This window comes from Actinomyces sp. oral taxon 849 str. F0330 (genome assembly GCF_000239715.1).
Lineage (GTDB): Bacteria > Actinomycetota > Actinomycetes > Actinomycetales > Actinomycetaceae > Actinomyces > Actinomyces johnsonii.
Genome location: NZ_JH470353.1, coordinates 112,920 through 155,743, shown reverse-complemented (window position 1 = coordinate 155,743; position 42,824 = coordinate 112,920). Strand labels below are relative to the sequence as shown.

General features: G+C 69.0%; 38 protein-coding genes, 1 pseudogene and 1 riboswitch. Of the genes and pseudogenes, 25 read left to right on the top strand and 14 right to left on the bottom strand.

Annotation, left to right across the window (positions count from 1 at the left end):
- Both HMPREF0975_RS17325 and HMPREF0975_RS09295 read right to left on the bottom strand, forming a co-directional pair.
- Positions 1 to 379 (bottom strand): annotated as a pseudogene (locus HMPREF0975_RS17325) (ATP-binding cassette domain-containing protein); the annotation flags it as partial.
- Between the two features lie 69 nt (positions 380 to 448).
- Positions 449 to 1,510, bottom strand: a complete 1,062-nt coding sequence (locus tag HMPREF0975_RS09295) for a metal ABC transporter substrate-binding protein (RefSeq protein WP_156808238.1) — start codon at positions 1,508 to 1,510, stop codon at positions 449 to 451.
- 218 nt (positions 1,511 to 1,728) lie between these two features.
- Here HMPREF0975_RS09295 and HMPREF0975_RS09290 point away from each other — a divergent pair, with 218 nt between their 5' ends.
- Both HMPREF0975_RS09290 and HMPREF0975_RS09285 read left to right on the top strand, forming a co-directional pair.
- A complete protein-coding gene (locus tag HMPREF0975_RS09290) occupies positions 1,729 to 3,120 on the top strand; it encodes a glycine--tRNA ligase (RefSeq protein ID WP_009233897.1) in 1,392 nt (463 codons plus the stop codon).
- Positions 3,121 to 3,312: 192 nt separating this feature from the next.
- Entirely contained in the window at positions 3,313 to 4,638 is a 1,326-nt protein-coding gene (locus HMPREF0975_RS09285) for a YibE/F family protein (RefSeq protein WP_049939693.1), read from the top strand.
- 52 nt (positions 4,639 to 4,690) lie between these two features.
- On the opposite strand, the gene dusB is transcribed toward HMPREF0975_RS09285, so the two are convergent.
- A complete protein-coding gene (gene dusB / locus HMPREF0975_RS09280; protein WP_049939692.1) occupies positions 4,691 to 5,995 on the bottom strand; it encodes a tRNA dihydrouridine synthase DusB in 1,305 nt (434 codons plus the stop codon).
- A 175-nt stretch (positions 5,996 to 6,170) separates the two neighbouring features.
- Between dusB and HMPREF0975_RS09275 the strand changes: the two genes are divergently transcribed.
- The 3 genes from HMPREF0975_RS09275 to HMPREF0975_RS09265 all read left to right on the top strand — a co-directional run bounded on the left by HMPREF0975_RS09275 (position 6,171) and on the right by HMPREF0975_RS09265 (position 8,346).
- The gene (locus tag HMPREF0975_RS09275; RefSeq protein ID WP_009233894.1) at positions 6,171 to 6,899 is read left to right on the top strand and encodes an SDR family oxidoreductase; all 729 of its coding nucleotides are present in this window, start codon (positions 6,171 to 6,173) and stop codon (positions 6,897 to 6,899) included.
- Positions 6,900 to 6,928: 29 nt separating this feature from the next.
- Complete coding sequence (locus HMPREF0975_RS09270; RefSeq protein WP_009233893.1) at positions 6,929 to 7,756, top strand: SDR family oxidoreductase; 828 nt, start codon at positions 6,929 to 6,931, stop codon at positions 7,754 to 7,756.
- An 89-nt stretch (positions 7,757 to 7,845) separates the two neighbouring features.
- The gene (locus HMPREF0975_RS09265) at positions 7,846 to 8,346 is read left to right on the top strand and encodes a SixA phosphatase family protein (RefSeq protein ID WP_009233892.1); all 501 of its coding nucleotides are present in this window, start codon (positions 7,846 to 7,848) and stop codon (positions 8,344 to 8,346) included.
- Between the two features lie 69 nt (positions 8,347 to 8,415).
- On the opposite strand, the gene serB is transcribed toward HMPREF0975_RS09265, so the two are convergent.
- Together serB and glgC are read right to left on the bottom strand one after the other, a co-directional pair.
- Positions 8,416 to 9,117 (bottom strand): phosphoserine phosphatase SerB, encoded by a 702-nt coding sequence (gene serB / locus HMPREF0975_RS09260; protein WP_009233891.1) that lies wholly within the window; start codon positions 9,115 to 9,117, stop codon positions 8,416 to 8,418.
- Between the two features lie 99 nt (positions 9,118 to 9,216).
- A complete protein-coding gene (gene glgC / locus HMPREF0975_RS09255) occupies positions 9,217 to 10,461 on the bottom strand; it encodes a glucose-1-phosphate adenylyltransferase (protein ID WP_009233890.1) in 1,245 nt (414 codons plus the stop codon).
- 395 nt (positions 10,462 to 10,856) lie between these two features.
- Between glgC and glgA the strand changes: the two genes are divergently transcribed.
- Positions 10,857 to 12,086, top strand: coding sequence for a glycogen synthase (glgA, locus tag HMPREF0975_RS09250; RefSeq protein WP_009233889.1), 1,230 nt, complete (start codon positions 10,857 to 10,859; stop codon positions 12,084 to 12,086).
- Positions 12,087 to 12,132: 46 nt separating this feature from the next.
- On the opposite strand, the gene HMPREF0975_RS09245 is transcribed toward glgA, so the two are convergent.
- The gene (locus HMPREF0975_RS09245; protein WP_009233888.1) at positions 12,133 to 12,867 is read right to left on the bottom strand and encodes a hypothetical protein; all 735 of its coding nucleotides are present in this window, start codon (positions 12,865 to 12,867) and stop codon (positions 12,133 to 12,135) included.
- Between the two features lie 115 nt (positions 12,868 to 12,982).
- Between HMPREF0975_RS09245 and HMPREF0975_RS09240 the strand changes: the two genes are divergently transcribed.
- The 4 genes from HMPREF0975_RS09240 (at position 12,983) to HMPREF0975_RS09225 (ending at position 16,866) form a co-directional block, all read left to right on the top strand.
- Positions 12,983 to 13,804 (top strand): ABC transporter ATP-binding protein, encoded by an 822-nt coding sequence (locus tag HMPREF0975_RS09240; protein ID WP_009233887.1) that lies wholly within the window; start codon positions 12,983 to 12,985, stop codon positions 13,802 to 13,804.
- Positions 13,805 to 13,896: 92 nt separating this feature from the next.
- Positions 13,897 to 14,361 carry an NfeD family protein gene (locus HMPREF0975_RS09235; RefSeq protein WP_009233886.1) on the top strand — a complete coding sequence of 155 codons (465 nt, stop codon included), beginning with the start codon at positions 13,897 to 13,899 and terminating at the stop codon, positions 14,359 to 14,361.
- A gap of 171 nt (positions 14,362 to 14,532) precedes the next feature.
- Positions 14,533 to 15,849: an SPFH domain-containing protein gene (locus HMPREF0975_RS09230; protein WP_009233885.1), complete on the top strand. Its 1,317-nt coding sequence runs from the start codon at positions 14,533 to 14,535 to the stop codon at positions 15,847 to 15,849.
- A 144-nt stretch (positions 15,850 to 15,993) separates the two neighbouring features.
- Positions 15,994 to 16,866 carry a TrmH family RNA methyltransferase gene (locus HMPREF0975_RS09225; protein WP_009233884.1) on the top strand — a complete coding sequence of 291 codons (873 nt, stop codon included), beginning with the start codon at positions 15,994 to 15,996 and terminating at the stop codon, positions 16,864 to 16,866.
- A gap of 114 nt (positions 16,867 to 16,980) precedes the next feature.
- On the opposite strand, the gene HMPREF0975_RS09220 is transcribed toward HMPREF0975_RS09225, so the two are convergent.
- Positions 16,981 to 19,092 (bottom strand): glucose PTS transporter subunit IIA, encoded by a 2,112-nt coding sequence (locus HMPREF0975_RS09220; protein ID WP_009233883.1) that lies wholly within the window; start codon positions 19,090 to 19,092, stop codon positions 16,981 to 16,983.
- A 442-nt stretch (positions 19,093 to 19,534) separates the two neighbouring features.
- Between HMPREF0975_RS09220 and HMPREF0975_RS09215 the strand changes: the two genes are divergently transcribed.
- The 4 genes from HMPREF0975_RS09215 to HMPREF0975_RS09200 all read left to right on the top strand — a co-directional run bounded on the left by HMPREF0975_RS09215 (position 19,535) and on the right by HMPREF0975_RS09200 (position 23,614).
- Positions 19,535 to 20,191 (top strand): hypothetical protein, encoded by a 657-nt coding sequence (locus HMPREF0975_RS09215; RefSeq protein WP_009233882.1) that lies wholly within the window; start codon positions 19,535 to 19,537, stop codon positions 20,189 to 20,191.
- A 48-nt stretch (positions 20,192 to 20,239) separates the two neighbouring features.
- Positions 20,240 to 21,898, top strand: coding sequence for an ABC-F family ATP-binding cassette domain-containing protein (locus tag HMPREF0975_RS09210; RefSeq protein WP_198009165.1), 1,659 nt, complete (start codon positions 20,240 to 20,242; stop codon positions 21,896 to 21,898).
- A gap of 241 nt (positions 21,899 to 22,139) precedes the next feature.
- On the top strand, positions 22,140 to 22,532 hold the full coding sequence (locus HMPREF0975_RS09205) for a HesB/IscA family protein (RefSeq protein WP_009233880.1): 393 nt from the start codon (positions 22,140 to 22,142) through the stop codon (positions 22,530 to 22,532).
- Positions 22,533 to 22,582: 50 nt separating this feature from the next.
- Positions 22,583 to 23,614, top strand: a complete 1,032-nt coding sequence (locus HMPREF0975_RS09200) for an FKBP-type peptidyl-prolyl cis-trans isomerase (protein WP_009233879.1) — start codon at positions 22,583 to 22,585, stop codon at positions 23,612 to 23,614.
- Positions 23,615 to 23,717: 103 nt separating this feature from the next.
- On the opposite strand, the gene HMPREF0975_RS09195 is transcribed toward HMPREF0975_RS09200, so the two are convergent.
- Positions 23,718 to 24,341, bottom strand: coding sequence for a superoxide dismutase (locus HMPREF0975_RS09195; RefSeq protein WP_034471712.1), 624 nt, complete (start codon positions 24,339 to 24,341; stop codon positions 23,718 to 23,720).
- 180 nt (positions 24,342 to 24,521) lie between these two features.
- On the opposite strand from HMPREF0975_RS09195, the gene HMPREF0975_RS09190 reads away from it, so the two are divergent.
- Positions 24,522 to 24,965, top strand: coding sequence for a hypothetical protein (locus tag HMPREF0975_RS09190; protein ID WP_009233877.1), 444 nt, complete (start codon positions 24,522 to 24,524; stop codon positions 24,963 to 24,965).
- A gap of 46 nt (positions 24,966 to 25,011) precedes the next feature.
- Here the strand turns inward: HMPREF0975_RS09190 and HMPREF0975_RS16690 are convergent, their stop codons facing one another.
- The gene (locus tag HMPREF0975_RS16690; protein ID WP_009233876.1) at positions 25,012 to 25,644 is read right to left on the bottom strand and encodes a hypothetical protein; all 633 of its coding nucleotides are present in this window, start codon (positions 25,642 to 25,644) and stop codon (positions 25,012 to 25,014) included.
- A 35-nt stretch (positions 25,645 to 25,679) separates the two neighbouring features.
- Complete coding sequence (locus HMPREF0975_RS16685) at positions 25,680 to 26,720, bottom strand: DEDD exonuclease domain-containing protein (RefSeq protein WP_009233875.1); 1,041 nt, start codon at positions 26,718 to 26,720, stop codon at positions 25,680 to 25,682.
- Positions 26,721 to 26,909: 189 nt separating this feature from the next.
- Here HMPREF0975_RS16685 and HMPREF0975_RS09180 point away from each other — a divergent pair, with 189 nt between their 5' ends.
- Complete coding sequence (locus HMPREF0975_RS09180) at positions 26,910 to 27,791, top strand: lysophospholipid acyltransferase family protein (RefSeq protein WP_009233874.1); 882 nt, start codon at positions 26,910 to 26,912, stop codon at positions 27,789 to 27,791.
- Positions 27,792 to 27,820: 29 nt separating this feature from the next.
- On the opposite strand, the gene HMPREF0975_RS09175 is transcribed toward HMPREF0975_RS09180, so the two are convergent.
- On the bottom strand, positions 27,821 to 28,660 hold the full coding sequence (locus HMPREF0975_RS09175) for a PaaX family transcriptional regulator (RefSeq protein ID WP_009233873.1): 840 nt from the start codon (positions 28,658 to 28,660) through the stop codon (positions 27,821 to 27,823).
- A gap of 122 nt (positions 28,661 to 28,782) precedes the next feature.
- Here HMPREF0975_RS09175 and HMPREF0975_RS09170 point away from each other — a divergent pair, with 122 nt between their 5' ends.
- From HMPREF0975_RS09170 to HMPREF0975_RS09160, 3 genes are all read left to right on the top strand, one after another.
- A complete protein-coding gene (locus tag HMPREF0975_RS09170; RefSeq protein WP_021608691.1) occupies positions 28,783 to 29,493 on the top strand; it encodes a CPBP family intramembrane glutamic endopeptidase in 711 nt (236 codons plus the stop codon).
- A gap of 149 nt (positions 29,494 to 29,642) precedes the next feature.
- Positions 29,643 to 30,872 (top strand): pyrophosphate--fructose-6-phosphate 1-phosphotransferase, encoded by a 1,230-nt coding sequence (locus tag HMPREF0975_RS09165; RefSeq protein WP_009233871.1) that lies wholly within the window; start codon positions 29,643 to 29,645, stop codon positions 30,870 to 30,872.
- A 123-nt stretch (positions 30,873 to 30,995) separates the two neighbouring features.
- Positions 30,996 to 32,345: a class II 3-deoxy-7-phosphoheptulonate synthase gene (locus tag HMPREF0975_RS09160; protein WP_232212500.1), complete on the top strand. Its 1,350-nt coding sequence runs from the start codon at positions 30,996 to 30,998 to the stop codon at positions 32,343 to 32,345.
- A gap of 77 nt (positions 32,346 to 32,422) precedes the next feature.
- Here the strand turns inward: HMPREF0975_RS09160 and pknB are convergent, their stop codons facing one another.
- Positions 32,423 to 34,456: a Stk1 family PASTA domain-containing Ser/Thr kinase gene (gene pknB, locus HMPREF0975_RS09155; protein WP_009233869.1), complete on the bottom strand. Its 2,034-nt coding sequence runs from the start codon at positions 34,454 to 34,456 to the stop codon at positions 32,423 to 32,425.
- 101 nt (positions 34,457 to 34,557) lie between these two features.
- On the bottom strand, positions 34,558 to 35,718 hold the full coding sequence (locus HMPREF0975_RS09150) for a polyprenyl synthetase family protein (protein ID WP_009233868.1): 1,161 nt from the start codon (positions 35,716 to 35,718) through the stop codon (positions 34,558 to 34,560).
- Between the two features lie 215 nt (positions 35,719 to 35,933).
- Here HMPREF0975_RS09150 and HMPREF0975_RS17120 point away from each other — a divergent pair, with 215 nt between their 5' ends.
- The 5 genes from HMPREF0975_RS17120 to HMPREF0975_RS09125 all read left to right on the top strand — a co-directional run bounded on the left by HMPREF0975_RS17120 (position 35,934) and on the right by HMPREF0975_RS09125 (position 41,323).
- Positions 35,934 to 37,586, top strand: a complete 1,653-nt coding sequence (locus HMPREF0975_RS17120; RefSeq protein ID WP_009233867.1) for an RNA polymerase sigma factor — start codon at positions 35,934 to 35,936, stop codon at positions 37,584 to 37,586.
- Positions 37,587 to 37,692: 106 nt separating this feature from the next.
- Positions 37,693 to 37,781, top strand: a riboswitch (TPP riboswitch).
- A 1-nt stretch (position 37,782) separates the two neighbouring features.
- Positions 37,783 to 38,613 carry a hydroxyethylthiazole kinase gene (gene thiM, locus HMPREF0975_RS09140; protein WP_049939720.1) on the top strand — a complete coding sequence of 277 codons (831 nt, stop codon included), beginning with the start codon at positions 37,783 to 37,785 and terminating at the stop codon, positions 38,611 to 38,613.
- Entirely contained in the window at positions 38,610 to 39,272 is a 663-nt protein-coding gene (gene thiE / locus HMPREF0975_RS09135) for a thiamine phosphate synthase (protein ID WP_009233865.1), read from the top strand. The genes thiM and thiE overlap by 4 nt, the downstream gene beginning before the upstream one ends.
- Positions 39,269 to 40,114 carry a bifunctional hydroxymethylpyrimidine kinase/phosphomethylpyrimidine kinase gene (gene thiD, locus HMPREF0975_RS09130; protein ID WP_009233864.1) on the top strand — a complete coding sequence of 282 codons (846 nt, stop codon included), beginning with the start codon at positions 39,269 to 39,271 and terminating at the stop codon, positions 40,112 to 40,114. The genes thiE and thiD overlap by 4 nt, the downstream gene beginning before the upstream one ends.
- A gap of 111 nt (positions 40,115 to 40,225) precedes the next feature.
- Positions 40,226 to 41,323 carry a trypsin-like serine peptidase gene (locus tag HMPREF0975_RS09125; RefSeq protein ID WP_009233863.1) on the top strand — a complete coding sequence of 366 codons (1,098 nt, stop codon included), beginning with the start codon at positions 40,226 to 40,228 and terminating at the stop codon, positions 41,321 to 41,323.
- 12 nt (positions 41,324 to 41,335) lie between these two features.
- Here the strand turns inward: HMPREF0975_RS09125 and HMPREF0975_RS09120 are convergent, their stop codons facing one another.
- Positions 41,336 to 41,677, bottom strand: coding sequence for a hypothetical protein (locus HMPREF0975_RS09120; protein ID WP_009233862.1), 342 nt, complete (start codon positions 41,675 to 41,677; stop codon positions 41,336 to 41,338).
- Positions 41,678 to 41,920: 243 nt separating this feature from the next.
- On the opposite strand from HMPREF0975_RS09120, the gene HMPREF0975_RS09115 reads away from it, so the two are divergent.
- The gene (locus HMPREF0975_RS09115; protein ID WP_009233861.1) at positions 41,921 to 42,823 is read left to right on the top strand and encodes an arginase family protein; all 903 of its coding nucleotides are present in this window, start codon (positions 41,921 to 41,923) and stop codon (positions 42,821 to 42,823) included.
- Position 42,824 lies beyond the last annotated feature (1 nt).

Genomic DNA, 42,824 nt, shown 5'->3' with positions numbered 1-42,824 from the left:
CCGGAGCGCACCACCTCCAGAGCGGTGGCCGGGACGCCCGAGCCCGCACCGATCCGCTGGGGGACGTAGCCGATGCGCTCCCAGGAGACCCTGCGGCGCCGGCTGATGGGGGTGCCCAGCACCTCGATATGGCCGCTGGCCGTGGGCACCAGCCCCAGAATGGCTTTGACGAGTGTGGATTTGCCCGAGCCGTTGGCACCCAGCAGTGCCACGGACTCGCCGCCGCCCACCGCAAGGCTCACGTCGGTCCAGGGATGAGGGAGGCGCCCAGGACGACACTGAGGTCCCGCACCACGATGGTGAGCGCGGACGACGCCGCCCGGGGCGAGCCGGACGGCGTCGTCGGAGACGATGCTGCTGAAGGGGATGAGGAGGTCATACCTAAGTGATCATGCCGATCTGGTTGGATGTCATCTGCTCGGGTCGCCGGGCTCGGCCGGCCCCGACTCTACTGGCAGGCCAGGGCGGCCTTGAGCCGCCCCAGGTTGGTGGTCATGGCGTCGGTGTAGTCACCCTGCTCGGGCTTGGACTCCAGGGGGCTGAGGACATCGGTCTGCGCCCCGGTCTCCGCGGCGATCGTCTGGGCCGTGGTGGGGGAGACGAGCTCCTCGGTGAAGATCGTCGTTGTCCCCGTGCTCTCGACCACCGTCTTGATGTTGGCCAGCTCGGCGGGGCTGGGCTCGGTCTCAGGGTCGATGCCGGAGATGGAGGCCTGGGTCAGCTTGTAGCGGTCGGCCATGTAGCCGAAGGCGGCGTGGGAGGTGACGAAAGTGGTGCGCTGGCAGCTGGACAGGTCCTGGGTGTACTGCGTGTCCAGGTTGGTCAGCGCCGTCTTGAGCTTGTCCAGTCCGGCCTTGTAGTCGTTGGCGTTGGCCGGGTCGATCTTGGCGAAGGAGGCCTCCATGGTCTCGGCCACCGCGATCATGCGCTGCGGGTCGAGCCAGAAGTGCGGGTCGAGGTCGCTGCCGTGCTCCTCGCCCTCGGTGTGGCCGTGCTCGTCATGCCCGTGCTCGTCATGGCTGGTCCCGCTGGACTCGGCAGTAGCACCGTCTGCGGCCTCATCACCGTGCTCGTGCTCCTCCTCGACCCCCTCGTGGTGGACGAGGTTGGCGGGTTTGCTCAGGTCCAGCACCGTGGGCCCGGAGCCGACCTCCTTGACGGCCTTGTCCAAGGAGGGCTGGAAGCCGGGGACGTAGGCGATGAGGTCGGCCTTGCCCAGCTCGGCGGTCTCCTTGCCGGAGAGCTCGAAGTCGTGCGGCTCGACGTTGGGAGGGGTCACGGTGGAGACCTTGACGAGTGGGCCGCCGATGGCCTCGGCCAGGTAAGCGATCGGGTAGAAGGACGTCGAGACCGTCAGGGTCTTGCCCGGTGCGATCGTATGGGCGGAGGATGCCGACGAACTCTCGCTCTTCAGGGCGCTGCACGCGCTCATGCCGGCAGCGAGGATCAGGGCCGCTCCGAACGCCGCGATGCGACGGAGGTGATGAGAACGAGTCTGTGAAACACTCATGCGAATCATTCTCATACTCTTGATCTCGTGCGTCAAACCACGGCGAGTATGCGTGTGCGCTGCTGAGAGCCGATTTGCCAGGGGAATCGGCGCATCTGCGCCGCGAGGTCGCGGTGCGACGGGCCCCTCACCGACTCATGACGGCCCTCGGCCTAGACTGTCCCCACTCGTCCCCACCAACCAGGCGGGACCACGACTACTCCTGAAGGAGCACTCCGTTGGCATCCACCCCTTCACGCCTTGACGCCGTCATCAACCTCGCCAAGCGTCGCGGATTCGTCTTCCCCTGCGGCGAGATCTACGGCGGAACTCGCTCGGCCTGGGACTACGGGCCGCTGGGCGTCGAGCTCAAGGAGAACATCAAGCGCCAGTGGTGGCAGTCCATGGTTCGCTCCCGCGACGACGTCGTCGGGTTGGACTCCTCGGTCATCCTGCCGCGTGAGACCTGGGTCGCCTCCGGCCACGTCGGCGCCTTCACCGACCCGCTCGTGGAGTCCCTGCACACCCACAAGCGTTACCGTGCCGATCAGCTCATTGAGGACTACGCCGCCCGCAAGGGCCTCGAACCTGAGGCCGTCACCCTCGACATGGTGCCCGACCCCGTCACCGGCCAGCCGGGCTCCTGGACCGAGCCGCGCGAGTTCTCTGGCCTGCTCAAGACCTACCTGGGGCCGGTCGATGACGAGTCCGGCCTGCACTACCTGCGCCCCGAAACCGCTCAGGGAATCTTCATCAACTTCGCAGCCGTCATGAGCGCGGCCCGCAAGAAGCCGCCCTTCGGCATCGGCCAGGTCGGCAAGTCTTTCCGCAACGAGATCACGCCCGGCAACTTCATCTTCCGCACTCGCGAGTTCGAGCAGATGGAGCTGGAGTTCTTCTGCGAGCCGGGTACGGACGAGGAGTGGCACCAGTACTGGATCGACTACCGCAAGGCCTGGTACGTGGGCCTGGGTATCGACCCCGCTAACCTGCGCGAGTACGAGCATCCCGCCGAGAAGCTCTCCCACTACTCCAAGCGCACTGTGGATCTGGAGTACCGCTTCGGCTTCGCCGGTTCGGAGTGGGGTGAGCTCGAGGGCATCGCCAACCGCACTGACTTCGACCTGTCCACCCACGCCGAACACTCCGGCAAGGACCTGTCCTACTTCGACCAGACCAGGAACGAGCGCTGGACCCCCTACGTCATCGAGCCCTCGGCCGGCCTGACCCGCTCGCTCATGGCCTTCCTGGTGGAGGCCTACACCGAGGATGAGGCCCCCAACACCAAGGGCGGGGTGGACAAGCGCATCGTGCTCAGGCTCGACCCGCGCATCGCCCCGGTCAAGGCGGCCGTCCTGCCGCTGAGCCGCAAGGAGGAGCTCACCGGCCCGGCCAAGGAGTTGGCCTCCCGCCTGCGCCGCTCCTGGAACGTGGACTACGACGACGCCGGCGCGGTGGGCCGCCGCTACCGCCGCCAGGACGAGGTGGGCACGCCCCTGTGCCTCACCTACGACTTCGACTCGCCCGAGGACGGCGCGGTCACCGTGCGCGAGCGCGACACCATGACCCAGGAGCGCATCCCGCTCGAGGGCGTGGAGCGCTACCTGGCCGAGCGGCTCGTGGGCTGCTGAGGCCCGTCCTACTCTGCGCTCCGCCGTCGGATCCGGCTCCGACGGCGGAGCGTCCTCATGCACCATGAGGCAGCGATACCTTCTCAGCTCCGGCACTCAGCGGCCAGACCCCTGGACGGGGTGCGGGGCATTCCCCACGCCGCCCCGTGCCCCTGGCTCACCTCAGGGGCACGGGGCGGGCATGATGGGACGGTGAGCACCAACTCGACCTCCCCGAGCCATGAGACCATCCCTTCAGAGGACCCTCCCTGGCAGCCGGGCGAGGAAACCGGTCACGACCATAGCCGTGGCCACGGCCATAGCGGGCACAGTCACTCCCACTCCGGGCCCCTGGACCTGGAGGCGGGCGAGGTCCGCCGGGTGAGAATCGTGCTCGGCGTGATCGTCGGCGCCCTGGTACTGGCCACCGTCGTCGGGCTGTTCATGCTGTGGCCGGGCAAGAGCTCGCTGATCGGCTCGCGCTCCTTCACCGCCGAGGGCGGCTCGGTGGGCCGGGCCACTATCACCTCCTTGGACCTGTCGAGCTGCCAGAGCGCCGTCAGCGCCCTGACGGAGGTCAACGGTGTCACACAGGACGCCTTCGCCAAGGGACACGTGTGCGCCCGCATCACGGAGGGTGAGGGCAAGGACTTGATCATGCCGGTCCAGCTGGTGGGTGAGCCCCGCAAGCTCGCCCACGTTGGCGATCGCCTCGTCGTCCTCTACTCACCCCAGGCGATCCTGTCCGGCTCCCCTTACTCCTTCATTGACTACCATCGCCGGCTCCCGGTCGGCGCCCTGACGATCGTCTACCTCGTGCTCGTCGTGGCGGTGGCCGGGCGCAAGGGCGTCTTGAGCGTCCTGGGCCTGCTGGTGGCTACCGGCGTGCTCGCCTTCTTCATGATCCCGGCCCTCCTGTCCGGCTCCCACCCGCTGGCGGTGACGCTGGTCGGCTCGATGGCGATGATGCTGGCGGCCGTCTACGTGGCCCACGGCGTGTCCATCCGCACCACGACGGCCCTGCTGGGAACGGTGGCCGGTATCGTGCTCACCGTCCTGCTCGCCCTGTGGGGGACCGACGCCGCCCACCTGACCGGCGATGTCGACGAGACCGCCCGCCTGTTGGCCTCCCGCACGCACATTGACCTGCAGACGCTGCTGACCTGCGGCATGGTCATCGCCGGCCTCGGCGTCCTCAACGACGTCACCATTACCCAGGCCTCCTCGGTGTGGGAGCTGCACGCCGCCAACCCGCTGCTGTCGCGCACGCGCCTGTTCACCGGCGGGATGAGGATCGGTCGGGACCACATCGCCTCGACCGTGTACACCCTGGCCTTCGCCTACGCCGGCACGGCGCTGCCGCTCATCCTGGCCGCGGCCCTCATGGACCGCGCGGTGCTGGACACCATGCTCTCGGGTGAGATCGCCGAGGAGATCGTGCGCACCCTCATCTCCTCCATCGGCCTGGTCCTGGCGATCCCGGCGACAACGGCAATCGCGGCGGCCCTATGCCGCGTCACCCCGGTCTTGGACGATTAACTGACGGACGACTGACTGACGAGGCTGACCGGAGGACGGCAGTCAGATTCGCTCAGCCGCCGGAGACGTCGGACTCGGCCTGGCTGAGCATCTCGCGGTGGGCCTCATCCAGGACGGGGGAGTCCAGCCACCCGTCGGGCAGGCGCGGGGTCTTGGGACTGCCGGCCCGGCCCCGGGGACCCTCGACGATGTCGCCGGGGTAGTCGACGATCTCCGGCAGGCGCGAGCGCATCCGCTCCAGGCCGGCGTCGAGCTCGGCCAGCGTCCTGATCCCCATGAGATCGGCGCGCGCGGCGCCGCCGACCGGGTAGCCCTTGAGGTACCAGCCCACGTGCTTGCGCAGGTCGCGCACTCCCCGGTCCTCGCCCATCTCGGCGGCCAGCATGCGCCCGTGGCGGCGGATCACCTCGATGACGGCATCCAGGTCCGGGCGGGTACGCGCGTCCGAGCCGTGCAGGGCCGCCACGATGTCGGCGAACAACCAGGGCCGCCCCTGGCAGCCGCGCCCCACGACGACGCCGTCGCAGCCGGTGGCCTCCATCATGCGCACCGCGTCGTCGCCAAGCCAGATGTCCCCGTTGCCGAGCACCGGTAGGTCGGTGGCCTCTTTGAGTCGGGCGATCTCCTCCCACCGGGCCTGGCCCGAGTAGTGCTGGCGCGCGCTGCGGGCGTGCAGGGCCACGGCCGCGATCCCGGCGTTCTCGGCGGCCCGAGCGGCATCGAGGAAGGTCTCGTGCTCCTCGTCGATGCCCAGACGCATCTTCATGGTCACCGGGACCTCCCGTGCCCGGCCGGTGGCGCGGACGGCCGCCTCGCTGGCACGCACGGCCTCGGTGAGGATCGCCGCCAGCAGGTCGCGCTTCCAGGGCAGCGCCGCCCCGCCGCCCTTGCGCGTCACCTTGGGCACCGGACAGCCGAAGTTCAAATCGATGTGGTCGGCCAGATCCTCCTCCACCAGGATCCGCACAGCGGCGCCCACCGTGGCCGGATCGACCCCGTAGAGCTGGATGGAGCGCACCCGCTCGGCCGGGTCGGTGCGCACCATCGCCAGGGTGCGCTCGTTGCGCTCCACCAGGGCCCGGGTGGTGACCATCTCGGTGACGTACAGGCCCGCCGGGGCCAGCAGGCCAGCGCCCGGCGCCGCCACCGGGCCTGGGGAGGCGGGTGAAAGCGCCTCGGGCAGGGCCGCCTCAGCCATCTCGCGGCACAGTCGGCGGAATGAGGCGTTGGTGACGCCCGCCATGGGGGCGAGCTCGACCGGGGTGGACACCTCCAATGGGCCGATGCGCAGCGGTGCGGGTGCGCGACCGGATGCGTCGGCGCCGTGGGAGGAGGAGATGGTCTCGGTCGTGGTCACCCTGACATGCTGACACACGACGGGTGTCAAGATGTTGACCCGCCGTGCCGTTCGGTCCCGCACAGGCACAGGTATGGACCACCTGTGGGAGAGATAACACAGGTTAATCGAGGGTGCTGCGTGACGAACTACTGATGATGAATGCTCGCGCGCGTTACCTTGTGTGTTTGTGCTGATGAACGAAGAGACCGAGCCGTCAATACCACGTTCCGTCGTCGTGACCGGTGCCTCCCGGGGGATTGGGGAGGCAGTCGCGAAGGCATTCCTCGCACAGGGCGACCGGGTGGCAGGTATCTCCCGTTCCGGTGAGGCCCCCGAGGGAGTCCTGGGGCTGGCCGCCGATGTCACCGACCCCGAGGCGCTGGCCCAAGCGCTCAGCGCCGCCACCGAGGCGCACGGCACCATCGAGGTCCTCGTGGCCTCGGCCGGCATCAACCGGGAGTCCCTGGCCGCCCGCACCTCCTCCCAGATGTGGGACGAGGTCATCTCAGCCGACCTGACCGGCACCTTCAACACGGTGCGTGCCGTCACCCCCGCCATGATGCGGGCCCGCCGGGGACGCATCATCCTGGTCTCCTCGGTGATTGCCGCCCGTGGAGGCGTGGGCCTGTCCGCCTACGGCGCTGCCAAGGGCGGGGTGGAGGGCCTCACCCGATCCCTGGCCCGTGAGCTCGCGCCGCGCGGCATCACCGTCAACGCGGTGGCGCCCGGATTCGTGCGTACCACCATGACCTCCTCCCTGCCCGACCACATCCGCACCGCCTACCTCGAGCAGATCCCCCTGGGGCGCTTCGCCGAGGTCGCCGACGTCGCGGGCCCCGTCCTGTTCCTGGCCTCCTCGGCGTCCTCCTACGTCACCGGCGCAATCCTCGGCGTCGACGGCGGCATGGGCATAGGGCGATAGACAGTCGGCAGGCGTGGGACGATGAGAGCATGAACCCTCCCATGGGACTGCTCAGTGACCGTACGGTGCTCGTCACCGGCGTCCTACGGCCCAGCTCGATCGCCACCCGAGTCGCAGAGGTGGCCGCGCAGCAGGGCGCACGTGTCCTGCTGACGGGGCACCCCCGCACCCTGGCGGCCACCGCCTCGGTGGCTCGCGGTCTCGGTCTGCCCGACCCGGTGACGCCCCTGGATGTGGCCGACGCCGACTCACTGGCCGCTCTGGCCCCCGCCTTACGGGAACTGGGCTTCACCCGCCTGGACGGTCTGGTCCACTCCATCGCTCGCGCGGACCCCGACCTGCTGGGAACCGTCCTCCCATCCGAGCCCCCCGGCACCGATCCGCAGAGCGCTGATCAACCAGAGCAGGCGGGCAGAATGCGCAACCTGGAGCGCGCCTTCACCGTCTCAGCGGCCTCCCTGCCCGCCTTCGTCCACGCCGCCTCCCCACTGCTGGATCGCGGCGGCAGCATCGTGACCCTGACCTTCGACAGCGCCCGCGCCTGGCCCGGCTACGGCTGGATGGGCCCCCTCAAGGCAGCGCTGGAGGCCGCAGTGCGCGCCCTCGCCGTCGAGCTCGGAGAACGTGGCGTGCGGGTCAATGCCATCTCGTCGGGCCCCTTGAGGACCACCGCCGCGGGCGCCATCCCGGACTTCGGGGAGCTCTCCCAGCGCTGGGACGCCGCCGCCCCTCTGGGATGGGACGCCGGCGATGCCACCGCCATGGCCCGCAGCGCCGTCGCCCTACTGTCCCCCTGGATGCCCGCCACCACCGGGCAGACCATCCACGTCGACGGCGGGGCGTGCGTCGTCGGCTGACCGTACTCGAGCGCGCCGCGACAGCCATGCGCGACAGCCATGTCTGGACCGCCGCCGTGCCGTAGGGTAGGACCGTGACAACGGATCCTATGCGCCGGCTCGTGCTCGTCCGACACTCCAAGGCCTCCCACGACGCCGTCACCGACCTGGAACGTCCTCTGACGCCCAAGGGCGCCGCCCTGGCCGACCTGCTGGCCAAGGAACTGCGCAAGCGCCTGGAGGCCACCGACCTGCTCCTGGTCTCCCCTGCCGCCCGCGCCCGCGAGACCGCCCGCCCCCTGCGCGACCGCCTCGAGCCCACCGACACCCTGGTGCGCGAGGAAATCTACAACCTGGGCCCCAATGGCATCCTGAGGGTCCTGTCCGAGGACGGCGGAGACGCGGGCACGGTGGTCGTCGTCGGCCACGAGCCCACGATCTCCGTGCTGGCCCACATCCTCCACGACACCGACGACGACATGGCCTCCCAAATCTCTTTCGGCGTACCCACGGCCACTGCCGTCATCATCGATGTTCCCGGCAGCTGGACCGACCTGGGGCCCAGTAGCGCCCGTATCCGCGAGATCTTCACCGCTCGCCGGCGCGGCTGAGCCAGGCGGCCCGCGGTGGGCCATCGGCCGGTAGCGCCGTCCCTCGGCCGGGTTCGGATCAGGCTCCGATCAGCTCCGGATCAGTTGCAGGACGGCCCGCAGGTCGCGCACGTGCACGGCGGCGTCGGCCTGCTCGACGACGACCGGCTTGGCGCAGAACGCCACTCCCAGCCCAGCGGCCGCCAGCATCCCCAGGTCATTGGCCCCGTCCCCGACGGCGATGGTGCGCTCCATGGGTACCCCGTCCTGCTCGGCCCAGGTGCGCAAGCAGCGGACCTTCTCCTGACGGTCCACGATCCTCCCCAGCACCCGGCCGGTGAGCACGCCGCCGGCCACCTCCAGGCGGTTGGCCGCCACATGGTCGATCCCCAGCCGCTCGGCCAGGGGCGCCACGACCTCCTCGAAGCCGCCGGAGACAACTCCCACCCGGCAGCCGCGCGCGTGCAGCGCCTCGATGAGTTCGGCCGCACCCTCGGTGGGGCGCACCTCGGCGAGGACGTCGGCGAAGACGCCGTCGGAGACCCCGGCCAGCGTCGCCACCCGCTCGCGCAACGAGGCGGCGAAGTCCAGCTCCCCGCGCATCGCCCGGGCCGTGACCTCGGCGACCTGCTCACGCGTCCCGGCCCGTTCGGCGATGAGCTCGATGACCTCCTGCTCGATGAGGGTGGAGTCCACGTCCATGACCAGCAGGCCGGGGCCCTCGGTGATCAGCGGTCCGTCGGTCAGCGCGCCGCTGACCGGACCGGCAGGGGCGGGGGAAGTACTGCTCATGGCGTCATGCTAGCCGCGCACGCGACTGCGCCGTCTCCCCGGGATGAACCGGGAGACGGCGCAGCTGCTTTGAGGAGACGGGCCTGGAGGCCGCTCGGATCAGCGGGTGACGACCTGCCCCTTGGCCACCACCGTGATGCCGGACTCGGTCACGGTGAAGCCGCGCTCACGGTCGTGCTCGGGATCGATACCCACCATGGCGCCCTCCTCGACCCGGACGTACTTGTCCAGAATCGCGCGGTTGACCACGGTGTTACGGCCGACCTCGGCGCCGTCCATGAGGACCGATTCGCGCACCGAGGACCAGGAGTTGACTCGTACGCCGGGGGACAGGACCGAGGAGATCACCTCACCGCCGGAGACGATGACGCCCGGCGAGACGATCGAGTCGACCGCGTGCCCCAGACGCTCGTGGTGCCCGTAGACGAACTTGGCCGGAGGCATCGCCGCCTGGTACCCGGCGAACAGCGGCCAGCGGTCGTTGTATAGGTTGAACACGGGCGTCACCGAGATGAGATCCTGATGCGCTTCGAAGAAGGCGTCCACGGTCCCCACGTCGCGCCAGTAGTCGCGGTCGCGCTCGGAGGAGCCGGGAACGTCGTTGTCCTTGAAGTCGTAGACGCCCGCCGCACCCTGGTTCACGAACCAGGGCACGATGCTGCCGCCCATGTCGTGCTTGGAGGACTCATCGGCGGCGTCCACCGTGACGGCCTCAAGGAGCGCGTCGGCGTTCATGATGTAGTTGCCCATCGAGGCCAGGACCTCATCGGGGGAGTCCGGTAGGCCGGGGGTCTCCTTGGGCTTCTCGACGAAGGCCTTGATCTTGCCCCGGTCGGACGGGTCGGTCTCGATGACGCCGAACTGGTCCGCCAGGGACCGGGGCTGACGGATGCCCGCCACGGTGCAGGGCAGCCCGGAGGCGATGTGGTGATCCAGCATCTGGGAGAAGTCCATGCGGTAGATGTTGTCCGCACCGGTGATGACCACGTAGTCGGGCCGCTCGTCGTCGAGCAGGTTGAGGGACTGGTAGATCGCATCGGCACTCCCCAGGAACCAGTGCTTGCCCACGCGCTGCTGGGCCGGCACCGGGGCGATGTAGTTGCCCAGCATGTCGGACATGCGCCACGTCTTGGAGATGTGGCGGTCCAGCGAGTGGGACTTGTACTGGGTGAGCACCACGACCTTGAGGAAGCCGGAGTTGATCATGTTGGACAGCGAGAAGTCGATGAGCCGGTAGATGCCGCCAAAAGGAACGGCGGGCTTCGCGCGGTCGACGGTCAGGGGCATGAGACGCTTGCCCTCACCGCCGGCGAGGACGATTGCGAGTACGCGAGGTTGAGCCATGTGGCCTACCTTACGTTGCTTAGGGCACTTGCGGGGACAAACAGATCACAATTCGGACCAATCCCGAGCCGGCCGCCGCCGCTGCCCGAGGGGGCGGGCGGGGCGCATCTTCGCCGGTCTTGGCGGGTACAGCTGAGCCTGGCGACCCTGACAGAGCCTCGGAGGAGGACGAGGGGCTGATCCTTGACCCGGACCTTCGATCTAGATCCGCCCCCGTCTCAGTCCTCCGAAGGTTCCATACGCGAGAGTTCGGTGGAAACCACCGGCGTCGAACGGTCCCACCCGGTCCGGTGTACGTATACCGTCGGATGTGGCGCCCGCTCCACCGCAGGCGCCCGTCCTGCGCCGAGGAAGGCGCGGTCAGTCCATCCAGCAGACAGAGGAGAGGCACACCCATGAGGGTCGACCTGCTGACCAAGGAGTACCCACCTTTCATCTACGGCGGCGCCGGAGTCCACGTCAACGAGCTCGCCAAGGTTCTGCGCCCCCTTGCCGACGTCCGCGTCCACGCCTTCGGCGGCCCTCGCGAGCCCGGCACCGAGGGCGCCGAGGACGGCGTCACCGGCTACCCCGAGATCGCCGAGCTCGACGGCGCCAATGCAGCCCTGCGCACCTTCGGCGTCGACCTGGAGATGGCCCAGGGCACCGAGGGAACCGACCTCGTCCACTCCCACACCTGGTACGCCAACCTCGCCGGTCACTTGTCCGGCCTGCTCCACGGCGTCCCCCACGTCATCAGCGCCCACTCCCTGGAGCCCCTGCGCCCCTGGAAGGCCGAGCAGCTCGGCGGCGGCTACGCCCTGTCCTCCTGGGCGGAGAAGACCGCCTACGAGGCCGCCTCCGGCATCATCGCCGTGTCCAACGGCATGCGCGAGGACATCCTGCGCTCCTACCCGGCCGTCGACCCCGAGCGCGTCAAGGTCGTCCACAACGGCATCGACCTCGAGGCCTGGAAGCACCCGCAGGGCGAGGAGGCCGACGCCGCGGCCGCCGCCACCCTCAAGCGGCTCGGCATCGACCCCGACCGACCCACCGTCGTCTTCGTCGGACGCATCACCCGTCAGAAGGGCCTTCCCCACCTGCTGCGCGCCTGCGAGCAGCTGCCCGCCAACGTCCAGGTCATCCTGTGCGCCGGCGCCCCCGACACCCCCGAGATCAAGGCCGAGGTCGAGGGCCTCGTGGCCGGCCTGCGCGAGAAGCGCACCGGCGTGGTCTGGATCGAGGAGATGCTGCCGCGCCCCGAGCTCATCGCCGTGCTGGCCGCCTCCGACGTCTTCGTGTGCCCCTCGGTCTACGAGCCCCTGGGCATCGTCAACCTCGAGGCCATGGCCGTGGGCCTGCCGGTCGTCGGCTCAGCCACCGGCGGCATCCCTGACGTCATCGTCGACGGCGAGACCGGCCTCCTGGTCCCCATCGAGCAGGTCCAGGACGGCACCGGCACCCCCATCGACCCGGCCCGCTTCGAGGCCGACCTGGCCGAGCGCCTGACCACCCTGGTCACCGACACCGAGGCCGCCAAGACCATGGGCAAGGCCGCCCGACGCCGCGTCGAGGAGCACTTCGCCTGGGAAGCCATCGCTCAGCGCACCATGGAAGTCTACAACTGGGTCCTGGCCCAGGGCTGAACGGGACGGTTCCCGCCCGGCCACACCACCGAGTAATACGGCCCCTCTATCGGGCCCACCACTCGGTGGCCGCCGCGGCGCCGTGGCGAGCCACCGCCAGCAGCGGGCGCAGGACACCGGAACGCCGCTGCGCCTGGAGGGCCGTCATGGCCGCGCCGTCGTCACCCAGCGCAAGTTCGCAGATCTCCGCCAGCCGCAAAGAGCGCTCCAGCAGCTCCCTATTACGCCCAGACAGCCAGGGAGGAATGAGACTCGGCTCCACCACGGCCGTGAGCAGATCGTTGAGCGCATCAGCCATCTCCGGGCGCTCGCGGGCCAGGTCGAGCTCGATGAGCGAGTCGATCGCCTCCTCCGTGGCGGCGTGCACCCGCCTGCGGGCATGGGCGGCATCCAACGGCGGCATTGGGCTGGCCATCGGCTCGGCCCGCCAGGCCACGGAGGCGCCGGAGCCCTCGGGCACCAGCAGCACCCGCCCGGTCGCGCCCTCGACGACGACGCCCTCCTCGATGTCCGGGACGATGCCCCAGGCGCCGGCGCTGGAGATGGGGGAGGGGAGGACCGCCGTCACCCGGGTGAGCGGGCGGGCACCGGCGAGCCACTGCTCCAGGCCGACGCGCTCGGGATCATCTGCGGAACAGATCGACGCATCGATACCGTCGGAGGCGGCGCCGATGACGTCATGGACGCCGTCGGGTCCCTGAACGAGCAACAGCCCGTGAGAAGAGGGGACCGGTGCCCACAGGGCCAGCACGATGCTCACGGGCAGGTTGAGGGGCTCCACGGGACTCCACCATAGTGAATGGCGGCGTTCCGGCCCGGATCCGAATGGGGACCGGTCCCGCCCGGCCGCCCCTCATCTGCCCGGTGTGACGCCGGTAGCACGATAGGATCGACTCATGACCAGTGTCCTGCACCTCGACGACGTCTCGCTGCACCGCGGCAGCAACCAGATCCTCCGTCACGTCGACTGGACCGTGGAGGAGGGCCAGCACTGGGTGCTGCTGGGGCCCAACGGTGCGGGCAAAACCACGATTGCCAGGATCGCCTCGGCCAGGCTCTTCCCCTCCTCCGGGACGGTGGACATCCTCTCCGAGCGGCTCGGGCGCGTGGACGTCTCCGAGCTCCATCCTCGCATTGGTCTGTCATCCTCGGCGCTGGCCGCCGGTATCGAGGGCGGTGAAAGGGTCCTGGGCGTGGTCCTGTCGGCCTCCTACGGTCGCATCGGGCGCTGGCGCGAGGAATACGACGACTTCGACCTGGAGCGCGCCCACGCCCTGCTGGGCGCCCTGGGCGCAGGGCACCTGGCCGACCGCCTCTGGGGGACGCTGTCCTCCGGGGAGCGCAAGCGCGTCGAGCTGGCCCGCGCCCTCATGCCGGACCCGGAGATGCTCTTCCTCGACGAGCCGGCCTCGGGTCTGGACCTGGCCGGCCGCGAGCAGCTCCTGTCCGCGCTCACGGAGATCATCTCCTCGCCGGACTCGCCCTCCATGATCCTGGTGACCCATCACCTCGAGGAGATCCCGGAGGGCTTCACCCACGCGCTCACGCTGCGCGAGGGGAAGGTCGTGGGCTCCGGACCGCTGGAGCAGGTCCTCACCGAGGACACGATCAGTGCGACCTTCGGCATGCCGCTGGAGGTCACCCACGACCGCGGCCGATACACCGCCCGAGGCCTGCGGCGCGGTCACGGCAGGCGCGTCGCCGAGGCCCGGGGCTGACGTCACCGAGCACGATCGGCCGCGCCGAAGCGCACCATAATTCCGCCCATACCGGGCCACGACTCATCAACCGCGTTCATCAGGAGGCTCACATGGAATGGCTGTTCTGGATCGGAGGGGCTCTGCTCCTCGTCGTCGTTGAGACGGTAACCGCCGATCTCACCTTCCTCATGATCGCCGGTGGCGCCCTGGGAGGAGGACTGACGGCCTTCCTCGGCGGTCCTCTGTGGGCCCAGGTGGTGGTCTTCGGGTGCATCTCCACCCTGTTGCTCTTCGCCGTACGTCCTTGGGCCAAGCGGCGTCTGGCGGCCACCACACCCCAGATGAAGACCAACGTCGATGCCCTCATCGGCCGGCCGGCCACGACCATCACCGCAGTGGACGACGGCGGTGGGCGGGTCCGCCTAGGAGGCGAGGAGTGGAGCGCCCGCCTCGCCCCCGGCGCTCAGGGGACGGGGCGTCTGGAGGCCGGAGCCCGAGTCACCGTCACCCAGATCGACGGGGCCGTGGCCGTCGTCGCCCCGGCGACTACACCCGCTGATACCTCCGGGTCCTGACAGCGAGATCCGCCCGAGAAGTCCGAAGCGGTTTCGACCCCTCTGGCGGTGTCCTACTGTGTTGGCATCGATGGCGTTACATCCGTGCGCCCGTACCCTACTAGTTCATCAGTTACCGTGGGCGGTTCGCAGCCGCCCTGACCACCCGTTCAACCCCGCAGGAGGAAACTCGTGCCCGTCATCTCCTTCACCTTGCTTCTCCTGGCTTTGCTGGTCATCGTCATCATTTTTCGGGCGGTGCGGATCGTCAAGCAGAGCACCGCGATCATCGTTGAGCGCCTGGGACGCTTCCAGGCGGCCTACACCGCGGGGCTCCACTTCCTGGTGCCCTTCGTCGACCGGGTGCGCAACGTCATGGACATGCGCGAGCAGGTCGTCTCCTTCCCGCCCCAGCCGGTCATCACCTCCGACAACCTCGTCGTGAGCATCGACTCGGTGGTCTACTACCAGATCACCGACCCGACGCGCGCCACTTACGAGATCTCCAACTACCTGCAGGCCATCGAGCAGCTGACGGTCACCACGCTGCGTAACGTCGTCGGCTCCATGGATCTGGAGCAGACGCTGACCAGCCGCGACCAGATCAACGGGCAGCTGCGCGGCGTCCTGGACCAGGCCACCGGCCGCTGGGGCATCCGCGTCAACAGCGTTGAGCTGAAATCCATCGACCCGCCCGCCTCCATCCAGGGCTCCATGGAGCAGCAGATGCGCGCCGAGCGCGATCGCCGCGCCGCGATCCTGACGGCCGAGGGCGTCAAGCAGTCCCAGATCCTCACTGCCGAGGGTGACAAGCAGTCCGCGATCCTGCGCGCCGAGGGTCAGGCGCAGTCCGCGATCCTCAAAGCCCAGGGTGAGTCCCGCGCCATCCTCCAGGTCTTCGACGCCATCCACCGCGGTAACGCCGACTCCAAGCTGTTGGCCTACCAGTACCTCCAGACCCTGCCCAAGATCGCCAACGGCTCCTCCTCCAAGATGTGGATCGTGCCCACTGAGTTCACCGCGGCCCTCGACGGGATTGCCGGCGCCCTCGGCGGTGGCAAGGACGGCGGTCCCGGTGGCGGCCCGAGCGGCTCCGACGGCGATGACGACTCCAGTGCCGGTGTTGACCTCTCAGGCAGTGAGCTCGACCTGGGCATCGCCTCGGACCTGGCCAGCACCAGCCTCCAGGCCCCCGAGGAGGCCCTTGCCCAGGCTCGCGGCGAGGTCGAGTCGGCCTCCCAGGAGGCCAGTGAGGAGCCCGCTCCCAAGGGGAGTGCCGCTCCGAAGCCTCCCGCCGCCGACGCGGACGACGGGGCGACGGTGACCGTCCCGACCTCCGACGGCGTCGAGGGGAATCACTCCGCACACGGCAGCCACGCGGCCGGACCCGCTGAGCAGTCCGGTCAACCCGGCACCACCGTGCCTCCGAGGGGCGGCGGCTACGGGATCCAGGCCCAGCCCGGTTACGGCACGCCTCCCGGTGCGCCCCAGGGACCCTACGGGGCCTGAGACACATCCCTGACGTCGGCCACCGGCCTCAGGTGAGCCTCACGGCACGCTGCGGCGGGAAGACTAGGTGATCCAGGCGGATCGGCCTATTCTTCCCGCCGTACTGCTGTGCTGAGCGGGGAAAGCCCCAGAAGGTGACGGGCGATGATCATTGAGCTGGCCGATGGCGCCGATGAGCGTCTGGCGGACTACACCCGGCTGACGGACGTGGCGCTGCGCCGCCGGCTGGAAACCCGGCGCGGCCTGTACATGGCCGAGTCCTCCAAGGTCATCACGCGGGCCGTCGCCGCCGGGCACGCCCCGCGCTCCTTCCTCATGGCCCCGCGCCACCTCGATGAGATGCGCCCGGTCATCGCTTCCGCAGTTGGCTGCGGAGGACATGACGACGGCGGGGAGGTGCCCGTCTTCGTCGCCTCCGAGGAGGTGTTGGAGTCCATCACCGGATTCCATTTGCACCGCGGGGCGCTGGCCGCCATGAACCGGCCCGAGCTCGCCGCCGTCCCCAAGCTGCTATCGGCCGCCCGCGGGGGAGCGGGCGCCAGACGGGTCGCCATCCTGGAAGACCTGGTGGACCACACGAATGTGGGGGCCGCCTTCCGCAGCGCGGCGGCTCTGGGGATCGACGCCGTCCTGGTCACCCCGCGCTGCGCGGACCCGCTCTACCGGCGCAGCGTGCGCGTCTCCATGGGTACCGTCTTCCAGGTCCCCTGGACCCGGATCGAGCGCTGGCCCGCCATGGACGAGCTCCACGCGCAGGGCTTCACCGTGGCGGCCCTGGCGCTGTCGGAGAAGTCGGTGGCTCTGGACGAATTCGCGGCCTCACCGGCCTGTACGGCCCCGGACTCGCGGGTCGCCGTCGTCCTGGGCACGGAGGGCGACGGGCTGTCCCGCCGGACGATCGCGGCGGCCGACGAGGTGGTGCGCATCCCGATGGCCGGGGGAGTGGACTCCCTCAACGTGGCGGCCGCCGCGGCCGTGGCCTTCTGGGCGCTGCGGTTGCCACGACCTGGCACTTGACCTGCTGCGCTGCCGGTGACGGGCGGAGGCGACGCGTCGGGGCCGGATCCGTACGTTGACGGATCCGGCCCCGACGTCGTATCAGCGGCCGATCAGACCGGCGGCGTTGAAGGCTCAGGCCTCGGGCGCGGTGACCTTGATGAGAGCGTCACCGGGCTCCACCGAGTCGCCACCGACGACCTCGACGGAGGCGAAGGAGGCGGTGTTGGTGATGAGCACCGGCGTGGTCAGCGGGTAGCCGGCCTGCTCGATGACGGAGCGGTCCACACGCACCAGCTCCTGGCCCTCGCTGACGCGGTCGCCCTGGGAGACCTTGACGTCGAAGCCCTTGCCCTCCAGGTTGACGGTGTCCAGCCCCACGTGGATGAGGATCTCCACGCCATTGTCCAGGGTGATGCCGAAGGCGTGCCCCGAGGAGGGGGCGACGACGACGGTGCCATCGGCTGGAGCCGTGACGACGATGTCGCCCTCGGGCTCCAGACCGACGCCCTGGCCGACGGCGCCCGAGGAGAACACCGGGTCGGGAACCTTGTCCAGCTCCATGGTCGTAGCCTTGAGCGGCGAGGCGATCTCGGTGACCGCGCCGGGAACGAGGGCCGGCTTGGGCGTGGGGGCCTTGGCGGTCCGGTCGCCCTCCTCAGTAGTAGCAGCCGAGGCGGTGCTGTCGTCCTCGGGCTCCTCGGCGGCTTCAGCCGGGGCGGATGCAGAGACCTCGGCGGCCTCAGCGTCGGCCACAGCCGCACGGGCCTCGGCCCGCTCCTCCTTGGTGCGGTAGTCCGTGAGAATGATGAGAGTCATCGAGGTGGCGAAGGCTGCGGCGATGGCGATGGCGTACAGGGCCATGGGGCTGAAGACCGGGATGCTCAGCAGTGAGCTGAACACGAAGGTAGAGGCCTTGATACCGCCGCCGATACCGGTGATGAGACCGCCCACGAGACAGCCGGCCAGCAGACGCGGGTAGATGCGCTTGAAGCGCAGATGGATACCGTAGAGGCTTGGCTCGGAGATGCCACCGAAGAGGCCGGCGGCCAGGGCGCCGGAGGCCGTCTGACGCATGACCTTGTCCTTGTCACGAATGGCCAGGACCAGCACACCGGCGGTGGCGCCGAAGCAGGCGAAGTTCCACGAGCCCATGGGGCCCTGGATGAAGTCGTAGCCCAGCGAGCTGATGTTGGCCAGCATGATGGCGTTGAGTGGCCAGTGCAGACCCAGCGGCACCAGGAACGGGTAGAGCAGTGGGATGACGATCGCGAAGACGATCGGGGCGCTCGTATTGAGCCACGCCAGTGCGGATCCCAGGCCGGTACCGACCCAGATACCTGCTGGACCGATGATGAAGGCCGTCATCGGCATCATGATGAGGAAGGAGAAGAACGGAACGAACACCATCTGCACGTTAGAGGGAATGAGCTTGGCCAGCCCCTTGTAGACCAGGGCCAAGATGGCCACCATCATGAGGGGAACGAAGACCTGGCCGCTGTAGTCGTTGAGCTGCATGGGGACGCCCGCGATATGTGCGACGCACAGGTCCTTGTCCAACGTGGCGTTGTGGGTGCAGGTCGTTCCCAGTGCCTTGTTGAGGTCAAGGAATTGAGGCGTCATAAGCGCCGCCATGACCGCAGCGCCGACCCAGGGGTCGATGTTGAGCTTCTTGGCGGCGTTGTAGGCCACCATGATGGGCAGGAAGTGGAACACCGACTTGAACATGGCTTCCGCAAAGACCTGTGCGGCGGGCTTGTCTGCGGCCGTAAGGTTTGGGTCACTGGCATTGATGACGCCGAACGAATCCAGTACCGCAAGGCCGGCGATGATGAGCGAGGCGCCGAGCAGCACCGGCAGCAGCGGACGGAAGGAGTCCGAGAGGTACTCGAAGAAGGCGTCGACCAGGGCGTTCTTGCCACGGGCCTTGGCCCGAGCGGCCGCCTTGACATCGGCGTCGGACTGTCCCGAGCCCGAGGAACCACCCTGGCTCTTCATTGCCGGGAGGTTGTTGATCTCGTCGTACACGCTCTGTACAGCACCACCGATGACGATCTGGTAGCGGTCTCCGGACTGGGGGACAGCGCCCATGACGCCCGGGATGGCCTCGACGGTCGCCTTGTCGATGCTGGAGGCGTCCTTGAGCTCGAAGCGCAGTCGGGTGGCGCAGTGGGTGAAATGGATGATGTTCTCGGCGCCGCCGACGGCGTCGAGGATTGCCTCAGGGGTTGAGGTCGTGGTTGCCATTCGGGCCCTTTCCTACTGAGCGAGGTGGACGACGACGGTGGATGCACGCCGGTGCGCTCCGGGTCCTCGGTGGGCTCGCTCTCGGTGGTGGGGGGATCTGTCACCTTCAGTGCTGCGCAGGTGCAGCGGAGGTGCTTGGGGAAGAGGCTACTGCCTCACGGCCCAGAACCGAAAGGCGAGAATCCGTCCAGTAGGTGCCAGTCTCCGGCGCGACGCCGGTTCGAGGTGCTCTCGACCGGTCGGGGGATGAGCACCTCGAACCAATGGCCTGCCCCGCCCGAGACGATCAACGCTCGTGAGCCTGCGGCACCCGGGGGTCCACGGACGTCAATTCGTGCAGATGAGGCTTCCTTTAGGCACAGCCGCCCGGGCCAGCGGGTGCGCCGACTGAACGGTATTCGCACGCTGGGAGCACGACCCGTCTCAAGTGAAGGAGCTCGACATGAGCGCACAGACGTCCCTGGCATCGTCGCCGGCACCCGCGATCGCATCGACCATTCCCGTCCGCCCGCCCGCCGCGACTCCGCCTCCCGTTCCGCCCCCGACGGGTGCGACCGGTTCAGAGCGCCTGTACGGCCCACCGGGCTGGACTGTGCGTATCGGCCTGTGGCCCCTGTTGGAGCCCTGGCTCGACGCTCCGCGCCGCCTACCGGGGGAGACGGCGCTGCGCGTGGACGCCGTCGGCGCCCCGACGAGCGACTACGTGCCCTTCCGCGGGATGGATGCCGCCACGGCGGCCGAATTGCTCGCTCGCCTCCCGGTCCCGGCACTGGCCGACCGGCAGAACCTCTCCCCGAGCCTGGAGTCGATGCTGACCGCCTGCGCTCGTGCCGATGGGCGGGTGCGCCTGTCCGGCTACGGGATCGGCCCCCAGCGCGACGACGAGCGTCTGAGCGCCGAGGCCCTGTGGATCGCCGACCCCGACCTGCAGGGCTATGAGGTCTTCGCCGAGCACAGCCGCGCCTGTCAGTGCTCCGCCCTGTGGGAGCGGGTCAAGGAGCGATACGACCTCGACGCCCGGTACATTCCGGACGACATCGTGCGCACCCGCCCCGAGTGGGCTGGCGGCGGGGTCGGCTGGTGGATGTGGTGGGACTGATAGGTCCGTTGCGGTGGGCGGTAGCGGTGGGCCCGTACGATGGCGCGCGTGATCAATGTCCAGGACCTCACCCTGCGTATCGGTGCCCGCCAACTCGTCGCCCACGCCGGCTTCAGGGTCGACAAGGGGATGCGCATCGGCCTCGTGGGCCGTAACGGCGCCGGCAAGACGACCATGACCAAGCTGCTTGCCGCCGCCTCCGTGGAGCAGGGGGCCGGACGCGCCGTCAACGACGCCGATGAGCGCCACGGGCTGGAAGCCGTCGAGCACGAGGGCACGATCACCTGCACGAGCTCGGTGGGCTACCTGCCCCAGGACACCAAGGTCGGCGGCTTGAGCGAGATCGCCCGCGACCGCATCCTGTCCGCCCGCGGCATCGACGCGCTCCTAGCCCGCATCCGCAAAGCCGAGGAGCGCATCGCCATCACCGAGGGCGAGGCCCAGGCCAAAGCCCTGGACCGCTATACGCGCCTGGACCACGAGTTCACCATGGCCGGCGGCTACGCGGCCGCCTCGGAGGCCGCCCGCATCAGCGCCGCCCTGGGCCTGCCCGACCGCGTCCTCGACCAGCCCATCGGGACGCTCTCGGGCGGCCAGCGCCGTCGGGTCGAGCTCTCCCGGGTCCTGTTCCAGCAGCCCGACACGCTCTTGCTCGACGAGCCCACTAACCACCTCGACCACGACTCGATCCTGTGGCTGCGCGACCACCTGCGCACCTACGCCGGGGGCTTCATCGTCATCAGCCACGACGTCGAACTCCTGCGCGACACCGTCAACCAGGTCATGTACCTCGACGCCGGGCGCGGGGTCCTCGACGTCTACCACCTGGGTTGGGACGCCTACCTCAAACAGCGCTCCGACGACGAGCACCGACGGCGTCGCGAGCGCGCCAACGCCGAGAAGAAGGCCGCGGCCCTGCGCGCCCAGGGGGAGAAGATGAGGGCCAAGGCCACCAAGGCCGTGGCCGCCCAGCAGATGCTCAAACGGGCCGAGCGCCTCATGGCGGAGCTGGAGGACGAGGCCGCGGCGGAGAAGGTCGCCCACCTGCGCTTCCCCGACCCCGCACCCTGCGGCAAGACTCCTCTGCGCGCCGCGGGCCTGTCCAAGGCCTATGGTTCTCTGGAGGTCTTCGCCGGGGTGGACCTGGCCATCGACCGTGGCAGCCGGGTCGTGGTCCTGGGCCTCAACGGCGCCGGCAAGACGACGCTCCTGCGCCTGCTCGGCGGAGTGGAGGAGCCCGACTCCGGCGAGGTCATCCCCGGCCACGGCCTCAAGATCGGCTACTACGCCCAGGAGCACGAGACCATCGACACCGAGGCTACCGTCGTGGAGAACCTGCGCCGCGCCGCCCCCGGCATGGACGACACCCAGGTGCGCAGCGTCCTGGGCTCCTTCCTCTTCTCCGGGGCGGACGCCGACAAGCCCGCCCGGGTCCTCTCCGGCGGGGAGAAGACCCGCCTCGCCCTGGCGATGCTCGTGGTCTCCAGCGCCAACGTCCTCCTGCTCGATGAGCCCACGAACAACCTCGATCCCGCCAGCCGCGAGGAGATCCTGGGAGCCCTTGGCACCTTCGCCGGAGCGGTCGTCCTGGTCACCCACGATGAGGGCGCCGTCGAAGCCCTGGGTCCTGACCGGGTCCTCCTGCTGCCCGACGGCGACGAGGACCTGTGGGGGCCGGAGTACCTGGAGCTAGTGGCCCTGGCCTGAGACGGGCGATGTCCGCCTCGCCCGTTTCGGATGATTGGACGCCGTCGGACACAGTGAGTCCCGTCACTGAAGTCCCGGCGTGGGAACCGCGTAGGGTTGTCACCAGGAACAAGGCATCCGGATGGAGTGTTGGCTCCAGTGGATCCTGAGGGCTCTCGTCAGGAGAGCCGCCGCAGGCCCCTCCGTGGCGCCACACGGAGCGCCGCAGACACACGTAGGCATACCAGACCAGGAGATGACCATGGCAGAGACCGCCCTGACCAACCCCACTGACACCGAGGCCCCGGAGCACGAAGTCGTCCTCACCGAGACCGCCGCCGCGAAGGTCGCCAGCCTCCTGATCCAGGAGGGGCGCGACGACCTGCGCCTGCGCGTGGCCGTCCAGCCCGGCGGCTGCTCCGGCCTGGTCTACCAGCTCTACTTCGACGAGCGGCTCCTGGACGGCGACGCCGTGCGCGCCTTCCCCACAGCGGGCGGTGAGATGGATAGCGTCGAGGTCGTCGTCGATCGCATGAGCGTGCCCTATCTGTCGGGCGCCACCATCGACTTCGCCGACACCATCGAGAAGCAGGGCTTCACCATCGACAACCCCAACGCCGCCGGAAGCTGCGCCTGCGGCGAGTCCTTCCACTGAATCCTTCCCGATCCTTCCCGAGCAGACCCTCCGTCAAACAAGGAGCTCATGTGCGTCGCACACCCCTCAGCTTGACCGCCCTGGCCATGGCCGCCTGCCTCGCGCTGGCCGGATGCTCGGGGTCGTCCTCGTCGTCGGCCTCCAAGGCATCCGCCTCCGAGACCCCGATTCCGGCGGCGACGACGCCCGTGGACTGCTCGACTCTGACGATCGACTCCGACTCCGAGTCGCTGCCGACCATCGGCGGCGACGCCGGCGCACAGCCCACCGTGACCTGGAAGAAGGGCGCCCAGGCGCCCAAGAACCTCACCGTCAAGACGCTGACGCAAGGCACGGGAGCCGAGATCGACGCCGCCGGCGCGGTCAAGGCCCACTACACGGGCTGGCAGTGGGACGGCGCAGAGCCCTTCGACACCTCCTTCAAAACCGGCGCCCCGGTCGCCTTCCCCCTTGAGAACGTCATCCAGGGGTGGAAGTGCGGCCTGGCCGGTCATCACGTGGGCGACCGGGTGGTCATGTCGATCCCTCCTGAGCTCGCCTATGGCAACAAAGCGGCCCAGGACGCTCAGGCCGCCCAGGCAGGTGGTGCACAGAAGCGGCAGAACCCGGCCGGGACGCTCGTGTTCGTCGTCGAGATCGTCGACGGCGCCAGCAGCAAGATCTCCGGATCCTCGGCCACGGCCACGATGGAGGGCGAGGAGGCCGTCAGCCAGCGCGGCATGACGGTCAGCGGGGAGCTCGGTCAGCCGGCGACGATCTCCATCGGCGCCGATGCCGCCCAGCCGACCCAGTCTGAGATCATCGTGCTGGCCCGCGGCTCCGGTCCCGCCATCACGGAGTCCTCCACGATCATGATGAACGTGGCCGGAAACTTCTGGGACGGCTCCCGCCCCTCCAACACCTGGGAACAGCAGGCCGCCGAGACGATCAGCATGGCCCAGGCGCAGCAGACGCTGCCGGGACTGATCGGCGTCCCGGAGGGATCCCGGATCGTGGTCCTCCTACCTCCGACTCAGGCAACAGGCCAGCAGCAGGGGACACCAGCGTCGGCCTACGTCATGGACGTGGAGAAAGTCCTCTAGCACGATCCGCGCAGGCGTCCGCCAGACAACACAACTGTGGCCCGCACCCCGTGAAGGAAGGGGGCGGGCCACAGTCCGTATGGTGCGCTGCCGAAGATGAGCGTCAACGGACGATGAGTCCCTGAGTCCTGGCGACGGCATCGGCCAGGCGCTCGGCGACGTCCTGCCAGTTGGCGATGTTCCAGACGGCCTTGACGTAGTCGGCCTTGACGTTGAGGTAGTCGAGGTAGAAGGCGTGCTCCCACATGTCCACCATGAACAGCGGGATGGTGCCCACGGGCACGTTGCCCTGCTGGTCGAAGAGCTGGAAGATGACGAGCCCGCCGGAGACCGAGTCGTAGGCGAGTACTGCCCAGCCCGAGCCCTGGATGCCCAGCGCGGTGGCGGTGAACTGGGCCTGGAACTTCTCGAAGGAGCCGAAGGCGTCCTTGATGGCCTCGGCGAGCTCGCCCTCGGGCCGGCCACCGCCGGCCGGGGAGAGGTTCTTCCAGAAGACGGAGTGGTTGGTGTGACCGCCCAAGTTGAAGGCGAGGTTCTTCTCCCACAGGTTGATCGCGCCCAGGTCGCCGGCCTCACGGGCGGCGGTCAGGGCCTCCAGGGCGGCGTTGGCGCCGGCGACGTAGGCGGCGTGGTGCTTGTCGTGGTGGAGCTCCATGATCTTGCCCGAGATGTGGGGCTCCAGCGCGGCGTAGTCGTAGGGGAGCTCGGGAAGGGTGTACACGGCCATCAAGGACTGCCTTTCGGTGGGTGACATGGCTCCAGTCCCGACTTAGCAGGGCTCATAGGACTGAAGTCCTGAACACGGTTCATGCTAGACGCGAGGGCTGGAAGAGGGGTAGTGAGCCTCTGTGTGATTACACTGACCGCGGAAACACTGCCGTCCGCACTCGTCCACGAAGGATCCGCCATGACCGACCAGGCTGCTTCCACCCGCCTCGAGCTCCTCGTCTTCTCCGACGACGCTTCCGTGCGCCGGGAGGTCATCGACGGCGTCGGGCGCCGACCGGCCAAGGGCCTGCCGCTGGTGACCTGGACCGAGGCGGCCACCGCCGAGGGTGTGCGCATGGCCATCAAGGACCGCGAGAAGAAGGACCAGCCCCCCTTCGACGCGCTCGTCCTGGACGCCGAGGCCAAGAAGCTCGGCGGTATGGGCCTGGCCCACGAGCTGTTCATCGAGCTCGAGGAGCGCCCCGCCGTCGTGCTGCTGACTGCCCGACCCCAGGACGACTGGCTGGCCGCCTGGGCCAAGGCCGAGGTCGTCGTGCCCCGCCCCCTGGACCCGCTGAGCCTCCAGGAGGGCGTCGCCAAGGCCCTTACCGCCCGCCGCGGCACCGTCACCCCGGCTGGCTGAGTCGGACGCCGGCCACGCGGCGGTGGTTGGCTCACGCGTGGCGCCATCAGTCCTCGGAGGTGAGGACCTTGCGGTGGCGGGCCGCCGCGCCGACCGGCCACGCGAGTACCGAGGGATCGCCGTCGACCTCCACGATGCGCGCCCCGGCGTCCAAGACCCAGTCGGCCAGCAGGACGGTCTCCTCGATGCTCGCCGTCTCGCCGACGCGGCCGGGCTTCTCGATGACCCGGGCGCTGGCGCGCAGCAGCTCGACGGCGGGACGCGGGTCGGCTCCCGGGGCGGTCGTCATGGAGCCGGCCAACACGCCCCAGCGCACCACCACCAGTTCCCAGCCGCCGACCTCGCGCCTTCTGGCTGCCATGAGATGAGGGCAGGCCAGCAGGGGCCGCACCCGCTCGGCGCACGCCACTCCGCGTAACAGGCAGCGCAGACGACTCGTCCAGGCCCCTGCCTCTTCGTAGCGCTCGGCCTGCGACAGCGCCGCGATGCGCTCCAGCAGGGGAGTGGCTACCAGATCGACCTCGCCCGACAGACAGGCCAGCGCCTCCGCAAACTCGGCCGGGACGTCGTCGCTTCGTACCCGGCGCAACTCGTGGCCGTCCCAGCGGCGCAGACGCAGCACCGACTCGGCGGCGCGCAGGGCCTCCTGCCCTCGGTTGCGCGAGGCGAAGGGCCCCACGGCACAGCCGACCTCCTCGGTGGGCAGAACGGTCGTCAGCGCCAGCCGGGCTCGGCGCCCGGACCTGAGCCCTGGGCCAGGTGGAGCCAGGGCCGGCGGCGCGGAGCCCGCGAGCGCCGGTTGACCGGAGGGTCGAGCTCGGCGATCATCCGCAGCTCGCGCACCCGCGCCTCGATGAGCGTGGGCGTGGCGATATGGCGCACGCTCACCGTCGTGTCCAGCATCTGCGCCACCTTGCGGCGTTTCTCGGAGGCGGTGAAGTAGGAGCGCACCCGACGCTTGAGGTCGGCGGCGCTGCCCACGTAGAGCACCTGATCGGCCGCCGAGCGGAACTGGTAGACGCCGGGGCCGCTGGGCAGGGCGTCGGCCAGGCGGCGCTTGGCGCGGCGCCTGGCCGGGACCGGGTCGGAGGCGGTGGTCAGGTCCTCCAGGTGCGTGACGCCCAGCGGCGCCATGACCTCCAGGGCCGCGTGCAGGACGTCCACGGTGGCGTGCGCGTCGTCCAGGGCCCGGTGCGTGGGGCGGGTCCGGGAGCCCACGAAGGCCGCCAGCGTCCCCAGCTTGTGGTTGGGGACCTCGCTTCGCGTCCACGCCTTGCGGGCAAGCGCCAGCGTGTCCAGCACGCAGGGCTCGGGCCACTCCAGGCCGAGGGCCGCCGCGGCGCCGCGCAGGTGACCGACGTCGAAGCGTGCGTTGTGGGCCACAAGGACGACGTCGTCGGCGGGCAGATCCGCCCAGGCCAGGAAGGCCTCCATACAGGCGCGCACGCCAGGAGCCCCGGCGACCATCGCGTTGGTAATGCCCGTGAGCATCGTGATCTGGGCGGGGATGGTGACGCCGGGATTGACCAGGGTGGAGAAGTCCGCCAGCACCCGCCCGCCGCGCACCTTGACGGCCCCGATCTCGGTGAGCGCACGGGCGCCCGGCGCCCTGCCGGTGGTCTCCAGGTCCACGACGACGAAGGTCGCCCGCTCCAGGGGCGTGCCCATGTCGGCGAAGGACACCTGGGTCCCGACACGGTCAGTGCCCACTGTGCTAGCGGCACTCACGGCGTTCGGGAAACTGGAGGTGCTCACGGTCGCAGGCTAGAGGACGGCAGTGACATGCATCGTCTTCACCAGTCGGGAAGTCGGTGCGAGCAAGGTGGGAAGCACCCTAGAATCATCCCCATACCCGAGCGGCACCGCCGGCTCCGGTGCCGTCCGTCTCCGATGGTGCAGGAACGTGTGGTGGTCGCCCAGTCAGCAGATCACAGGAGGCCCCGCGTGGGATACGGACCCATCAAGGCAACAGTCGGCCCGGCCCTGGAGATGCTCTATCAGCCCTGGATCCGCGGCGAGGAGAACATTCCCACCGAGGGCGCGGCGATCCTGGCCTCCAACCACCTGGCGGTTATCGATTCCTTCTTCCTGCCTCTGCTGGTGGACCGCGAAGTCGCCTTCATCGGCAAGGCCGACTACTTCACCGGCAAGGGCGTCAAGGGCTGGGCGGTGAAGAACTTCATGAAGACGGTGGGCACCATCCCTGTGGACCGCTCCGGCGGCAAGGCATCTCAGGCGGCGCTCCAGGCCGGCATCGACCGCCTGCGCTCGGGGCAGCTCTTCGGCATCTACCCCGAGGGCACGCGCAGCCCCGACGGGCGCCTCTACCGCGGCAAGACCGGCGTAGCCCGTATTGCCCTGGCCACCGGCGCCCCCGTGGTGCCCGTGGCGATGATCGGCTCCAACCTGGCCCAGCCGATCGGCAAGGCCATCCCCTCCACCCGCCATCGCGTGGGCATCGTCATCGGCGAGTCGCTGGACTTCTCCCGCTACAAGGGCCTGGAGAACGACCGCTTCGTGCTGCGCTCCATCACCGACGAGATCATGTACGCCCTCATGGCGCTCTCCGGTCAGGAGTACGTGGACCTCTACGCCGCCGACGTCAAGAAGGCCATGGATACGGACAAGAAGACCGCTGAGGAGGTTGTGGCCGAGATGCTCGCCGCCCAGGCGCAGGCCCGGCCCTCGGTGGCGCCCGTGGCCGCGCCCGGTGGCCGCCCCGCCCCTGAGGTCTCCGTGCCCGAGCCGCCCGAGGACAAGAGCGGCAAGGACAAGAAGAAGGACAAGGCCTTCGACGACGAGGCCGAGCCCGGCACCGAGGGCTAGAACGCGGAATCGCGTTCCCGGACGGCGCCTCACCGGCCGTCGGGGTGTGCGGCGAGCAGGGTGCGGGCGGCGGATACGCCATCGGACATGAGCTGACCGGAGAGCTGGGCGCCGAGCCAGTCCAGGTCCGACGTCGGGAATCCCCCTGGTAAGAGCTCGCGGGGTAGGCGAGGAAGGAGACCCCACAGGTAGGTGGCTTCGCTCATAAGATCATGAGCACGGACGAGCGGCTCCCAGGTCGTCGTCGGTGTTGCCCGCCCTCCTGATGGACTGCCGGTGTCCGTGCGCTCCAATTCGGTGCGCAGATGGGCGACGGTCCGAGTTACACGGGTGGCGGCGGTATCGAGGTCCCAGCTCGCCGCCACCATCTGCCGAGCCGTTTCCAGATCCACGCTCAATCGGCCCCGCCAGCCGTCCCGCGCCCACGCGCCGGGTGGATCCACGCCGATCAACAGACCAGGACGCGGACAACCCCATCCATGAGCGAACGCCGCGGCGCGCAGGCCGTCGCGCTCCGAGCGGCGAGACTCCGGCAGGTCGTAGACAACCGAGTGGAAGAACCCCTCCCAAACCGGTTCCACGGTGAAACGGCGCTCGATGGCGTTGAATCGTTCCAGGTAGTCGCCCGTCATCGCGTAGAGGGATGTGCGGCCCTGCCTGCGGCTGGTCAGTCGTCCCTCCTTGAGCGCTCGCGTCATGTAGGAGCGTGCTCCGGAGGCTGTGAGACCGAGCTTCTGCAGCGCCTCGATGATGAAGGGGCCGGGAAGCTCACGGGCCTCGGCCAGGCCGAACAGGAAGCCCACCGTCGTCGTGCGGGCGCGAGACGTCCCGTGGAACGGGTCTTCATCCGGCTGCTGGGGTGAGGTCATGTCAGTCATTGTCTCCCGCCGGACGCTGCCGGTACCGACAGGCGGCCCCGAAGGACGTGTGCTAGACCGTGTCCATCCTCTACGATTGACTTCTTCAATGCAACGAAACGTGAAGGATATGAATGATGTTGACGCCGGATCTGCAACGTCCGCCCCTGAGCAGAGCTGTGGCATGGCGAGAGGTGGGACTCGCCGTGGTGGTCCTGTGGTCGGTGCTCGGCGGTGCGTGCTTCTTCCTCGGAGCCCAATCGATCTACGACCGCTGGGGAACAAGCCTCAACGCGACCCTCGTCCTCGACGTCGTGTTCCTGATTGGCTGCCTGGCCGTTATCGGCTTCGTCTTTTGGCGCCAGCGTCGGCAGGGCGAGGGCATAGTCGAGCTGGGGTGGGGGCGTCCCGTCCGGATGCCGGTGATCGTCATCGCCGTCGTCTACGGGCTGGCCTGGACCACGATGAGCTACATGCGAGGCGGGGATCCGCTGGCCTTCCCCTGGCAACGGCCGATCATGATGGCTATCGGCCTCGTGCTGGCCTTTGCCGAGGAGATCGCGGTGCGCGGGCTCATTCTGGACCGGCTGGCGCGCTGCGGTACCTCCAGGATCATTCAGATCGTGGTGACGGCGGGAATCATGGCCGTGTACCACGGCGTCGTCGGGCACAGCGTCTGGCCCTCCTATATGGTCTCCTCCTTCGTTCTCTTCGGAGTCCTTTCAGTCATCTACGTCTACGGAGGCCGTAGCCTCACCCCCGTCTATATCGCTCACGCCATGGCTCACTTCCTGGGAGACCCTGCCCTCATGCAGGGCGTCCTCTACGGAGTCGGCGCCGGTTGATTGTTCCGGACATGCCCTCGCCTGAATCCATCCCCGTCGGTCCCTGTCAGCCGCCGCCGATGGCACGTAGACTGACGCCCGGTGCGGTTCGTGCCGCCCGATCCGGCCGGGGCGCTGACCCCGAGTACCCACAACCCGAAAGGTTCCCGATGTCGATTCGTCGCGTCGCCCTGCTCACCGCTGGCGGTTTCGCCCCCTGTCTGTCCGCCGCCGTCGGCGACCTCATCGAGCGCTACACGCAGGTCGCTCCCGAGGTCGAGATCATCGCCTACCAGTACGGCTACCACGGCCTGCTCACCGGCAACTACATCGTCATCGACGACGAGGCCCGCAAGAACGCCGGCATCCTGCGCGACTTCGGCGGGTCCCCGATCGGCAACTCCCGCGTCAAGCTCACCAACGCCAAGAACCTCGTCGAGCGCGGCCTGGTGAAGGAGGGCGTCAACCCCCTGGAGTTCGCCGCCGAGCAGCTGCGCAAGGACGGCGTCGACGTCCTGCACACCATCGGTGGCGATGACACCAACACCACCGCTGCCGACCTGGCCGCCTACCTCCACGAGAACGACTACGAGCTCACCGTCGTCGGTCTGCCCAAGACCATCGACAACGACGTCGTCCCGATCCGCCAGTCCCTGGGCGCCTGGACCGCGGCCGACGAGGGTGCCGGCTTCGCCTTCAACGTCATCGGCGAGCACCGCTCCAACCCCCGCATGCTCATCGTCCACGAGTGCATGGGCCGCAACTGCGGCTACCTCACCGCCGAGACCGCCCGCCGCTACCACGACCTGCTCCAGACCAAGCAGTGGGCCCCCTCCCTCGGCCTGACCAAGGAGCGCTGGGACGTCCACGCCGTCTTCGTCCCCGAGATGAAGCTCGACATTGCCGCCGAGGCCAAGCGTCTCAAGGCCATCATGGACGAGCAGGGCAACGTCAACATCTTCCTGTCCGAGGGCGCCGGCGTCCCCGAAATCATCGCGGAGATGGAGGCCGCCGGCCAAGAGGTCCAGCGCGACCCCTTCGGCCACGTCAAGCTCGACACCATCAACCCCGGCCAGTGGTTCGCCAAGCAGTTCGCCGAGCTCATCGGCGCTGAGAAGGTCATGGTCCAGAAGTCCGGCTACTACTCGCGCGCCGCCCACGCCAACGCCGAGGACCTCGCCCTCATCAAGAAGATGTGCGACCTGGCCGTCGACTGCGCCTTGTGCGGCGAGTCCGGCGTCATCGGCCAGGACGAGGAGAACAACGACGAGCTCACCGCGATCGCCTTCCCGCGCATCGCCGGCGCCAAGCCCTTCGACATCACCCAGGGCTGGTTCACCGACCTCATGGCCGAGCTGGGCCAGAAGGTCGAGCCCGCCGAGGTCGCCCCCGAGCACTGAGGCCGAGCCTGAATCCCCTAGCACTGTGGCCGGTGCCGTCCTTGAGACGGCGCCGGCCGCTCTGTTTCGCGATGCGGCGCCGATTCTGGGCAATATCCCGACTGGCCTATGCTGGCAGGCGTGATGAACGAGCTCTCCGCCGCCCGCACGGGCGCCCAGGCCCCCGCATGGCGTCATCTGCCCGCCCTCCAGCAGCCTGCCTACCCCGATGAGGTCGCGCTGGCCGGCGTCGTGGCGGACCTGCGTCGCCGGCCCCCGCTCGTCTTCGCCGGCGAGGTGGACTCCCTGCGTGACCTCATCGCCCAGGCCAGCGCCGGAGATGCCTTCGTCCTCATGGGCGGGGACTGCGCCGAGTCCTTCGCCCACAACACGGCCGACAACATCCGCCTCAAGGTCCAGACCATCCTTCAGATGGCGGCGGTCCTGACCTATGGCGCCTCCACGCCCGTGGTCAAGGTCGGCCGCATGGCCGGCCAGTACGCCAAGCCCCGCAGCTCGGACACCGAGACCCGCGGCGATGTCACCCTGCCCTCCTTCCGCGGCGACTCCGTCAACGGCCACGAGTTCACCCCCGAGTCCCGCATCCCCGACCCCACACGCATGCTGGACGCCTACCTGCGCTCGGGCACCACCCTCAACCTCATCCGCGCCTTCACGATGGGCGGCTACGCGGACCTGCGCGAGGTCCACTCCTGGAATCGCGGCTTCACCGCCAACCCCGCCTACAAGCGCTTCGAGTCCTTCGCCGAGGAGATCGACCGGGCCATGCGCTTCATGGAGGCCGCCGGCGTCGACTTTGACGCCCTGCGCCAGGTCGACTTCTACGCCGCCCATGAGGCCCTCCTCCTGGAGTACGAGGACGCCATGATCCGCGAGGACTCCCGCTCCGGGCGCCTCTACGACACCTCCGCCCACATGCTGTGGGTGGGGGAGCGCACCCGCGAGGCCGACGGCGCCCACGTGGCCATCCTCGCCGGCGTCCACAACCCCGTCGGCGTCAAGGTCGGCCCCACCACGTCCCCCGACGATGTGGTCCGGCTCATGGACCGGCTCAACCCCGACGGCGTCCCCGGGCGCCTGTCCCTCATCACCCGCATGGGCGCGGGCCGCATCCGCCAGGCCCTGCCGGCACTGGTCGAGGCCGTGCGCGCCGACGGGCGCCCCGTCACCTGGATCACCGACCCCATGCACGGCAACACCATCACCTCGGACAACGGCTACAAGACCCGCCGCTTCGAGACGATCCTCGACGAGATCCGCGGCTTCTTCGAGGTCCACCGCGCTCTTGGCACCGTGCCCGGCGGCATCCACGTCGAGCTCACCGGCGACGACGTCACCGAGGTCCTCGGCGGAGGCGAGCACATCGACGAGGCCGGCCTGGCAGAGCACTACGAGACCCTCGTCGACCCGCGCCTCAACCACCAGCAGTCCCTCGAAGTCGCCTTCGAGATCGCCGAGATGCTCAAGGGCTGAAGGTTCCCGGCGGGAGCCGCCCGGCCCACCGGACCGGTATGGCCAGACGACGCCCGGCGCAGGGGGCCGGTTCGTCGTCAGAAGATGTTGATGGTGACCTTGGACTCAGCCTTGACGTTGGAGCCTGGCGCGGGTTCGGTGGATCGCACGGTCCCGAACGGGCCGCCCAGGCGCTTGTTGACCTCCACCTTGAGTCCGGCGTCCTCCAGGGTCTTCTTGGCCTCGTCCTCGCTCTTACCGGTCACGTCCGGCACCGTCACCTTCTCCGGCCCTTTGGAGATGGTCAGGTCTACCGAGTCTCCCTTGTAGTAGCCCGACGCCCCGGCGATGGGGGAGGAGGAGATGACCCTCCCCTTGGCCACGGAGTCGGAGTAGTCCTGGCTGACCTTGCCCTTCTTGAGTCCGGCGTCCTCCAGGGTCTTCTTGGCCTCGTCCTCGCTCTTACCGGTCACGTCCGGCACCGTGGCCGGCTCCTTGCCCTTGGAGACCACGATCGAGACCTTCGTCGTGTGCTCGATGACCTTGCCGGCCTTGGGGTCGGAGGAGATCACCTTGCCCGATTCGACGCTGGCGGAGTACTCCTCGGTGACGTTCCCCAGGGTCAGACCCGCCGCCTTGATCGCGGCGCTGGCCTGATCCTTGGTCTTCCCGACGACGTCGGGAACCGTCTTGGTCTCCATGCCTCGGGAGACGACGACTGTGACGGTGTGGCTCAGCCCCACCCTCTGGCCGACCTTCGGCTGGCAGGAGATGACCTTGCCTGCCGGCGCCGTGTCGGAGTAGGCCCGCGCCGGCGTGCCCCAGTTGAGCCCCTGCTTCTCCAGGGCGATCTTCGCCTCGTCCTCAGACATGCCGACGATATCGGGGACGGGCACCCGCCGTCCCGGACCCACCGTCAAGTACCAGGTGGCTCCCGCCCCGACCCCGGCTACGGCCAGAATCCCAACGACGACGGCGGCACGGCGGTTGATCCTGTTGGTGCCTCGGTTCCGGGTGGGGACGGCGGTGGTCTTCTGGGAGTCGGAGGCCAGGGCCTTGCGCGAGAGCGCACGCGTCTTGCCCTTAGTATCCGGTCCGATGGAGCCGATGGGCAGGGAGACGGTGCGCATGCCGGCGAGAGAGGAGGCGGAGTCCTCATCGGAGGGGGCCTCGTCATCGCCTTCCTGGGGCTCGTTATCGATGGCGGCGCGGGCGGCCTGGGCATTGGCCGTCATGACCTCCTGGGTTCGGATCGAGCCGGTCCCGCCCCCGCGGCGCACGGACAGCTCGGAGTCGGTGAGCTCGTCGACGACGTTGCGCAGCAGCGCCAGCGCCTCATCGGCGTCCGCGGGACGCTCCTGGGACTCGCGGCGCGTCATGGTCGCCACGAGCTCGTCGACGTCGGCCGGCATGTCGGGGACCAGCTTGGAGGGCAGGGGCACGTCCTCGTGGACATTGCGGAAGGCGATCTGGATGGGGGAGTCCGCACTGAAAGGCTGCTCGCCAGTCAGGAGCTCGTAGAGGACCACCCCTGCGGAGAAGACGTCGGCGCGGGAGGTGGAGTCCCCCGAGGTGATGAGCTCGGGCGCCAGGTAGGCGACCGTGCCCAGCACATTGCCCGTCGTCGTCTGCGTCACCTCCGTGACCGCCCGGGCCAGGCCGAAGTCGGCCACCTTGGCCACCGAGCCGTCCGAGGGCAGCAGGACGTTCTCCGGCTTGATGTCCCGGTGCACCAGCCCGGCCCGGTGGGCGGCTCCGAGCGGCCGTAGCAGCTGGGCCATCAGCCCCAGGGTCTCCTTGACGGACAGTGGACCCGCCGCGATGAGGTCGCGCAGCGTGGGCCCCTCGACATACTCCATGACGAGGTAGGCGACCCCGTCGAGACTGCCCTGGTCGTAGACGGCCACCACGCCCGGGTTGGACAGCCTGGCCGCCGCCCGCGCCTCGCGGCGGAAGCGCGAGACGAAATCGGGGGAGTCCGCCAGGTGGGCGTGCATGAGCTTGAGTGCCACGGTCCGGTCCAGGCGACGGTCGTGGGCGCGGTAGACGGTGGCCATGCCACCGCGCGCGAGGCGGTCGACGATCTCGTAGCGAGAGTCGACCAGCCGACCGATGAGGGGATCCGTGACCACGGGCGCGATTCTACGGTGCCTGCGGCGGCGCGACAGCCACTCGCCGAAGCGGACGGGTAGTACTGCCCATCTGGCGGGAACCGCCCGTTTCGCGTGCTATGTCAGGAGTTGCGGCGCGTCAGCAGGTCTGCCAGGACCGCCAGGTCCTCCAGCGATGCGGTGCTCACCACGCCCTCGTTCCCGAGTCGTTCCAGCGCTCCGTCTCCGGCGCTGCGGTGAGCGGCGATGATCTCCTCGTGGGCGGCGCGTGCGCCGCAGTCCTCGATGAGCGCCGCCGCCTCGGCGATCTGGCCGGGCGTGGCCTCGGGGTTGGCCAGGACGGAGCCGAGCAGCTCCCGGCCGTCCTCGTCGCAGCGGTCCCAGGTCAAAGCCAGCAGCACCGTGCGCTTGCCCTCGCGCAGATCGTCTCCGGCAGGTTTGCCGGTGACCCGCGGCGAGCCGAAGACGCCTAGTTCGTCGTCGCGCAGCTGGAAGGCGATGCCGATCTCCTCGCCGAAGACGGCCAGGTGCTCGGCGGTCGGGCCGGCCGGGTCCATTCCGGCCAGGAGGGCGCCGATGAACAGCGGGTGGCGCACCGAATACCGGGCAGACTTATGGCGCACGACCGACAGGGCGTCGTCGTGCATCCGTCGCGCGGCGACCGCGGGATCCTGCCCCCGGGGCAGCGGCAGGTTCTCACTGCGCACGTCGAGGAACTGGCCCAAGGCAACCTCAGTGGTCATGGCATCGAAGGCGGCTCGGGCGTGTCGGGCCGCTCCATGGTCGGCCTCCGGGAAGGTGGGCGCACCCGCCAGGGCGCTCATCTCCTCGCCGGCCAGGGACAGCAGGAGGTCGCCGAGCAGGATGGCGCCGTTGGCCCCGAAGGCCTGCGAACGTCCTAGCCAGCCGCGGGCCTCGTGGTCCCGGGCGAAGGCGCGGTGCGCCGCTGGCAGCCCCCGTCGGGTGTCGGCCCCATCCATGAGGTCGTCATGGACCAGGGCGCTGGCCTGGTAGAGCTCGAGCGCCGCACCCAGATGGACGGCGTCGGAGCCGGTCAACCGCTCTGCCCGGTGCTCCGGGGCGGCCAAGAGAGCGCAGCCGACCGCGCCCAGCACAGCGCGCATGCGCTTGCCCCCGCCGAGGACGCTTCGGGCGGTCTCGAGCAGCTCCGGCGCGGCCGGCCCCAGACCCTCCCAGCGCCTACGGCACATGGACAGGATTTCCTCCAGACGGTGCTCGACGGCGGGACGGATGCGGCCCAGGGCCGCAGGCAGCGCGCTCATGACCGCCAGAGTAGACGCAGGACGGGGTTTGTTGCGTCATCGACCGGGTTTCGCCTCTGCGGGCGAGCCGAGCTCAGCAAAGATAAGGTCATACTAAGTCACCGGTGCGGAGACGCTGGGGAATAAAGGCTACAATTCTGGGGTTGTCTGCTGTGCCGGGGCTGGTGCCCATAGCCTGTCGCCGGCTGTCCGCCCGCCCACGCGAAAGGAACTCCGTGGCTTCTTCCACAGTGACGCGCTCCCGCGCCGAGCTCACTGACGACGTCGACGAGACTGCGCTCGACGACGAGGACTTCGACCTCGACGACGAAGGAGACGAAGACCCCGACGACTCCGACTACGACGATGACGATGATGAGGCCTACGACGACTCCGACGAGGATGACGCCGAGGACTCCGATGAGGACGAGGAGGACTCCGAGGCGCAGGCCGCGCAGGAGGACGACGGCCCTGCCCCCGAGCTGCGCGACTACTACCTGGACGTGAGCCTGGAGGAGAACGGCGACGGCTCCAAGCGCAGTCCCTTCAACAACCCCGCCTCGCTCAAGGGCGTCCGTCTCGCTCCCGGGGCGACGCTGTTCGTGCGCTCGCGCACGATCGTGGAGAACCTGGAGATCGCCGGCCACGGCACCCTGGAGGAGCCCATCACCCTGGCCCCCTACGGCCACGGCCCGGTGCCCCGGTTCGTCATCGGCGACTCCGCCCCGATGGTCGCCCGCGACTACCTGGCCCAGAACGGCTACATCTTCCGCGGCTGGGTTATCAAGGGCATCAAGATGCAGCCCTCCATCGCGGCCCTGACCGGTGAGCTCGAGCGCATGCGCCGGGAAGAGGCGGAGAAGGCCGCCTCCAAGAAGTCCGGCAAGCGCGGCAAGTCCCAGGACAAGGACGGCTCCTTCACCGTCTCCGACTCCGACGAGGGCGACGAGCCCGCCCAGCGGGTCGTCACTGCCGGTGCCACCGCGGACCCGGTCAAGGATTACCTCAAGCAGATCGGCAAGGTCGCGCTGCTGAACGCCGAGCAGGAGGTCGAACTCGCCAAGCGTATCGAGGCCGGTCTCTACGCCGAGCACCGCCTGGCCGAGGAGGGCAACGACCTGCCGGCCAAACTGCGCCGCGAGCTGCACTGGGTGGCCCAGGACGGCCAGAGGGCCAAGAACCACCTGCTGGAGGCCAACCTGCGACTGGTGGTCTCCCTGGCCAAGCGTTACACGGGCCGCGGCATGCTCTTCCTGGACCTCATCCAGGAGGGCAACCTGGGCCTCATCCGCGCCGTGGAGAAATTCGACTACACCAAGGGATTCAAGTTCTCCACCTACGCCACCTGGTGGATCCGCCAGGCCATCACCCGCGCCATGGCGGACCAGGCCCGCACCATCCGCATCCCGGTGCACATGGTCGAGGTCATCAACAAGCTCGCCCGCGTGCAGCGCCAGATGCTTCAGGATCTGGGCCGCGAGCCCACCCCGGAGGAGCTGGCCGTCGAGCTGGACATGACCCCGGAGAAGGTGGTCGAGGTCCAAAAGTACGGGCGCGAGCCGATCTCCCTGCACACGCCCCTGGGCGAGGACGGCGACTCCGAGTTCGGTGACCTCATTGAGGACTCCGAGGCCGTGGTTCCGGCAGACGCGGTGAGCTTCACCCTCCTCCAGGAGCAGCTGCACGCCGTGCTAGACACCCTCTCCGAGCGCGAGGCCGGCGTGGTCTCCATGCGCTTCGGCCTAACCGACGGCCAGCCTAAGACCCTCGACGAGATCGGCAAGGTTTACGGAGTCACCCGCGAGCGCATCCGCCAGATCGAGTCCAAGACCATGTCCAAGCTGCGCCACCCCTCGCGCAGCCAGGTCTTGCGCGACTACCTGGACTGAACGGGCTCACCGGACAGGCAGGGAGCCCACCGGCTCGCTCATCTCAACGGCGTCGGCCCCGGAACCATCAGGGTTCCGGGGCCGACGCCGTCGGTGCTAGTGTCTCGATCGTGACACGGGGTGCCACATGGCTGAGAACACACCCGTCGAACCTGTCCAGCTAGTACTGACGAAGGGATGTCACATGCACTGGGGCATGTCTACCCCAGCGGCGCTTGAGGCGGTACGCCGCCACGCCCCGCTGGTCTCCTGCATCACCAACGCGGTGGTCACTAACATCACCGCTAACGTTCTCCTGGCTCTGGGCGCGGCGCCGGCCATGGTGGACATCACGGGAGAGGCGGGCCCTTTTGCCCGCGTCGCCTCCACGCTGCTCATCAACCTCGGCACGCCTCAGCCCGAGCAGCGGGACGCCGCCCGCGAGGCCGTGGCTGCGGCGGCTGACGCGGGCACACCGTGGGTCCTCGATCCGGTGGCCATCGGCATGCTGACGCACCGCACTGCGCTGGCCCATGAGCTCCTCAGCCGGGGACCGAGCGTCGTACGGGGCAATGCCTCGGAGATCCTGGCTCTGGCCGGTGACGGCAGCGGCGGGCGGGGCGTCGAGACCGCCGACGACGTCGCCGCGGCGCTCGATCCGGCCTGTGACCTGGCCCGCAGCCACGGCTGTGTCGTCGCCGTCTCCGGGCCCGTCGACCTGGTCACCGACGGCGAGAGCGTCGTCCACATTCAGGGTGGCTCCGCACTGCTGACTCAGATGACCGGCGGGGGCTGCGCTCTGGGTGCGGTGGTCGCGGCCTTTCTCGGGGCGGGGCGGAAGGAGGGTCTGGATGACGTGAGCGCCGTTGTCGCTGCGCACGCCGTCTACAGCGCTGCTGCCGAGCGCGCGGAGTCCCGATCAACCGGCCCCGGATCCTTCTCGCCGGCCTTCCTCGACGCCCTGTACACCCTTGAGGCGCAGGACCTGCAAAACGTCAGTGTCAGTGCTACCGGGGCGACCACCGCCGCGCAGGGAGCGCCGGCATGAGGGCCGCGCCGGACCTGTCGGTTTACCTCATTACCGATGAGAGCCAGTGCCGCTCGCGCGGCAGAGACGTCCTGGACACCGTTGAGGCCGCTGTCGACGGCGGAGTCACCTGCGTCCAGCTGCGCGCCAAGGGGGCCGACGGCGGACTCTTCCTGACTCAGGTGCTGGAGGTGGCCGAGGTGGTCGGTGATCAGGTCCCCGTCATCGTCAACGACCGCGTCGACATCTTCCTGGCGGCGCGCGATCAGGGAGCGCCCGTAGCTGGGGTACACCTCGGCCAGTCAGATCTGCCCGCCCGCATCGCACGCCGTCTCGTCGGGGAGGACGCCTACCTCGGGCTGTCGGCCGCGACTCCCGACGAGCTGCGCACCGCCCAGGAGCAGGGCGCCTGCGACCACGTCGGCATCGGCGTCGTTCACCCCACCGCCACCAAGGCCGACGCCCCGAAGAGCCTGGGGGTGAACGGCGTAGCGCGCATGGCTGCCCTGACCGATCTGCCTGCTGTGGCCATTGGCGGCATTACGGCCAGCGACCTGCCGGCACTCCGGGCGGGTGGTCTGGCCGGTGCCGCCGTCGTATCAGCCATCTGCATGGCCGAGGACCCCAGGAGCGTCGCCGCCGACCTGCACCGTGCCTGGGACGAAGGAGGTCGGCGATGAGCCAGCAGCGTTCGGCAACCGTGACCGCCTTGACCATCGCCGGCTCAGATCCCAGCGGTGGCGCCGGCATTCAGGCCGACATGAAGGCCATGAGCGCCCTCGGTGCCTACGCGATGAGTGTCATCACGGCGTTGACTGCCCAGTCGACGCGTGGTGTGGCCGGTGTGCACGCCGTGCCGGTCGACTTCGTCCGTCTCCAGATGGACACGCTGCTGGAGGACATCGTCCCCGATGCCACGAAGATCGGGATGCTCGCCACCGTCGAGCTGGCCGACGCGGTGGGGGAGTACCTGCCTGGACTCACCCACACGGTGCTCGACCCGGTCATGGTGGCCACCTCCGGGGACCGCCTTCTCGACGAGCAGGCCGTCGGCGCCGTGCGCCGTCTGTGTGCCAAAGCCGATCTCATCACTCCTAACCTCTACGAGGCGGCCGTCCTGCTGGGGGAGGGGCCCGCGGCGACCCTCGGTGAGCTGCGCAGCCAGGCGCGCCGCCTGAGGGAACTGGGCGCCCGAAGGGTGCTGATCAAAGGCGGCCACCTCACCGGAGGCGCAGACAACTCGGGCGACGTCGATGACGCCATCGACGTCTACGTCGATGCTGACGCCGTCGAGATCCTGCACGGTCGCAGGGTCGCTACGAGCAACACCCATGGCACGGGCTGCACGCTGTCCTCAGCGATCGCCTCGCTGCGACCGCGCCGGGCGAACTGGCTGGAGGCGGTGCGGGACGCCAAGAACTACCTCACCGGTGCCATCGAGCAGGCCGACGCCCTGGGCATTGGACACGGGCACGGGCCCGTCCACCATTTTTACCGAGCCGGAACGATAACCGGATGGTAGATTGTGTCGTTGTCGTCGACGACCGGAGGTCATTGCGGTGCACCTGCTGAAACGAGGAGGAGTGTGTATCCGCTACTGAACAGCGCCTCCGCCTCCACAGGAGTCAAACCTATGACAGATGCATCCATTTCTTTCCGCGTTAGGGTCATGCTCGCTGCGGTCCTCATGCTAGCGGTAACAGGGCTTCTTCCGCTGTCGCCACCGGCCACCTCGGCCCATGCTGCCGAGCCCGCACAGGCCGGAGGTGCAGCGTCCAGCGCGTCCTCGACAGCGGTGACCGCGCCCACCAGCTTCGGTAAGAGCGCCGAGCCGATCCCCGAGGAACGACCTGCGGCCGAGGTGAGTCACGAGGCCGACCAGAACGTGGTGAACTACTGGACGCACGAGCGCATGGCCGCCGCCAGGCCCCCGGATACCGATGCGGCCGATGATCCCGCCCAGGAGCGACCGGCGGCCGCTGAGGGTGATGGGGACAGCTTCAGCTCGACCGATCCGGCCGGAATGACCGAACCCGTCGCTCCGGCCGCCGACGGGGGCGCGACTCTGCCGGCCAGGGCCAAGGGAAAGCTGTTCTTCAACGGCTACGAGGCGGATAACGCCTACTGCAGCGCCTCTGTCCTCAACACGCCCTCCAAGAGCGTCGTCATCACCGCTGCCCACTGCGTCTACAGCTCGAAGAAAGGATGGGCCAAAAACGCGGTCTTCGTCCCCGACTACGACCGTACCCAGGCCGATCCGGACCCGGTGGGAGTCTGGACGGCCCGGTCGATGCGCACCTTTGACAGCTGGCGAGCCGACCAGGCCGACTATCGCAACGACGTCGCCTACGTGACGCTCAATGACGGCGGGGACGCGAATAAACCGGTCGTCGACGTCGTCGGCGGCCACGGGCTGGCTTGGGGAGGCAGCTACGTCTTCCGTGCCACGATCTTCGGTTACCCCACCAACAAGACGAACCCGGACGGTCGCGGCACCATCTACTCCTGCGTCAAAACCACGGAGGAGTCGGAGGGCAAGGTGCGGACCGAGGGCTGCGACTTCGGCTTCGGCGGCTCGGGAGGGCCGTGGCTCTACCGCTACAACGAGTCCTCAGGACTCGGCTACGTACGGTCGTTGACCTCGCTGTGGCGGCCTCTGGGCGGCGTGAATCGCGGCCCCTATTTCACCGAGGCGGTCAAGACCATGCTGGATGCCACCGCCGGGGACTGATGCGGTGGGGCCTCAGCCTCGACTGTCGTCTGGAGCCGACGGTGCGGTCTGCAGGGGAACCGATTGCTGCGGCGTCGTTACCGTAGACTCCATTCTGGCGGCCAGAAGAGTCATGGCCAGTACGAGTGCCGCGACCAGCGTCACCGAGGCGATCGCCACGGCCGCCCACGCCGGTCGCCGATACTGGCTCGAGCTGCGCAGGTGCGCGACGCCCATGACGAGGGCGATGAAGGACAGCGGCACCCCGAGGAAGGGAAGCGGGATCAGTAGCACCGCACCTGCGGCCGCAGCAGTCAGGGCGCTGACAATCAGAGAGCGGCCGAGGCGGGCCTTGGCCTTTAGCTGTTGGTCCACGGCGATTCTCCTCTCACTCGTCTCCTCGACTCGTGTCAATAGACCGCTGTCCATGATGGAAGCCGTCCCTGCCGAGCGCCAGGGCGAGGCCTGAATCTTCCAGATGAAACCTTCAGAGAATCTTCCGCGGTCGTGACCGCTCCCACCGGGCTTCTGTCCGTGCGACTCAGGATCGAGTCAGGCGGCGCACAGTCCGGACTCGTAGACTGGGGCCGGGAGACGTCTTCGCTCGGGAGCACTGAGATGGTTCATGCACGCACCGCCCTCGCCCAGTCCGACACCCTCCGCCTCGTCTGGCCCCAGTGGCAGGGTGCGGGGGAGTCCTCGGTGAGGAGCCTGCTGCCCGAGCTGCCCTACGGGGAGGCGCGGCGCGTCTACGCACTGGGAACCCGGGTGCTGACGGCGCTCCTGCCCGAGCACGCCGGCCCCACGGAGATCGTCCCCGTCAGCGATGAGCCTATCGGCGAGGAGGTGCTCGTCACTAACGGTATGGAGTCGCGCGCCCAAATCCTGGCCGGGATCCGTGACGCCCGCGAGGCGATCGCCCGGCACGACGCTCCCAGGATCCTCACCCTGGGCGGGGACTGCGCTGTTTCTGTCGTCCCCTTCACCGAGCTCGCAGCCCGTTACGGAGACGATCTGGCCGTCGTCTGGATCGACTCCCACCCTGACATCGGCACCTCGCACTCCCAGTACCCCGGCTACCACGCCATGGCGGTCTCCCACATCATCGGTACCGGTGACGTCGAGGTGATGGAGGAGCTGGCGGCCTTTGTCTCCCCGAGTCGCCTGGCCCTGGCCGGCCTGCACTCCTGGACCGAGGACGACTACCCGAACATCGCCAAGTGGGGACTGCACGCCTTCGGCCCGGCCGACCTGCGCGACTCGACGACGCCCCTGCTGAAGTGGTTGGAGACCACCGGGTGCAGCCGCGTAGCCGTCCATCTGGACGTCGACACCGTGGACGCCGACGAGGTCCGGCTGGGACTGGGCTACGATCGCGGCGGCCTGAGCGTGACCCAAACCAACCGCGCGGTCAGGGATCTGGGGCGGGCGGCCGACGTCGTCGGCCTGACGATCGCCGAGTACGTGCCCCGGCAGGTCGTCTACCTCGCCCGCCTCCTGGAGGAGCTGCCGCTTCTATGAG

Excerpts from the sequence above, each read along its gene's own strand:
- HMPREF0975_RS09295 (WP_156808238.1), bottom strand. The coding sequence starts at position 1,510 with ATGAGTGTTTCACAGACTCGTTCTCATCACCTCCGTCGCATCGCGGCG.
- HMPREF0975_RS09275 (WP_009233894.1), top strand. The coding sequence starts at position 6,171 with ATGAACGAAGAGACCGAGCCGTCAATACCACGTTCCGTCGTCGTGACC.
- HMPREF0975_RS09270 (WP_009233893.1), top strand. The coding sequence starts at position 6,929 with ATGAACCCTCCCATGGGACTGCTCAGTGACCGTACGGTGCTCGTCACC.
- HMPREF0975_RS09265 (WP_009233892.1), top strand. The coding sequence starts at position 7,846 with ATGCGCCGGCTCGTGCTCGTCCGACACTCCAAGGCCTCCCACGACGCC.
- serB (WP_009233891.1), bottom strand. The coding sequence starts at position 9,117 with ATGAGCAGTACTTCCCCCGCCCCTGCCGGTCCGGTCAGCGGCGCGCTG.
- glgC (WP_009233890.1), bottom strand. The coding sequence starts at position 10,461 with ATGGCTCAACCTCGCGTACTCGCAATCGTCCTCGCCGGCGGTGAGGGC.
- glgA (WP_009233889.1), top strand. The coding sequence starts at position 10,857 with ATGAGGGTCGACCTGCTGACCAAGGAGTACCCACCTTTCATCTACGGC.
- HMPREF0975_RS09240 (WP_009233887.1), top strand. The coding sequence starts at position 12,983 with ATGACCAGTGTCCTGCACCTCGACGACGTCTCGCTGCACCGCGGCAGC.
- HMPREF0975_RS09235 (WP_009233886.1), top strand. The coding sequence starts at position 13,897 with ATGGAATGGCTGTTCTGGATCGGAGGGGCTCTGCTCCTCGTCGTCGTT.
- HMPREF0975_RS09225 (WP_009233884.1), top strand. The coding sequence starts at position 15,994 with ATGATCATTGAGCTGGCCGATGGCGCCGATGAGCGTCTGGCGGACTAC.
- HMPREF0975_RS09220 (WP_009233883.1), bottom strand. The coding sequence starts at position 19,092 with ATGGCAACCACGACCTCAACCCCTGAGGCAATCCTCGACGCCGTCGGC.
- HMPREF0975_RS09215 (WP_009233882.1), top strand. The coding sequence starts at position 19,535 with ATGAGCGCACAGACGTCCCTGGCATCGTCGCCGGCACCCGCGATCGCA.
- HMPREF0975_RS09205 (WP_009233880.1), top strand. The coding sequence starts at position 22,140 with ATGGCAGAGACCGCCCTGACCAACCCCACTGACACCGAGGCCCCGGAG.
- HMPREF0975_RS09195 (WP_034471712.1), bottom strand. The coding sequence starts at position 24,341 with ATGGCCGTGTACACCCTTCCCGAGCTCCCCTACGACTACGCCGCGCTG.
- HMPREF0975_RS09190 (WP_009233877.1), top strand. The coding sequence starts at position 24,522 with ATGACCGACCAGGCTGCTTCCACCCGCCTCGAGCTCCTCGTCTTCTCC.
- HMPREF0975_RS09175 (WP_009233873.1), bottom strand. The coding sequence starts at position 28,660 with ATGACCTCACCCCAGCAGCCGGATGAAGACCCGTTCCACGGGACGTCT.
- HMPREF0975_RS09170 (WP_021608691.1), top strand. The coding sequence starts at position 28,783 with ATGATGTTGACGCCGGATCTGCAACGTCCGCCCCTGAGCAGAGCTGTG.
- HMPREF0975_RS09165 (WP_009233871.1), top strand. The coding sequence starts at position 29,643 with ATGTCGATTCGTCGCGTCGCCCTGCTCACCGCTGGCGGTTTCGCCCCC.
- HMPREF0975_RS09160 (WP_232212500.1), top strand. The coding sequence starts at position 30,996 with ATGAACGAGCTCTCCGCCGCCCGCACGGGCGCCCAGGCCCCCGCATGG.
- HMPREF0975_RS09150 (WP_009233868.1), bottom strand. The coding sequence starts at position 35,718 with ATGAGCGCGCTGCCTGCGGCCCTGGGCCGCATCCGTCCCGCCGTCGAG.
- thiM (WP_049939720.1), top strand. The coding sequence starts at position 37,783 with ATGTCTACCCCAGCGGCGCTTGAGGCGGTACGCCGCCACGCCCCGCTG.
- thiE (WP_009233865.1), top strand. The coding sequence starts at position 38,610 with ATGAGGGCCGCGCCGGACCTGTCGGTTTACCTCATTACCGATGAGAGC.
- thiD (WP_009233864.1), top strand. The coding sequence starts at position 39,269 with ATGAGCCAGCAGCGTTCGGCAACCGTGACCGCCTTGACCATCGCCGGC.
- HMPREF0975_RS09125 (WP_009233863.1), top strand. The coding sequence starts at position 40,226 with ATGACAGATGCATCCATTTCTTTCCGCGTTAGGGTCATGCTCGCTGCG.
- HMPREF0975_RS09115 (WP_009233861.1), top strand. The coding sequence starts at position 41,921 with ATGGTTCATGCACGCACCGCCCTCGCCCAGTCCGACACCCTCCGCCTC.